The 57671-nt window shown below is 69.1% G+C and carries 34 protein-coding genes and 1 pseudogene (2 of these 35 cut by a window edge); 13 read left to right on the forward strand and 22 right to left on the reverse strand.

Going from position 1 to position 57671, the window contains the following annotated elements; genetic code table 11:
* The 4 genes from DKT69_RS11425 to araB (DKT69_RS11440) form a co-directional block, all read right to left on the reverse strand.
* A protein-coding gene (locus tag DKT69_RS11425) for an aldose epimerase family protein (protein WP_109801540.1) crosses the window boundary here: on the reverse strand, positions 1 to 257 show its beginning. It extends 775 nt beyond the left edge of the window; only the first 257 of its 1032 coding nucleotides appear in the window; the start codon lies at positions 255 to 257; the stop codon falls past the left edge of the window.
* 95 nt (positions 258 to 352) lie between these two features.
* Positions 353 to 1864 carry an L-arabinose isomerase gene (gene araA, locus DKT69_RS11430; RefSeq protein WP_109801541.1) on the reverse strand — a complete coding sequence of 504 codons (1512 nt, stop codon included), beginning with the start codon at positions 1862 to 1864 and terminating at the stop codon, positions 353 to 355.
* A gap of 30 nt (positions 1865 to 1894) precedes the next feature.
* A complete protein-coding gene (locus tag DKT69_RS11435; protein WP_109801542.1) occupies positions 1895 to 2572 on the reverse strand; it encodes an L-ribulose-5-phosphate 4-epimerase in 678 nt (225 codons plus the stop codon).
* A gap of 3 nt (positions 2573 to 2575) precedes the next feature.
* Entirely contained in the window at positions 2576 to 4015 is a 1440-nt protein-coding gene (gene araB / locus DKT69_RS11440) for a ribulokinase (protein ID WP_368666237.1), read from the reverse strand.
* Between araB (DKT69_RS11440) and DKT69_RS11445 the strand changes: the two genes are divergently transcribed.
* A complete protein-coding gene (locus DKT69_RS11445; RefSeq protein WP_236647699.1) occupies positions 3993 to 4355 on the forward strand; it encodes a hypothetical protein in 363 nt (120 codons plus the stop codon). The two genes, araB (DKT69_RS11440) and DKT69_RS11445, sit on opposite strands and share 23 nt — an antisense overlap.
* 66 nt (positions 4356 to 4421) lie before the next feature.
* Here DKT69_RS11445 and DKT69_RS11450 read toward each other — a convergent pair whose 3' ends face one another.
* Positions 4422 to 7238 (reverse strand): immunoglobulin-like domain-containing protein, encoded by a 2817-nt coding sequence (locus DKT69_RS11450; protein WP_109801545.1) that lies wholly within the window; start codon positions 7236 to 7238, stop codon positions 4422 to 4424.
* 470 nt (positions 7239 to 7708) lie between these two features.
* On the opposite strand from DKT69_RS11450, the gene DKT69_RS11455 reads away from it, so the two are divergent.
* From DKT69_RS11455 to DKT69_RS11465, 3 genes and pseudogenes are all read left to right on the forward strand, one after another.
* A complete protein-coding gene (locus tag DKT69_RS11455) occupies positions 7709 to 8041 on the forward strand; it encodes an ArsR/SmtB family transcription factor (RefSeq protein ID WP_109801546.1) in 333 nt (110 codons plus the stop codon).
* Positions 8038 to 8610 (forward strand): annotated as a pseudogene (locus DKT69_RS11460) (cation efflux transmembrane domain-containing protein); the annotation flags it as partial. The gene DKT69_RS11455 and the pseudogene DKT69_RS11460, both read left to right, overlap by 4 nt.
* Before the next feature lie 166 nt (positions 8611 to 8776).
* Positions 8777 to 10477: an IS1634 family transposase gene (locus DKT69_RS11465; RefSeq protein ID WP_109801548.1), complete on the forward strand. Its 1701-nt coding sequence runs from the start codon at positions 8777 to 8779 to the stop codon at positions 10475 to 10477.
* Between the two features lie 250 nt (positions 10478 to 10727).
* On the opposite strand, the gene DKT69_RS11470 is transcribed toward DKT69_RS11465, so the two are convergent.
* The 6 genes from DKT69_RS11470 to DKT69_RS11505 all read right to left on the reverse strand — a co-directional run bounded on the left by DKT69_RS11470 (position 10728) and on the right by DKT69_RS11505 (position 20377).
* Positions 10728 to 11363, reverse strand: coding sequence for a transposase (locus tag DKT69_RS11470; RefSeq protein WP_161557815.1), 636 nt, complete (start codon positions 11361 to 11363; stop codon positions 10728 to 10730).
* Positions 11321 to 12175: a transposase domain-containing protein gene (locus tag DKT69_RS11475; protein WP_161557816.1), complete on the reverse strand. Its 855-nt coding sequence runs from the start codon at positions 12173 to 12175 to the stop codon at positions 11321 to 11323. Before DKT69_RS11475 ends, DKT69_RS11470 begins: the two co-directional genes overlap by 43 nt.
* A 209-nt stretch (positions 12176 to 12384) precedes the next feature.
* The gene (locus DKT69_RS37715; protein ID WP_146231045.1) at positions 12385 to 13218 is read right to left on the reverse strand and encodes a hypothetical protein; all 834 of its coding nucleotides are present in this window, start codon (positions 13216 to 13218) and stop codon (positions 12385 to 12387) included.
* Between the two features lie 7 nt (positions 13219 to 13225).
* Positions 13226 to 13567, reverse strand: coding sequence for a transposase (locus tag DKT69_RS11490; protein WP_109801553.1), 342 nt, complete (start codon positions 13565 to 13567; stop codon positions 13226 to 13228).
* A gap of 10 nt (positions 13568 to 13577) precedes the next feature.
* Positions 13578 to 18851 (reverse strand): PxKF domain-containing protein, encoded by a 5274-nt coding sequence (locus DKT69_RS11495; RefSeq protein WP_201749588.1) that lies wholly within the window; start codon positions 18849 to 18851, stop codon positions 13578 to 13580.
* 494 nt (positions 18852 to 19345) lie between these two features.
* Positions 19346 to 20377 (reverse strand): LacI family DNA-binding transcriptional regulator, encoded by a 1032-nt coding sequence (locus DKT69_RS11505; protein WP_109801555.1) that lies wholly within the window; start codon positions 20375 to 20377, stop codon positions 19346 to 19348.
* Positions 20378 to 20700: 323 nt separating this feature from the next.
* On the opposite strand from DKT69_RS11505, the gene DKT69_RS11510 reads away from it, so the two are divergent.
* From DKT69_RS11510 to DKT69_RS11530, 5 genes are all read left to right on the forward strand, one after another.
* The gene (locus tag DKT69_RS11510; protein WP_109801556.1) at positions 20701 to 21999 is read left to right on the forward strand and encodes an ABC transporter substrate-binding protein; all 1299 of its coding nucleotides are present in this window, start codon (positions 20701 to 20703) and stop codon (positions 21997 to 21999) included.
* Positions 22000 to 22216: 217 nt separating this feature from the next.
* Positions 22217 to 23029 (forward strand): carbohydrate ABC transporter permease, encoded by an 813-nt coding sequence (locus DKT69_RS11515; protein ID WP_236647701.1) that lies wholly within the window; start codon positions 22217 to 22219, stop codon positions 23027 to 23029.
* Positions 23030 to 23165: 136 nt separating this feature from the next.
* Positions 23166 to 24008 (forward strand): carbohydrate ABC transporter permease, encoded by an 843-nt coding sequence (locus DKT69_RS11520; RefSeq protein ID WP_236647703.1) that lies wholly within the window; start codon positions 23166 to 23168, stop codon positions 24006 to 24008.
* Between the two features lie 8 nt (positions 24009 to 24016).
* Positions 24017 to 26002 carry a glycoside hydrolase family 127 protein gene (locus DKT69_RS11525; protein WP_109801559.1) on the forward strand — a complete coding sequence of 662 codons (1986 nt, stop codon included), beginning with the start codon at positions 24017 to 24019 and terminating at the stop codon, positions 26000 to 26002.
* Positions 26003 to 26058: 56 nt separating this feature from the next.
* The gene (locus DKT69_RS11530; protein WP_236647705.1) at positions 26059 to 29760 is read left to right on the forward strand and encodes an OmpL47-type beta-barrel domain-containing protein; all 3702 of its coding nucleotides are present in this window, start codon (positions 26059 to 26061) and stop codon (positions 29758 to 29760) included.
* Between the two features lie 299 nt (positions 29761 to 30059).
* Here DKT69_RS11530 and DKT69_RS11535 read toward each other — a convergent pair whose 3' ends face one another.
* On the reverse strand, positions 30060 to 32969 hold the full coding sequence (locus tag DKT69_RS11535; protein WP_146231046.1) for a beta-L-arabinofuranosidase domain-containing protein: 2910 nt from the start codon (positions 32967 to 32969) through the stop codon (positions 30060 to 30062).
* A gap of 399 nt (positions 32970 to 33368) precedes the next feature.
* Positions 33369 to 36467 (reverse strand): beta-L-arabinofuranosidase domain-containing protein, encoded by a 3099-nt coding sequence (locus DKT69_RS11540; protein WP_109801561.1) that lies wholly within the window; start codon positions 36465 to 36467, stop codon positions 33369 to 33371.
* Positions 36468 to 37056: 589 nt separating this feature from the next.
* Here DKT69_RS11540 and DKT69_RS11545 point away from each other — a divergent pair.
* A complete protein-coding gene (locus tag DKT69_RS11545; protein ID WP_109801562.1) occupies positions 37057 to 38247 on the forward strand; it encodes a cytochrome P450 family protein in 1191 nt (396 codons plus the stop codon).
* A 752-nt stretch (positions 38248 to 38999) separates the two neighbouring features.
* Positions 39000 to 42149 carry an arabinofuranosidase catalytic domain-containing protein gene (locus DKT69_RS11550; protein WP_109801563.1) on the forward strand — a complete coding sequence of 1050 codons (3150 nt, stop codon included), beginning with the start codon at positions 39000 to 39002 and terminating at the stop codon, positions 42147 to 42149.
* Between the two features lie 146 nt (positions 42150 to 42295).
* On the opposite strand, the gene DKT69_RS11555 is transcribed toward DKT69_RS11550, so the two are convergent.
* From DKT69_RS11555 to DKT69_RS11595, 9 genes are all read right to left on the reverse strand, one after another.
* The gene (locus DKT69_RS11555) at positions 42296 to 43309 is read right to left on the reverse strand and encodes an aldose epimerase family protein (RefSeq protein WP_201749590.1); all 1014 of its coding nucleotides are present in this window, start codon (positions 43307 to 43309) and stop codon (positions 42296 to 42298) included.
* A gap of 148 nt (positions 43310 to 43457) precedes the next feature.
* Positions 43458 to 44969: an L-arabinose isomerase gene (araA, locus tag DKT69_RS11560; protein ID WP_109801565.1), complete on the reverse strand. Its 1512-nt coding sequence runs from the start codon at positions 44967 to 44969 to the stop codon at positions 43458 to 43460.
* Between the two features lie 30 nt (positions 44970 to 44999).
* Positions 45000 to 45677 (reverse strand): L-ribulose-5-phosphate 4-epimerase, encoded by a 678-nt coding sequence (locus tag DKT69_RS11565; protein ID WP_109801566.1) that lies wholly within the window; start codon positions 45675 to 45677, stop codon positions 45000 to 45002.
* 2 nt (positions 45678 to 45679) lie between these two features.
* Complete coding sequence (gene araB, locus DKT69_RS11570) at positions 45680 to 47356, reverse strand: ribulokinase (protein ID WP_109801567.1); 1677 nt, start codon at positions 47354 to 47356, stop codon at positions 45680 to 45682.
* Entirely contained in the window at positions 47353 to 48345 is a 993-nt protein-coding gene (locus DKT69_RS11575) for a LacI family DNA-binding transcriptional regulator (RefSeq protein WP_109801568.1), read from the reverse strand. The genes araB (DKT69_RS11570) and DKT69_RS11575 overlap by 4 nt, the downstream gene beginning before the upstream one ends.
* 23 nt (positions 48346 to 48368) lie before the next feature.
* A complete protein-coding gene (yjfF, locus tag DKT69_RS11580) occupies positions 48369 to 49382 on the reverse strand; it encodes a galactofuranose ABC transporter, permease protein YjfF (protein ID WP_109801569.1) in 1014 nt (337 codons plus the stop codon).
* Positions 49379 to 50419 (reverse strand): ABC transporter permease, encoded by a 1041-nt coding sequence (locus tag DKT69_RS11585; RefSeq protein ID WP_309233938.1) that lies wholly within the window; start codon positions 50417 to 50419, stop codon positions 49379 to 49381. The genes yjfF and DKT69_RS11585 overlap by 4 nt, the downstream gene beginning before the upstream one ends.
* A 62-nt stretch (positions 50420 to 50481) precedes the next feature.
* Positions 50482 to 52047 carry a sugar ABC transporter ATP-binding protein gene (locus DKT69_RS11590; protein ID WP_201749591.1) on the reverse strand — a complete coding sequence of 522 codons (1566 nt, stop codon included), beginning with the start codon at positions 52045 to 52047 and terminating at the stop codon, positions 50482 to 50484.
* A 116-nt stretch (positions 52048 to 52163) separates the two neighbouring features.
* Entirely contained in the window at positions 52164 to 53144 is a 981-nt protein-coding gene (locus DKT69_RS11595) for an ABC transporter substrate-binding protein (protein WP_109801571.1), read from the reverse strand.
* A 346-nt stretch (positions 53145 to 53490) separates the two neighbouring features.
* Between DKT69_RS11595 and DKT69_RS11600 the strand changes: the two genes are divergently transcribed.
* Together DKT69_RS11600 and DKT69_RS11605 are read left to right on the forward strand one after the other, a co-directional pair.
* Positions 53491 to 57519 carry a family 43 glycosylhydrolase gene (locus tag DKT69_RS11600; RefSeq protein WP_109801572.1) on the forward strand — a complete coding sequence of 1343 codons (4029 nt, stop codon included), beginning with the start codon at positions 53491 to 53493 and terminating at the stop codon, positions 57517 to 57519.
* Between the two features lie 92 nt (positions 57520 to 57611).
* Positions 57612 to 57671: the start of an alpha-L-arabinofuranosidase family protein gene (locus DKT69_RS11605; protein ID WP_109801573.1), read on the forward strand. Its footprint extends 2484 nt past the window's final position; 60 of the gene's 2544 nt are visible here — the first part of the coding sequence; it begins with the start codon at positions 57612 to 57614; its stop codon lies beyond the right edge, outside the window.

Raw genomic sequence — 57671 nt, forward strand, 5'->3', positions numbered from 1 at the left:
AAGCGGCCGCCGGCGATGCGGTTGGCGTACCGGCCCACGGTCGCGCCCAGGTAAGGGTTGCGCGGGGACAGGTAGGACGCCACGTCGCAGTAGCCGAGCACCACGTCGACGCGCTGCCCGTCCCGAGATGGCATCCGCAGTCGCTGCACGGTGGCGCCGAGGTCGAGCACGGTGAGCTCCAGCCCGGACCCCCCACCCAGGGTGTACGCCGTGACGTCGCGTCCGTCGGGCATCGTCCCGAACCGTGCGGTGGGCATGGGGTCTCCTGGGGCTGGCCGGGGTGCGGGCTGGGTCCGGTGGCGCTGGCGGGGTTCCGGACACCAGCGCCACCGGAGTCGGTGCGGGCCGAGGGCTACAGCCGGGCCGCGAGGCGGTGGTAAGCGGCGCTCCACCGCAGCTCACGCCGGATGTTCTCGGGGGTGGCGCCGGCGTCGATGACGACCAGTTCGGTGCCCAGCATCTCGGCCAGGTCGCGGAACTCGGCGGTGCCCACCGCCGTGGACAGCACCGTGTGGTGCGGCCCACCGGCGAGCAGCCAGCACTCGGCCGAGGTCGACAGGGTGGGCTGGGGCTTCCAGACGGCGCACGCGACGGGCAGCTTGGGCAGCGCCGCGTCGGGCTCCACGACGTCGACCTCGTTGAGGGTCAGCCGGAACCGCTCGCCCAGGTCGCTGATGCCCACCACCACGGCCGGGCCGGGGGCGGCGGTGAAGCGCAGCCGGACCGGGTCCTCGCGGTTGCCGATGCCGAGCGGGTGGATCTCCAGGGTGGGCTTCTGCCCGGCGATGGTGGGGCAGACCTCGAGCATGTGCGCGCCGAGGATCTTCTCCTGCCCGGGCACCAGGTGGTAGGTGTAGTCCTCCATGAAGCTGGTGCCGCCGGCCCGGCCGGCCGCCATCGCCTTGGTGGTGCGGAGCAGCACCGAGGTCTTCCAGTCGCCCTCGCCGCCGAACCCGTAGCCGTCGGCCATCAGCCGCTGCACGGCCAGGCCGGGCAGTTGCCGCAGCCCGCCCAGGTCCTCGAAGTTGGTGGTGAAGGCCTTGAACCCGCCGTCGGTGAGGAAGGTCCGCAGGCCGGCCTCGATCCGGGCGCCGTAGCGGAGTGACTCGTGCCGGTCCCCGCCGGGGCGCAGCTCGGCCGCGACGTCGTAGGCGTCCAGGTATTCCCCCACCAGGTCGTCCACCGCCGCGTCGGGGGTCTGGTCGACGACGTCGACCAGCTCGTTGACCCCGTACGTGTTGACCGAGACCCCGAAGCGCAGCTGCGCCTCGACCTTGTCGCCCTCGGTGACGGCGACGTCGCGCATGTTGTCGCCGAACCGGGCCAGGCGCAGCGTCCGCAGCTCGTGCGCGCCCAGGGCGGCGCGGGCCCAGGCGGCGACCCGCTCGACGATGGCCGGGTTGCTGACGTGCCCCGCGACGATCTTGCGGGCGACGCCGAGCCGGGCGGTGATGAAGCCGAACTCCCGGTCGCCGTGGGCGGCCTGGTTCAGGTTCATGAAGTCCATGTCGATGGTGGACCACGGCAGTTCGGCGCCCGCCTGGGTGTGCAGGTGCAGCATCGGCTTGCGCAGCGCGTCCATGCCCGCGATCCACATCTTCGCCGGCGAGAAGGTGTGCATCCAGGTGATCACGCCGACGCAGCGGGCCGCGGCGTTGGCCTCCAGCACCCGGGCGTGGATGGCGGCCGCGTCGGTGAGGACCGGCTGCCAGACCACCCTGGCGGGCAGGGCGCCGCTGCCGTCGAGCTGCTTGGCGATGGCCTGCGACTGCTCGGCCACCTGGCGCAGCGTCTCCTCGCCGTAGAGGTGCTGGCTGCCGGTCAGGAACCACAGCTCGGGGGCGTGGTGGGGATCAGCGGACATGGGAGGTCTCCTCGGGGTGGCCGGCGCCGGTCAGCGCTGGCCGTAGACGTTCTGGTAGCGGTCGAACAGGGAGTCGACGTCCCGCTCGGCGATCGGCGGCGGCCGGCCGAGCTGACGCGCGATGTGGACGGTACGAGCGACGTCCTCGCACATCACGGCGGCCTTGACGGCGGCCTTGGCCGACTTGCCGATCGTGAACACGCCGTGGTTGCGCATGAGCACCGCCGGGGACCGGCTCCCGGCGAGGGTCTCGACGATCCCGTGCCCGATGGAGTCGTCGCCGATGAGCGCGAACGGGCCGACCGGGATGTCGCCGCCGAACTCGTCGGCCATCATGGTGAGCACGCACGGGATCGGCTCGCCGCGGGCCGCCCACGCGGTGGCGTAGGTGGAGTGGGTGTGCACCACCCCGCCGACGTGTGGCATGTGCCGGTAGACGTATGCCTGGGCGTCGGTGTCGGACGACGGCGCGTGGTCGCCCTCGACGACCCGGCCGTGCAGGTCGCAGACCACCATGTTCTCCGGGGTCAGCTCGTCGTAGGCCACCCCGCTGGGCTTGATGACCAGCAGGTCCCGGCCAGGTACCCGGGCCGACACGTTGCCCGCGGTCCACACCACCAGCTCGTAGCGGGTCAGCTGGGCGTGCAGCCGGCAGACCTCCTCGCGCAGGTTCCGGATGGTCACGTCGACGTCGGTCAGGACGGTCACGTCTCAGGCCTCCTCTCGACCGGCGGCGGTCAGGGCGGAGCGCCGCATCTCCTTGAGCCGCTTCATGACCGGGTTCGCGCCCCGGCCGAAGCAGTCGTGCAGCACCAGGTACTCGGCGAACAGCGCGTCGTAGGCCGCAGCCCGCTCCTCGTCGGGCACGAACGCGCCCCGGGTGACGCGCCCCATGGCCTTGGCCGCGCTGGTGATGCCGGAGTACGCGCCGGCGGCCACCGCGGCGTGGATCGCCGAGCCGAGTGCGGGCCCCTGCTCGGAGCCGAGGACCGACAGCGGCATCCGGGTCACGTCGGCGTAGATCTGCATGAGCAGCCGGTTCTTCGTCAGGCCACCGGCGATGACCAGCTCCTCGACAGGCACGCCGCTGGCCCGGAACGTCTCCAGGATGACCCGGGTGCCGAAGGCGGTCGCCTCGAGCAGCGCCCGGTAGACGTCCTCCGGGCGGGTGGCCAGGGTCTGCCCGACGACGACCCCGGACAGCTCGTGGTCGACGAGGACAGAGCGGTTGCCGCTGTGCCAGTCGAGCGCGAGCAGCCCGTGCTCACCGACCGCCTGGCGGGCCGCCTTCTCGGTGAGCAGCTCGTGCACGGAGATGCCCCGCTCCTGCGCCTCGGCGGCGTACACCGCCGGCACGCCGGTGCGAGTGAACCAGCCGAAGATGTCACCGACGCCGGACTGCCCGGCCTCGTAGCCCCACAGGCCGGGGATGATCCCGCCGTCCACGACGCCGCACATGCCGGGCACCTCGCGCAGCACGGTGCCCGACATGACGTGGCAGGTGGAGGTGCCCATGATCGCCACCATCCGACCGGCCTCGGTGGCCTGGGCGGCGGGCGCCGTGACGTGGGCGTCGACGTTGCCGACGGCCACCGCGATCCCCTCCGGCAGGCCGGTCCAGGCGGCCGCCTCGGCGGTGAGCCGGCCGGCCGCCTCGCCGAGCTGGCCGACGGGGTGCTCGAGCTTGTCGACCACGAACCGCTCGAAGCCGGGGTTGAGCGCGGCGAGGAAGTCCGGCGGCGGGTACGCCCCGTCCTGCAGGATGCCCTTGTAGCCGGCGGTGCAGGCGTTGCGGACGTAGCCGCCGCAGAGCTGCCAGACGATCCAGTCCGCGGCCTCCACCCAGCGCTCGGTGGCGGCGTACACCTCCGGGTCCTCCTCGAGGACCTGCAACGCCTTGGCGAACTCCCACTCGGAGGAGATCAGGCCGCCGTAGCGCGGCAGCCACGCCTCCCCGCGCCGGCGGGCCAGCTCGTTGATCCGGTCGGCCTGCCCCTGGGCGGCGTGGTGCCGCCACAGCTTGACGTACGCGTGCGGCCGGCGGGCGTACTGCGGCAGCTCGCACAGCGGGGTGCCGTCGGCGGTGGTCGGCAGCACGGTGCAGGCGGTGAAGTCGGTGGCGATGCCGATGACGTCGGCTGACGGCGACACCGCGCCCACGTACATCAGGGGCTTCGGGACCGTCTTCCACATCTCTGCCGCGCAGACCGAGTGGAAGGAACTCGGCCGCACCTTCACCAAGGACAACGCGGTGCAGTACACGCTGGAATACAAGGACATCGCCACGAACACGTGGCGGCCGCTGGTCGACAGGAGCACGAACACCACCGCCTACACGGCCGACTACGTCACCTTCGACCGGGTGCTGACGAACGCGGTCCGGCTGAAGATCCTGGGTACGACCGAGAACGTCAAGGTCGGCGTCCACGAGCTCAACGTGTTCGGCGAGAACTACAACCTGGCTGCCTCGAAGGGCATGATCACCCCTTAGCCAGAAGCAGTACGCAGGGAGCGGGCGAGATCAACCGATCTCGCCCGCTCCTTGTCTGTGCTCGCGTTACCGCACCGTCAGGTTCTGGTAGTTGGCGGCGTGGGGCTGGTAGGTCGGGTTGCCGGAGTAGGCGACGTGGACCTTGTAGTTCCCGGGCGCCAGATCGGCGGTCGGCAGGGTGACGATCGCCTCGCCGTCCGCCAGCGGCACGACCTTCTCAGCACCGCCGAAGGTGACGGTGACCTCGCCGGTCGGGACGGGAGCCTCCTGGTTCTGCGCGCCCGCCGGCCCGACGGTCACGTTCAGGCTGAACGTGTCCCCGCGGACGACCGACGCCGGCGCGGCATTCGCGTGGACCGTGACGGCGGCCGGCCCGGCGGGCACATTGACCGACGCCGCGCCTTCCGACGCCTTCAGGTAGTCGAAGCCGAGGTACTCGGCCTTGACCGTCCGGGCGCCCGCGGGCAGACCCGCCGGCAGCGTGACCGTGGCCGCGCCGTCGTCCAGGTAGGCGAGCTGCGACCACGAGCCGACGCTGAACCGCACCTGACCGCCGATCTCGAACCCGTCGGCGGCCTTGACCGTGGCGGTGGCCGTGGCCGTCTGGGCCCCGCTCGCGTACGGCTGGACAGCCACCTCGGTGGTGGTCGCGACGTCGCTGTTCGGGATCTTGCGGATGTCGTTCCACTCGCGGAGGGTGAGCGGGATGACGGTGCCGTGGCGCGGACGGACGACACCCGCGTTGATCATCGTGATCGACTTGGCGTTCCAGGTCGGGGCCTCGATGTTCTCGTGGCACGCGGCCTGGTATCCACCGCCGTTCGTGTAGCGGTCACCCCAGAGGTAGAACTGGTTGGGGCAGGAGGTGTCACCGGGGTTGGCCTTGAAGATGACAGGCCCCTCATAGCCCTGGTTGGCAACCCAGGTCGTGCGGCCCAGAGCCGGAGCGACCAGCTGCCAGTTGTCGATGTTGCTGTCCACGAAGTCGGTGTTCTTCTCCGAGAAGATGTCCGAGCCCTGGTTGCCGGCCTCGTTCTTGGTCACCCGGTAGTAGTAGTCACCGACCTTGATCGCGGTGGTGTCGATCCGCGACTTGGGAGCCGGGTTCTGCCAGACCTTGGGAGCGGAGAACGTCTTGAAGTCGCGCGTCGTGGCGTACCACATCTGCGCGTTCCCCTGACCGGTGCGGTTCACCGGGTCGTTCCACAGCGACTGCGCCCAGAAGACGACGTAGGCGCCGATCTCGTCGACCCACAGCGACTCGGGTGCGAAGGCGTTGCCCGCGTTGTCGGGCGCGACCTTCACGTGCCGCTGAGGAGTCCAGTGCACGAGGTCGTGCGACTCGAACACCTCGATGTACTGGGTGTCGTTGATGGCGTATCCGCCCTGGTCGTACCAGTTCAGGTCGGTGGCGATCATGTAGTACGTGTCGCCGTCGGGCGAGCGGACGATGTGCGGGTCGCGGAGGCCCTGGTCGCCCAGCTGAGAGATGAGCGACGGCTGGCCTCCGGTCAGACCGGTCCAGTCCAGAGCGGTGTTCCCGTTGGACGTGGCGAACATGATCTGCTCGCCGTCGGCGATTCCCTCACCCTTGAAGTAGCCCATGAAGTACCGCTCGTATCCCTCGGTGCGGGGCATGGCGGTGATGGTCACCGGAAACGACTTCGTCTGCGAGGTTGACCCCTTGGTGATGGTCGCCGTCAGGGTCGCGGCGACATCCGGACGGCCGAAGGCCGGGCGGGTCACCTTACCGGTCGGGGTGACGAGGTCGCTGGTCGACTTCCAGGTGATCGTGGAGCCGAACTCGCCCTTGGCCGGGAGGTTGATGTTTCCGCGTACGTCGTTGGTGCCGTACAGGGTGAGGTCGAGCTTGTCCCGGTCGACCGCCTGCGCGTCGTCGAACTCGGCCTTCACCACGACGGGGATCTCCCGGGTGATGACCTCGTTGGCGCCCTTTCGGACGGTCGCCGTGAGCGTGGCCCTCGCGTCCGGCTGCCCCTGCGCCGGGCGGGTGATCCGGCCGGTCACCGCGACCTTGCGGGCGCTGGCGACGGCCGGCGGGGTGTAGACCGCGACGACCGACGGGTCCGAACTCGTCCACGTGATGGTCGAGCCCGCCACGGAGCCCACCTTGGGCAGGGTGATGTCGCGTACGATCGCACTGGTCAGGCCGAGGTCGATGGCCTCGGCGTCGGCGCGGACGCCCGTGGAGACGGTCTTCTCCGCCAGGGCGAGGGTCTCGTCGACGCTCACCGCCCGGTCGTAGACCCGGAAGTCCCGCAGCGTCCCGCGGAACGAGTAGTGGCCCGACGTCTGCGAGCGAGCCAGGAAGTTGCAGTTGGTCCCCGCGGCGTTCACCGACGGCGGCGTGGTCAGGTTCGTCGACGTCGCGTGCAGCACGCCGTCGACGTAGAGCCTGCCGGTCCAGCTCGTGCCGTTCGCGTTCAGCGACTGGGTGTAGGTGACGTGCGTCCACGCCCCCTCGGGCATGCGGACGCGGTTCTGCTGGAGGTTCGCCGAACCCACCGCGACGCGGAACCGCTGGGTGTTCGACGCGAAGATGGAGCCCTGGGCGCCGGTGTCGGCGTCGCACGAGCCGGACTTCGCGCCGAAGCTCCACATCTGGTGCTCGCCGACGTTCGCCGGGTCGATCCACACGTCGTAGTCGACGGTGAGGTTCGACATGCCGGCGGTGATGTCCTTCGGCAGCGCCACGTACGCACCGTTGAGGGCGGTCTCGTAGGAGTCGGGGTTGAACCTGACTCCCTTCCCGGTCAAGGTCGCCTTCCCCGGATTCACCAGCGTGGCGTTCGCCGCCGAGCCCGCGCTGCCCGAGTTGACCAGCGTCGTCCCGCTGGTCTCGTCGAGGGCGAAGTGGTGCACCAGACCATCGTTGAGCGTGTCCCCGGCCGCGTGCGAGGGCGTCGGTGCGAACGAGACCGAGAGAAGCGCGCCCAGGGCCAGGCCCGCGACACCTCTACCCTTCCGACTCAGCCTGTGACCCGACCTTTGCTGTCGCAATCTCAATTGATACTCCTTGCAGGGGTGCCAGCCCGCTGGGGGGAAGAGGTTTGTTAACGCTAACAATGGCGGCGCTACAGGGTCAACGAGACGATGCGGTGCCACCAAGCGCCAACCGGGCTGGAGGTGATGGTCGTTTGGCGCGATCCGTGTGACCGACGTGTGCCCATCACCGCTCCCGCACGGCTCGACCAATCCAGGTCTACGCGGGCCATTCCCAACATCCCGGGTCAAAGCGCTGTCACTGGACGAACATCCCCGTAGCCCGCTCTCAGGTCACCGGCACATCCCGACGCCTCTCTCCGTACAGTGGACGATGTACTGTCCGTGGCGTGGAGACATCGCTGCACGGACAGGTGCTGGCCCGCTTCGGCCACGCTCTGTCCGACCCGACGCGAACCCGGCTGCTGCTGGCGCTCCGGAACGGGCCGGGCTATCCGGCGGAGCTGGCCGAGCTGCTGGGCACGACCCGGCAGAACCTGTCGAACCACCTGTCCTGCCTGCGCGGCTGTGGCCTGGTGGTCGCGGTGCCGCAGGGCCGCCGCACCCGCTACGAGTTGGCCGACGCCCGGCTGGCGCACGCCCTGACCGACCTGCTCGGCCTCGTCCTGGCGGTCGACCCGGCCGCGTGCCCGGACTCCGCCGAGAAGGGCTGCTGCCGATGAATCGCCCCCTGATCGACCTGGCTCCCGCGGGGCCGTCGCCGGCGCGCCGCCAGGTGCTCGCCCGCCGGGTACGGCTGCTGGTCGCCGCCACCATCACCTACAACGTCATCGAGGCCGTGGTGGCGATCACGGCCGGCACCATCGCCTCGTCGACCGCGCTGATCGGCTTCGGCCTCGACTCGATCATCGAGGTGTCGTCGGCGGCGGCGCTGGCGTGGCAGTTCGCCTCCCGGGATCCAGAGGCCCGGGAAAAGATCGCCCTGCGCATCATCGCGGTCTCGTTCTTCGCCCTCGCCGCCTACGTCACCGTAGAGTCGGTACGCGCGCTGGTCGGCGGCGCCGAGGCCGAACACTCCCGCGTCGGCCTGGTGCTCGCCGCGCTGTCGCTGGCGATCACGCCAGTGCTGTCGTACGCCCAGCGCCGCACCGGCCGGGAACTCGGCTCCCGCTCGGCCGTCGCCGACTCCAAGCAGACCCTGCTGTGTACGTACCTGTCCGGGGTCCTGCTCGTCGGTCTCGGGGTGAACAGCCTGTTCGGCTGGTCCTGGGCCGATCCGCTCGCCTGCGTTCCGCAGGTTCGCGTCGATATAGTCGGCTCTCGGGCCTGAAGGTGCAGGTCAGGGCGCTGCGGACTGGTGGGAACGGCGAAAACCCCTAGTGACACGCCTGGCCGAGGTTGGCCTTTGTCTAGCTGGGGATTTATCTGGGCGTCATAGTCGGCGTACGGTGTGGCGCGTGTACGTGAAGGCGTCGACCCGTAAGACCCGTGATGGGCAGACGATCCGCTACCTGCAGCTGGCCCACAATGAGTGGGATCCGGTGGCGAAGGCGTCCAAGACGCGGGTGCTGTACTCGTTCGGCCGCGAGGACCAGCTCGACGTCGCCGGGGTCCGCCGCCTGGTCGATGCGCTGTCACGGCTGCTGGACCCGGCCGACGCCCTGGCCGCGGCGGCGCCGGCGGGGTTGTCGTTCGTCGAGTCACGGCCGCTGGGCGGGGCGTGGCTGCTCGACGGCCTGTGGCGGTGGCTGCGCATCGACAAGATCCTGCAGCCGCTGGTGGGTTCCGCCCGCCGCGAGGTCGACGTGGAACGGGTGCTGTTCGCGCTGGTCGCGAACCGGGCCCTGGCGCCGTCGTCGAAGCTGGCCGCGTCCGAGTGGGTCTGCCGGGACGTGCACCTGCCCGGCCTGCCGCACGTCACCGACGATGCCTGCTACCGGGCGATGGACCAGCTCATCGAGGTGGAGCCCGCGCTGACCCGGGCCGTCTACGACCAGATCGCCGACCTGCTCAACCTGGAAGTCGACCTGCTGTTCTTCGACACGACCAGCACCTACTTCGAACTCGACGAGGCCGACGAGCCGCTGTGGCGCGACGACAAGGGCACGGTCGTGGCCGAAGGCGACCCGGTGGCGGTCAAGCAGGCCGGGTTCCGCACTCACGGCAAGAGCAAGGACTCCCGCGACGACCTGCCCCAAGTCGTGGTCGGCATGGCCGTCACCCGCACCGGCATCCCGGTGCGGGTGTGGTGCTGGCCGGGCAACACCAGCGACTCGGCGCTGATCCGCCAGGTCAAGACCGACATGCGCGAGTGGAGCCTCGCCCGCGTCGTCTGGGTCGCCGACCGCGGCTTCGCCTCCGCCGAGAACCGAAGGTTCCTGCAGCAGGGCGCGGGCGGCTACATCCTTGGTGAGAAGCTGCGCGCCGGCACCGCCGAGGCCGACGCCGCCCTGGCCCGGCAGGGCCGCTACGCCACCGTCGCCGACAACCTGCAGGTCAAGGAAGTCAACATCGGCGCCGACGACCGGTTCGTGATCTGCTTCAACCCCGACGCCGCGCAGCGTGACGCCGCCGTGCGTGAACGGCTGATCGCCCAGCTCACCGACAAGATCGACGGTTCGGACACGCTGAGCGCCACGAAACGCGCCGAGCTGCGCGGGGTGATCTCCACCAAGCCTGGCCTGAACCGCTACCTCCGTGTCACCCCCGGTGGGCTGCTGCGCATCGACGCCGCCGCAGTCAAGGCCGAGCAGCGCCTGGACGGCAAGTACCTGCTGCGCTGCTCCGACCCCAAGCTCTCCGCCGAGGACATCGCCCTGGGCTACAAGCAGCTCCTCGAGGTCGAACGCGGCTGGCGCGACATGAAGACCACCCTCGACCTGCGGCCGGTGTTCCACCGCCGCGAAGACCGCATCCGCGCCCACATCCTGCTCTGCTGGCTGGCGCTGCTGCTCATCCGCGTCGCCGAAACCGGCACCGGCCACACCTGGACCAAGATCCGCGCAGACGTCGAGCGGCTGCACGTCGGCGTGTTCACCGGCCCCGCCGGCACCTTCTGCCAGCGCACCGAGCTGTCCCAACCGCAGAAGGCCCTGTTCGCCAAGCTGAAGATCACCGAGCCGCCCCGCGTCATCAACGCGACACCCGCAACCGCCTGACCAGCACGAACACCACAGCCTAGTGACACGCCATGCCACCGGGCCTGCCGACGTTTGCCCAGCTCAAGCCCCATATTCGCGGACTATATCGAAGCGAAGCTGCGGAACGCAGGGAACACGATGATCAGGATTCAGGCGGCGTTTACACGACGAGCGTCGGGTCGGCGGCGGTGGCATGCCGTAGCAGGCCGTCCACCGGTACGCGGATTGCCTGATGGTCTGCGAGGCACTGACCTAAACTTTGGCCGTTTTAGTAGTTTTGGGTAATTCTGGCGGAGTGATAGTTATCCCGTACGTGACGTCGCGGGTACGTTCTGTTTCGCGTTGGGCGGGTGTGCGGGGGTCCGTTGCGTTGCCGGTCGTGGCGGTTGAGGGGTTGGCCGGCGATGGCGGTGATCAGTGCGGTGGTGGGGTCGGGGTCGAGGTGTCCACAGTTGACGCAGGGGCCGCGGTCGGCGGTGAGGAGGTTGCGGGTCAGGGCGAGCACGGTGGTGAAGCTGACCTGGTCGGGGTCGACGTTCAGGTCGATCGCGGTGGTCACGGTGAGGCGTACGAGGGCGTTGTAGACCGTGAGCAGGGCCCAAAGTTCCTGGTAGGCCAGTTCCGGGGTCTGCCCGCGCAGGCGGGTGCCGGGCTCACGGAGCGTGACCTTCAACCGCGCGTAGGTCAGTTCGATCTGCCAGCGTTCGGCGTAGAGCGCGGCGATCTGGTCGGCGGGGTAGCGGCGGTGGTCGAGCAGGGTGGTCAACACCCGGTACCGGCTGGTCTTGATCGGTCGGCCGCTGCGGTCTCGGCTGGTCACGGTGAACTCGACCAGCCGGGCGAGCACCGGTTGCAGCCGGGTCAGGCTCTTGTCGCCACCGGCTTTACGGCACCGAGCGAGCATCTGGTCGGACTCGTGCAGCATGACCCACGCGGAGGCGTCGGGCAGCGTCCGGTCCAGACGGGCGGGCAGGCTCTCCGGGCGCCGTTCTTGACCCGCCACACCAGGTGCGCCCCGGTCGCGGTGGCCCGGATCCAGCGGTCCATCGAGAAGAACCCGCGATCGGCGAGGTTGATCGTGTCCGGCCGCAGCTTGCTGATCAGAGAGTCGGCCAGGGCCTGTTCGCTGACACCGGACGAGGCGATCCGGGCCGCGAGTAGCCACCGGTTGCCACAGGCCACCAACGCGACCATCCGCGCCTGCGGGAACCGGCCCTTGGTCGGGGTGGTGAACCCGGCCCGCATCTCGGCCGTGTCGGCCAGGTCGAACACCGTGCCGTCGATCGCGGTCACCAGCAGGCCGAACGCGTACGACTCGGCCCCCACCGGCGGCGCGTCGGCTGCGGCGGCCAGGAACAGCTGTTCCCACACCGCGGCCGGCACCCGAGCCCGGGCCTTGGACACCGCCGACCCGCTCGGCACGCCCTCCACCCGGACCCGCGGGATCCGCTCGGTCACCCGAGCGGTCACCACACCGACGCTCTCCCGCCGGAACAGGCACAACCCGAGCACGATCATCGCGGTGACCGCGCCGGTCAGCACCCGCCGCCGACCATCGACATGCCCCACCTCGGCCTGCGCCCGCCCGATCAGCTCCGGACCGGCCAGCACCGGCCACAACCAGCCGGCCACCCGCTCATCCAGCACGCCGAACCCGGCCGGGCCGGCGAGCACCGCCGCCCGCAACGCCTCCCGCTGGTCAGCGGGCTGATGCACCAGGCCAGCAGACACCATGGCAGAATCCGCCACCGAAGCTCCTGATTGAACATGTTGATCTAGTCAATCCATGTCCTATCAGGAGCTTCTTTGCATCCCGCGCCCGACCCACACCCCAACCGAAAACGGGACTATTGATCACCAAACGGCCTTGAGTTTAGGTCAGTGGTCTGCGAGGTAGGCGGCAATAACGTCATTGAGCGCCGTTGTCATGTCGACGCCTCCGTCTGGGGACGGTTCCCCTCACCGCTGGACGATTCGTCATGTGCGACGCGGTCGCCGGTGATGAGTCGCTGGTCGGTGTCGGCGAGCGTGTCGTCCAGGGAGGATGTAGCGGTTCCGGGTGCGGCCCGGGCGGTTGTCCACCCGGATGACGTCGGGGAACCGGGACACGGCACCGGGGTCTTCACCTCGGTGGTGTACACGAGCTGGACCTTGTGTGCGGTGGCGACCGCTCGTTGGAGGCCGACGAGGCTGCCGTGTGAGGCACGGCCGATCGGGTTGTCGAGCAGCAGCACCCTCCCCGAGCGATCCCGGCGTCCGGCGTTGACGGCGCGCAGTGCCGCGATCGTGCAGTAGAGCGCGACGCAGACGGTCAGCTTCTCTCCGCCGGACCACTTGCCGACCGGGGTGATGTCCTCGGTGGTGGGCACGAGGTCCAGGGCGGGTTTAAGGACCTTGACGGTGAAACCGGGGTTCCGGCTGCCTCGTGGACGGCGTCCTTGAGCAGCGGCAGTCCTTCCGGTTTGACGCCATCGGCGATGCGCCGCTCCAATGCGGTTGACGTAGGTGCGGAGGTCCGCGTCGCTGGCAGGTGGCTCGAAGGAAACTCGGAGCATCTGCTTCCCGGCCCAGCCTCCGGTCTTCGTCGCCACTCGCGAGTACCGTTCGGCCTTGCGCAAGGTGTGGAGGGTGTTCGAGACGAGGCGGGCGAGGGAGTCGGCCACGATCGCCTGGTCCTTGGCGATGTCGGCGAGTTCCCCGTCGATCATGTCCGCGCGCAGCCTGAGCTGCTTGGCCAGCGTTCCCGCGTGCTGCGCCAAGCCTTAATCATGCTCGAGCTCGTCGATCCGCCACCACGCCAGGCGGGGCCCCTTGCCACCGGCGCCCCAGCTGCACCCCTCCCAGGCCGGGGCGGGGGCCGCCGCGGCCAGTTCGCCAGCGCGGGCGCTGGGTCGCTAACTGCACCTCCGCCGGTACAGCGGCTTCGGTCCACCGGGCATCATCGGCGCACCAGCCTTGCGGCAGATACAACTCCCGGTCGACCAAGGTGCGCCCCTGTCGGCCGGCGTAGGCCAGGAACACCCCGAGCTGGCAGTTCTCTGTGCGGCAGCTGGGGTAGCTGCGGGGACGGCAGCGGAGGGACTGCGCGTGCAGCCCCTCCGCGTGCAGTTGTCGACCGTTACTTTAGGTTGAACAGGGCGGTGAGGCTGGACCCGTCACGTGCCGTGGCGGTGACCGTGTAGCAGGCGCCGGGTGTGGCCGGCGTCTTCCAGTTGTAGACGAACTGGCCCGCGGTCGAGTCGTACCTCAGTGACGTAGCACCGCTGGTGACCGCCTCGATGTCGTTCGTCGCGGCACCGCTGCTGCAGGTGACCTGCTTGGTGCTGATCGTCACGAGCGAGGGGTCGGTCAGCTCGGTGGTGTTCGAGAAGATCTCGAACTTCAAGGGCACGGTGCTGCCACCCTTGACCGTGTTGACCACGCCGTCCATGTGGACCGGGTCGTCGAAGCCCTTCAGCGTCCACGGCAGCACCGTGTACGTCTGCGTGGCCGTGCCCACGTTGCCGGCGGCGTCGGTCGCCGTGGCGGTGAGGGTGTGCGTGCCGACGTCGGTGCGGTAGCCGCTGACCACGCAGCCCGCGCGCCCGGAGACCGCATCGCTCGCGGTGCACGTGGGGGCGGGCGGGACCGAGCCGAAGTAGACGATGCCGATTGTGGCGTCGATCTTCGCCGTCGGTGCCACCGTGTCGACCTTGACCGTGGCGGCCTTCGTCTCCTCGACATTGCCGCTGTCGTCGGTCGAGCGGAACTCCACCCGGTGGCTGCCCTGCTGGTCGACCGTGACCGGAGTGCCCGGGTAGGCCGTCCACTCACCGCCGTCCAGCCGGTACTCCGTCCTGGCCACGGCGAACGCATCCTTCGCGGACAGCGTGAAGGACGGGAGCGTCGTGTACCAGCCGTTGGTGCCGTTCGGCGCTGCCGGCGACCAGGCCAGGGTCGTCGCCGGAGCCTCCTTGTCGTCGCCGACGGTGAGGGTCAGCGTCGTCTTCGTCGTGCCGGCCTCGCTGACGTAGTCGGGCAGGTCCAGGTCGCCAACGATGGTGTAGCGGCCGGCCGTGTCGACCACGCTGCGGTCGAAGTGCCAGTCGACGCCGATGGCCTGGTTGTCACGGGAGCCGTCGTTGTAGGAGACCTCCACCTTGTCGGGCAGGTAGGGCAGCTCGCCCACCTTCACCTTCTGCGCGAACGTCTCGGCGCCCTGGATCGAGATGCCGTGCTCGGCGGTCTCCGGACGGACGTAGATCCGGGCCTCGGCGACCAGGCCGTAGACGTCGTTCGTCCCGTAGACCACGAACGGGTCGACGTTGGGCTCCGCCACCATGTCGGGCGTGATCTCCTGCCACCTGAACTCGACCTTGTCGCGGGCACCGCTCGCAAAGGTCGCGTCGAGCTTGCTGGGCAGGGTCGGCACCTGGCCCACGGTGGTCCGCATGAGCACCGGCGAGCGCACCGAGTCGACGGTCTCGCCGTTGGCGCGCCAGCGCAGCACGCCCGTGCCCGCGCCGCTGCCCTGGACACCCCAGATGCGGATGCGCAGTTGGCTGGTCTTGATGGGTTGGAAGTTGAAGTGGTTGTAGGCGTTGACGGCCAACCCGTCGGCGTACGTCGACCCGTTGGTGAGGGTGACCGGCGTCCAGGTGGTGCCGTCCTCGGAGGTCTCGATGGCGTACGTCGTGGCCGTCGGCCGGCGGGTGCCGCCGTTGTCGTCGTACCAGTAGATGTCGGTCGACGACAGCCGCACCGGCGAGTTCCAGGTGTACTGGATCCACGCCGCCCGGGCGAGGCTGGTGCCGTTCTGCTGCTGGCCCCAGTTGCCCCAACCGTTGCCGGTCCCCGGGTTCGAGCTGCTCGGTGTGCCGGGGTCGTTGACCCGGTTGTGGTTCTCCCACGACGCGGTGCCGCTCGTGGTGACCGTCGCCGACGCGCCGAACTCCGCCGTGACCTCGCGCTTGGTGAGGGTCACGGGCACCGTGACCTCGGAGCGCTTGTCGCCGTCGTTGGCGAAGAACCGGAACACGTAGTCACCGGGTACGGTGCCGGTCACCTTGGTGGCCTGGGCGTGCTGGTCGGAGTAGATGACGCTGGCGCCCGACGGCGCGGAGACGGTCTCCCAGCCGACGGTGAGCTCGCTGTCGTACGGGACACCGTCGTCGGTGGCCGTACCGACCAGACGGGTGGACACGTTGCCGTCCGCGGAGGTGTCGCGGCTGGCGGTGACCACGGGCGCCTGGTTGGCCACGGGCGGCACCTCGCGGCCGGAGTTGAACACCTGGATCTCGGAGATCGCGGTGTAGTAGGACGGGCTGTTCGTGAACGCGATCCGCAGCTTGTCCGACGTCACGGTCTTGAACAACGCCTCGTTGAACTTCGGCGCCGAGGCGGCCGGGTTCTTGAACTGGTCCGGCAACGCCTTCCAGCCGCCGTGGCCGTCGGGCACCTGGACCCACCAGCGCGCCGGCTCGTGGTAGCCGCCGGCCTGACGGTCGCTGACGAAGGTCGCCTTCACGTTGTCGAAGGACTTGGCCGACTGCAGGTCGAGTTCGATGTAGCCGTTCTTGTCGGTGGTGCCGTAGTTGCCCCAGTACGGCTCGTTGGCGGTCACGCCGTCGGTCACCGCGGACAGTGACACCGGCCGCTCGGTCTCGGCGATCGCGCCCGGCGTGTAGTTCATCGAGGTGGTGCTCCAGCCGGGCGTGTGGAGCTGCCGCCACGGCGTGGGCCGCGCGCCCTGCTGGGTGTACGAGGAGCTGAGCTTGGCGCCGGTCGCCAGGTTGGGCGCGTCCTCGGTGAGGTCGATGCCGGCCGTCTTGAGGTAGGAGACGACCCGGGCGTCCTTGATCGGGGTGTCCACCGCGCTCGGGAACGTGGTCTTGCTCGTCGCGGTGAAGGTGACGGCCACGCCGTCCTCAGCCTGGACCTCGTTGGTGTTCGGGTCGTAGGTGAGCTTGCCGAGCGCGTTGGTGCTGACCTTCTTCTCGCCGTCCAGGAACAGGCTGTACCCGGCGCCGAGCCCGTACTTGCTGCCGTCCGGGTCCCAGACGATCGTGACGTCGTGCCCGTGGTAGCGCAGGTTGTTGGCCATGAAGTGGTCGTAGCCGAACTTGATCGGCCACAGCTCGATCTTGTCGTCGGAGCGCGGCTGGAGGCCCGCCATGTCCTCGACGAAGATGTAGTTCATGTTCCCGAGCATCACGTGGTTCGGGTTGTTGCGGTTGTAGGTCTTCGTGGTCGGGTTCCAGTTGGAGTAGTACTCCGCCTGGTTCGGCACGCGAAGGTCCGCGCCCGGGTAGACGCTCCAGGCCATCCAGTCCAGCAGCCGCTTGGCGTACGCCGGAGTGATGTACTTCTGCTGCGGGTCGTAGTGGCGCAGGGCGGAACGAACGCCGCGGTACTGCACGGCGAAGTTGATGTTGGAGAAGTTGTTGGAGCCGCCGATCCCATAGGCCGCGCGGTCGTACTGGTTGGCGGTGTAGAACGGGAAGATCGGGAAGTTGTCGCCGTAGGTGAGGAAGCGGAACCCGTCGACGTAGTTCTGCCACTGGTCGAACGGGATGAGATCCTCGGCGTAGACGTCGTAGAGGTTCGACTCCTTGGCCGGGATCAGGGCACGGGCCGACGCGGGCAACGGGTTGGCCTTGCCGTTGGAGCTGGCCGCACTGGTGGCTCCGTAGGATGTGCGAGCCAGGAACATCCGCATGTCGGAGCTCCACAGCTGGCTGAGGATCGCGTCGCGGGTGCCGTTGGCGGCGGTGGCCATCTCGTCGACCTTGGCCTGGTCAGCGCCCGAGATCTGGTAAAGCTGCCGGGCGGCGTCGAGGGCGCCCCACACGTACGCCGACTCGGGGCGTTCGATCGTGCGCGCGCCGGGGGCGCCGGCATTGGCCTTCGGGAAGCCGAACGAGATGGCATCGGCGTCGTTGCCCGGCATGTAGTTGGTGTCGTAGGCGATGAGCTTGTTCTTGTTGCCGTCGTAGTGCTCGAGCTGACCGACGCCGTCGCCCTCGAAGTAGTGCGCGAACCTGCCGGCGATCTCCTTGCCCCCGCCATGCACGTTGTAGGCCTCGAGCCCGGCGGTGCCGATGTACTGCGAGTAGTGGTTGTTCCAGCTGGTGTGACCGGGGCTGTCGAGGAACGCCGAAGAACCGGACAGCTCGCCGATGTTGAGGACCTGGCCGTACGGCAGGTAGGGCGTACGCAGCCACTTGGTGTCCTGCAGGTGCATCGGCTGGGTCAGCGCGATAGCGTTCTGGTAGAGGTTCGCCCCCTCGACGGTCGTGGGGTACTGGTAGGCGTAGCCGGGTGCGTTGGCGTCGAGGCTGTTGTAGCGCTCGCCCCACCAGCGGTAGACGATGGCCTTCTCGATGGCGGGATCGGGGACGTCGATGTAGGGGATGTCCTGGGCCCATTGGCGGTTGAACTCGGTGATGCCGGTGCGCACGGCCTGGGCCGGCGGCATCGCGGCGTACTCCTGATAGCTCTCGACCGTCTTGCGCAGCGTGGCCGACGAGACGGCGCCGACGACCGACAGCGACACCGAGCCGCCGGCGGGCACGGTGATCTGGCGGTCGAGGTTGGCACCGCTACGGGTGAAGCCGGCGCCGGTGAGGTCGATCGTGACGGTGTTCCACGGGGTGTCGACGAGGCCGTTGTTGGCGCCACTGGTGATGGTGCGGGTGCCGGTGAGCTCGGCCCCGCCGTCGCCGGCCTGGGTCGCCAGTGGTGAGTCGGCGCGGACGGTGAACGTCGCCGCCGAGCCGCCGGGGTTGGTGAAGTCGATGGCGGTGACTGCGACGTTGTCGTAGGTGATGAACTTCGTCAGATCGGCGGTGACTCCGGTAGCGCCGATCGTGTAGCGGCCTTTGGCGTGGCTCGGCGCGTTGAACCGGTTCGCGTTGACCTCGGTGACCGTCTGCCCGGGCACGGTGACCGTGTACAGGTTGCCGAGGTTGTTGGGGCCGCCGACGTAGGTGCTGCCGGCGAAGCCCATGGTGGTGAAGTTGTTGTTGCTCGCGCCGCGCATGTACAGGGAGCGGCCCCTGGTCATCAGCACCGCCGACCCGAGGGTCCCCCGCACACCCAGCACGCGGTCGAGGTAGTAGTCGGTGCCGCCGGCCGCGAGATCCTTGTCGAAGATCGACTGGTGCATGCTCGTCGCGGTGAACGGCACACCGGGCGCGAGCTGCGCAGCAACCTCGCCGACGTTGGTGTAGACCGGGTCCCCGATCTCCATGACGTGGCTCTGCCCGTTGGTGTAGAGCCCGACGTCGCCTTCGTTGCCCGGCAGGATCGGAGTGTCGGCGTGCGCCGCGGACGGCAGGCCGACCACTCCTCCCACCACCAGCGCGGCCACGGTCGACCAGACGGGCACTCTCCTCACGCATCTACTGATCATGCTCTATCTCCTTGGTGGCGGTGCGGATGGACGGTGGCCGGCAGGTGTCCTGGTAGCCGTCTGGCCCGGATGTCGAGCAACGGCGACCGGCACGCGATCCGCGATCCGCGGCGACCGGTCTCCGACGACATCAACTCGATCAGCCTGTGGACCTCGCCGTGTGCGCGCCGCCGGTCGGCCCGGAAGCCGCCCGGTGACGCGCACCTCGGCCAGGCCGAGCGGCCGCAGGGCGCCGCGGGACAGGTGGCCGGCCAGTCGCCGGTGGGGTCGGAAGCTGACATGCGTCACCTCCTGCTGGGTTCGCGTGACCCCGGTCACTAGCGCCCACCTTGGCTTACGAAAACCTTTTCGGCAAGATGTCAGCCGAGGTCAATTCGAGCGCGACGACCGGACGGCCGACGAATGACACCGAAAGGGTTTCGGACGGGCCGGTGGGGACAGCAAGGGCACCCGGGCCGGTCGAGGGATACCGGCCGACGAGGGGAAGCCTCAGCTCACCGGCGGGCCACCGTAGAGCCACGGATGACCAGACGAGGCGCTTGGGTGTGCACGCCCTTGCCCATCTCCTCACCGTCAAGGGCGGCGAACACCCGCTGGGCCGCGGACCGGCCAAGCAGCTGCAGGTTCGGGTCGATGCTGGTCAGCTCCGGCCGGGAGTTGGTAACCATCTCGTCCCAGTTGTCGAACCCTATGACGGCGATGTCGCCCGGCACCTTTCGCCCCTGGTCACGCGCAGTGTCCAACGCTCCCCTGGCGATCTGGTCCGAGCCGCACAGGACTGCGTCGATGTCCGGGTACCGCTCGAGCAGCACCGCAGTTGCGTCACGACCCCAGCGCTCCGACCACTCCGAGTACATCACCTCGCCGACCAGTTCCAGCCCGGCGGCGTCGAGCGCCGCCAGTGCGCCGGTGACCCGGTCCTGCGCGGCCGCGTAAGAGGGGTCACCGGTCACGTGCGCGATGCGGCTCCGCCCGCAGCTGATCAGGTGCTCGACGGCGAGTCTCCCCGCCGCCACGTTGTCGGGGACGAGCGACAGGTCCTCCGGGTCGTCGGACGGAGCGTAGACGTACACGACCGGGACCGGGAGGTCGTGGCCGACGGAGGGACGCGAGTCGGTCCGACTCCCCACCACGATCAGACCGTCGACCCGCCGACTCAACAGCGCCTTGAGCTGGTGCTGCTCGCGGATCGTGTCTCCGCGCGCGTCACACAGGAAGACGTTCACGCGGCCCGCACCGAAGGCGTCCTCGGCGCCCATGAGGATGGGGATGACGAACCGGCCCTGGAGGTCGCTGGTGAGCAGACCGACGGTTCCGGTGCGCCCCACCAGCAAGCCCTGCGCAAGCGTGTTGGGGACGAAGGACAGCTGCTCGGCCGCCTGGAGCACGCGCGCCCGAGTGCGCGCGGCAACCTGACTGCGTCCGTTGAGGGCCTTCGACGCCGTGGCCACCGAGACGCCGGCCAGCCGTGCCACCTCCGTCAGGGTCACCGCCTTCCTGCCGCCGACATGGTCCTTGCCAGCCATGCGCTCTCCTCCATCGTTCCGGCCCCATGGTTCGCCGTAGGGCCGATCCCTGCGTCAAGACGCCGCACCAAGTGCTTGACGAGGGTGACGTCGGCCACTATTTTACACGAAACAGAAAAGGGTTTCGGTCTTTTCACAAAGCAAGCGTCAGTCACCCCCTGTCACGCGATCCTCCGACCACGACGGAGACCCGGACGCATTCCTGGGCCGCGACCCGTACCGGCGTCGACCTATCACCGAAAAAGCACCACGGCAAGGCTCTCACCACACCACCACCGGGGCCGTGCAGCGGCTCCCGCTCAACGATGGGCAGAGGAGTAGCGATGAAAACATTCCACCGGCGAGGCGGTCTGCGTACCGTCATGGCAGTCGGCCTCAGTGCGGCGGTCCTCGCGCTGGCCGCGTGTGGCGGCGGGAGCGACGCGGCGCCGGGAGCAGCGGTCAGCGTCGGCCCGGACGGAACCGACGACGGCAGCCAGCTGACGCTGTGGACGCGAGCCCCCGTGGAAAAGCAGGCCAAGCTTCTGGTCGAGGCCTACAACAAGAGCCACAAGAACCAGGTCACCCTCACCGTCGTCCCCAACGACGACTACGTCGCCAAGGTGGGGGCCGCAGCAGGGTCGAAGGGCCTGCCGGACCTGTTCGCCGCCGACATCGTCTATGTGCCGAACTGGGTGAAGCAGGGCCTGTTCCGGGACATCAGCGCCAACGTCGACGGGCTGAGCTTCAAGGACTCGATCAACAAGGGTCACCTCGGCGCTGGCACCGTCGACGGCAAGGAGCACGTCCTGCCGTTCGTGCTGGACCTGTCGATGCTCTTCTGGAACAAGGCGCTGTTCAAGGAAGCAGGGCTCGACCCGGACAAGGCGCCCGCCACCCTCGAGGAGTACGCCGCCGACGCCAAGAAGATCCAGGCCCTGGGCAAGAAGGACGTGTACGGCACCGCGACCGGGCTCAACTGCGGGGGATGCCTCGTCTTCACCTGGTTCCCCACCGTCTGGGCCGCGGGCGGCCAGGTGATGAACGGCGACGGTACGCAGGCCAACTTCACCAGCGACCAGAGCAAGAAGGTCTTCGACACCTGGCGCGACCTCTGGAAGTCCGGGGCCGTTCTGCCGTCGTCGAAGGACGAAACCGGCGCCACCTGGACCGCGGGGTTCACCGAGGGCAAGGTGGGCCTGATGTTCTACCCGGCCACGCTGCTGTCGTCGACCAAGTTCGACGTTGGCGTGGCGGGTATCCCGGGACCCGGCGGCGGGGCGTCCACCTTCGTCGGCGGCGACGGCCTCGGCATCTCCAAGGACTCCAAGAAGGCCGCACAGGCCTGGAACTTCCTCAACTGGATGATGTCGGAGGAGGCTCAGGTCGAGGTCTTGGCCAAGGACAACGACGTGGTCTCCCGCGGGGACCTGGCCAGCAACAAGTACGCCGTCAAGGACCCACGGCTGGTGACCATCAACGAGGTGGCCGGCAAGGGTCAGACGCCCGTCGCGATGAACTTCCAACAGGCGTACAACGCCACGAACAGCCCGTGGCTCAGCCTGGTCCGCGACTCCGTCCTCGGCGAGGGCACCAAGCTGCAGTCGAGCAACGAGCAGGTCACGTCGGTGCTGTCCCAGTAGTCCACCCGCCCTGGTGCCGGACTCGGTCGTCGAGCGGCCGGGTCCGGCAGCGGGCTGATCCACTCCCCCGCGCCGTGCACGTCTCTTGGAGGGCCGCGCCGTGAGTATGTCCTTGATGTCCGGCCGAGCCAGACGCTTTCGCCGACGCTCGAGCGCGGCATCACCCGCACGACGCGGTGAGGCCGTCAAGGGATGGCTCTACGTCTCGCCGACCGCGGTGTTCGTAGCGGTCTTGTTCATCCTGCCGCTGCTGCTGGTGGTCCGGATGTCGCTCTCGCGCTGGCCGCTGCTCACCGGCGACCAGGGCGTCAACGCCCCGGACAACTACACCAAGGTTCTCGACAACCGCTTCTTTGCCGACTCGGTCGTCTTCACACTCAAGTACACTGTCCTGGCCACCGCCCTGCTCATCGCGCTCGGCCTGGGCCTGGCCCTGCTGGTGCAGGAGTCCAGCCGTTGGAAGGGCCTGCTGCGGGCGTCGTTCCTCATCCCCAGCGCCCTTGGGCTCGCCTCCGCGTCCCTGCTGTTCTACGTGCTCTACTCGCCGATCGCCGGGCCGGCCGCGGACCTCATGGAGAAGCTCGGCTGGACGTTTCTCGGCAGCCCCAACGCCGCCCTGTTCTCCACGGTGTTCCTCATCGTCTGGCGTTTCGCCGGCTTCTACATGCTCCTGATGCTGGTAGGCCTACAAGGCATCCCCGCTGAGCTCTACGAGGCGGCGCGGATCGACGGCGCGTCCCGGTGGCAGATCTTTCGTCGGATCACCCTTCCGCTGCTGAGGCCGACGCTGGCGCTGACCACCATCATGTGCGTCACCGGCTCCCTGCTGGCCTTCGAGCAGTTCTACATCCTCACCAAGGGCGGCCCGGACAACAGCACCATCACCGTCGTCCAGCTCATCTACACGATGGCCTTCCAGGGACAGAACGACCTGGGAGTGGCCGCCGCGCTGTCGGTCATCGCCCTCATCGCCCTGGTCGTCATCAATGCGGTGCAGCTACGGGCCTTCCACAACCCGGACGAGAAGTGAGAGCGACATGAGCACCCACGCATCAACGCCCGCCAGCGCTCACGCCGCGAAGAACCCGGGCACCGGCTTGTCCGACCGTTCCTCGGCGAGCGACGGCGCCGCCATCGGGAAGGCGACACCGGCACGTCCTGGTCCGGTGCGCCGTCCCCCCACGACAACCATCGGTGGCCTGGTCCTACGTACGCCGTACTGGATCTTCACCGGGGGTCTGGCCATCATCTTCCTGTTTCCGCTGGCCTGGACGGCGGTCGCGTCCGTCTCGCCGCACGCGGGCACCAACCAGACCGACGGGTGGGGCTTCGGCAACTACCGCACGCTGGCCGACTATCAGGCCGGCATCTGGCAGTACCTCGCCAACTCGGCGTTCGTCTCCCTGACCACGGTCGTCCTCACGCTGGCGATCTCCCTGCTGGGCGGGTACGCGTTCGCACGGTTCAACTTCCCCGGCAAGAACGTCCTGTTCCTGACCACTCTGGCGATCCTCATGGTCCCCTACGCGACGATGCTGATCCCGCTCTACGTCCTTCTGAACCAGCTGAGTCTGCAGGATTCGCTCATCGGCGTGGCCCTGGTCCTGACGATGTTCCAGCTGCCGTTCTCCACCTTCATGATGCGGATCTCTTTCGAGGCCATCCCTCGCGAGCTGGACGAGGCGGCCCTCGTCGACGGCTGCTCCTCCTGGACGGCGCTGTGGCGGGTGCTACTGCCGGCGGTCAAGCCCGGTCTGATCACCGTCGGTCTCTTCGCCTTCCTGACGGCCTGGAACGATTTCATGGCACCCCTGATCCTGATCAATGACTCGAACAGGTTCACCCTCCCGCTGGCCGTCTCCAACCTGCGCGTCCAGGTGCAGGGAGTCATCGACTATGGGGCCACGGAAGCCGGAGTCGTGGTGCTGGCCATGCCCTGCATCGTCCTGTTCCTGCTTCTGCAACGTCACTACGTCCGCGGCTTCATGTCCGGCGCCTTCAAAGGATGAACCCCACGATGACGATCACAGACCCAAGGACTACCCAGCGTCGGGCCAGGCTCGTCCCCGCCGCCCCCACGACCGGGCGACTGCGTCCGCTCGGCTTGGACGAGGTCCGCATCACCGGGGGTTTCTGGGCCCAGCGCCAGTCGGTGAACAGCGAGCGCACTCTGGCGCACATCGGTCACTGGCTCGAACGTGAAGGCTGGATCGGGAACTTCGAGCTCGCTGCCACCGGCCCCCTGCCCGAGGGCCGGCGCGGGCGCGAGTTCTCCGACTCGGAGATCTACAAGTACCTTGAGGCGCTGGCCTGGGAGATCGGCCGCACCGGTGACAACGACCTGGAAGCCGCCTTCCGGGACCTGGTCGGCCGGGTCGCCCGGGCCCAGGAACCCGACGGGTACCTCAACACCAACTTCGGACGGCCCGGGCAGGCACCGCGGTGGTCCGACCTGGAGTGGGGCCACGAGCTGTACTGCCTCGGCCACCTGTTCCAGGCCGCAGTGGCGCGAGCCCGCACGCGGCCGGACGCCGTCGACGGCCTGCTGGCCATCGCATGCCGCGCCGCCGACCTGCTCTGTGAGGTCTTCGGCGCCGAGGGCATCCAGAGCGTGTGCGGGCACGCCGAGATCGAAGCCGGTCTTGCGGAGCTGGCGCGCGTCACCGGCGAGCAGCGGTACCTGCGCCAGGCCGAGCTGTTCGTCGCCCGCCGCGGCACCGGCACGCTGCCCCCCATCGAGTGGGGCCAGCAGTACTTTCAGGACGACATCCCGGTGCGCCAGGCCGCAGTGCTGCGCGGCCACGCCGTCCGGGCCAACTACCTGGCGGCCGGCGCGGTCGACGTCGCGGTCGACACCGGCGACGACGAGCTTCTCTCTGCCCTGGTCACCCAGTGGGACAACACGGTGGCCCGGCGCACGTACATCACCGGCGGCCAGGGCTCCCACCACCAGGACGAAGCCTTCGGCGAGGACTGGGTGCTCCCACCGGACCGGGCCTACTCCGAGACCTGCGCCGGCATCGCCTCGATCATGTTCAGCTGGCGGCTGCTGTTGGCCCGCGGCGACACCCGCTACGGCGACCTCATCGAGCGAACGCTTTACAACGTGGTCGCCACGTCCCCCTCGGCGTCCGGGACCGCGTTCTACTACGCCAACACCCTGCACCAGCGCAGCCCTGGGGCCGTCCCCGACCCGAACTCCGCATCACTGCGCGCCGAGTCCTCCCTCCGGGCCCCCTGGTTCGAGGTTTCCTGCTGCCCCCCGAACGTCGCACGCACCTTCGCCAGCCTCGACGCGCTGGTCGCCACCGCGGATGCGCACGGCGTCCAGATCCACCAGTTCGCCAGCTGCGGCATCCAGACCCGGCTGGACAACGGGGAGCTCATCACCCTCGACGTGCAGACCGACTACCCCCGCTCCGGCTCCGTCCGCGTCACCGCGGAACGGGACGCCGCCGACCCGTGGACGCTCTCGATTCGCGTGCCACGGTGGGCCGACGGGGCCCGGCTGGTGGTGACCGGGGCGAGCGGCGACGTGAGCACCGCGTCCGTCGAGCCCGGGTGGGTCACCGTACGCCGCGTCTTCCAGGCCGGAGACGTGGTCGAGCTGGTCCTGCCGATGCGACCGCGTCTGACCCACCCCGATCCCCGCATCGACGCGGTACGCGGCAGTGTCGCCGTCGAACGGGGGCCCGAGGTCTACTGCCTCGAGTCGATCGACCTGGGCGTCGCCAGCCACGGAACCGTCACTGACGTCGCGGACGTCCGGGTCGACGCCACGGCTCCCGTCGAGGACCACGACGGCCGGCCACGGGTTCGCCTCGTCGCCCCGGTGGCGGAACCCGGGCGGGAGCTCGCCTGGCCCTACGCCGAGCGCCCCCTGGAGCCGGTGCCCTCGGCGTCGTTCGACGTCCCGCTCATCCCGTACCACGACTGGGCGGAACGGGGCCCGTCCACCATGCGCGTGTGGTTGCCACTGGCCGCACCACCTCTCGACCGGTAGTACGCCCGTGTCCAGCACCACCAATCCCCCACCGCAACAGTGAGGAGATCGGCACCGTGAACACCACCACCAGGCGCGGCGCCGCGCCACCAACCCGTGGGCCGCTGCGCCGGCTCCGCAGGGCGATCGCCGCGACGGCGGTGGCCGGACTCGTCGCCGGCGGCATGGTCGGGGTCGCCACCCCGGCCTACGCCGCCGACTCGTACACCTTCACCAACACCAGCAATCCCATCCTCGGCGACGGCAGCTACTACTCCGCCGACCCGGCACCCGTCGTCGTGCCGGCCGGCTCCCCCGGCAACGACAGCGGCAAGGACCAGCTCTACATATACACGGGCCACGACCAGGCCGGGCCGTCCACCAACGACTTCATCATGAACGAGTGGGGCGCGTTCCGGACCACCGATGTCGCGTCCGGGCAGTGGACGCACTTTCCGTCGCTGGCGCGCCCGGAAACGGTCTTCAGCTGGGCCACCCCGGGACGCGCGTACGCGGGCCAGGTGGTCCAGGGAGTGGACGGGCGCTACTACTGGTACGCCCCCGTCTATGAGCGGAACAGCCCGGCGGCCGACAAGTTCGCCATCGGCCTGGCCGTCTCCGACAGTCCGACCGGACCGTGGAGCGACTATGTGGGCTCGCCGCTGATCTCCCAGCGGGTGCCCACGACCAACAACATCCAGAACATCGACCCGACGATCCTCATCGACGGTGCGGCCCCCAACCAGCGGGTGTACGTCTACTGGGGCACGTTCGGCCAGCTGCGGATGCTCGAGCTCGGGCAGGACATGAAGACGCCGGTCGGCACCCAGCGCTCCATCACCGGCCTGAGCGGCTACTTCGAGGCCCCCTGGATCTTCAAGCGGAACGGCACCTACTACCTGGCGTACGCCGGGAACAACGCCGGCCCGACCTCGCCATGCACCCCGGCGAACTACCACGCCTGCATCGCCTATGCGACGGCGTCGTCGCCCACGGGGCCGTGGACCTACCGAGGGACCATCCTTCGGCCGGTCTCCTCGACGACGAGCCACCCGGGCATCCTGGAGTTCAACGGCCAGTGGTACCTGACGTACCACACCGCCGACGCCGTGGGCGGCGGGCACTTCCGCCGGTCGGTTGCCATCGACCGGGTCGAGTGGGACGACACGCTGACCCCGCCGCGGATGAAGCTCGTCACGCCGACGCCGGTCAAGGGACGGGACCTCTCGCCCCGGCCGAACATCGCCCAGGAGGCGAAGGTCACCGTCTCCAACGAGCCGGTGCCCACCCAGTACTGGGTGAAGGCGCTCAACGACGAGATCGTCCGGTCGAACCCGCTGCCGCCGGACATGTGGGGGACCTGGACCGGCAACAACCCACCGCAGCAGTGGGTGCAGTACACCTGGGACCAGCCGATGCGGATCTCCGGCTCGCAGATCGACTTTTGGAACGACCAGGCCCAGGGCACTGGCGTCGGGGTCGCGGCACCCGCCCGCTGGCGCATCCAGTACTGGAACCTCGCCACCGGCCAGTGGGCCGACGTGCCGAACCCGAGCGGCTACCCGACCAGCACGCAGGGCTTCCAGAACACCACGTTCGACCCGGTGACCACCACGCAGGTCCGGGCGATCTTCGACGCGTCGACCAACGGCAGCACCTACTCGGCCGTCGCGGTCGAGGAGTGGAAGATCCTCGCCACCCAGCCGCAGTCCGTCACGCCACCACCGATGACGGTCGAGGTGGGCGAGACGGAGCTACCCGGCACTGTGCCGGTGTCGTTCGGCAGCGAAACGTTGCAGGTGCCGGTCTTCTGGGACCCGGTGACGACGGAGCAGTTTGCCAGCCCCGGTACGTTCACCATCCACGGCACGGTGCTCGGCTATGCCGCCGAACGCGTCTCCGCGCAGGTCACCGTCATCTCACCCGGTGACACCGAGGGCGACGCGACGGCGCCGACCCTGACACTCACGCCCACGGGCAGCGCCGGCGCCGCCGGCTGGTTCCGCTCCGCCGTGCGGGTGCGCGTCGCCGGTGTCGACGACCGTGGCGGCCGGGTGACCATCGAGTCGCGGGTGGACGCCGGCGAGCCGGCCGTCGCCACCGGCGTGCGGTACGCCGACGTCACCGTCTCCGGAGACGGACAGCACACGGTCACGGCAACGGCGACCGACCGCGCGGGCAACGTCTCGGCGGCCAAGAGCCTCGCCGTACGGATCGACGCCACCGCGCCGGTCAGCACGGCCACCCTGGACAGCGCCACCCGCAAGGTGACGGTGACCGCGGCCGACGCGACCTCCGGGGTCGCCCGCATCGAGTACTCCATCGACACCGGGGAGTGGACGAGCTACACCGACCCGATCGCGGCACCGGACGCTAACAAGCACACCGTGTCGTTCCGCGCGATCGACGCGGCGGGGAACCTGGAGACCGCCAGGACGGTCACCATTCCCGCAGACCTGTCCGGGCCGCTCAGCGGCAACATCGCGCCGGTGGCGACCCCGTCCGCCTCCTACACCGCCGGTTGGAACAGCCTTACCGCGCTCAACGACGGGGCCGACCCGACGAACCCGAGCCAGGCGCAGATCTGGGGTACCTGGTCGGGCGACCGTCCGGCCACTCAGTGGGTCCAGTACGACTGGTCGCGCCCCGTGCGGATCACCGGGACGGAGCTGAAGTTCTGGCGGGACTCCAACCGCGGCAGCGGCGACGGCGTCGCCGAGCCCGACGGGTGGGTGCTGCAGTACTGGGACGAGGCCACCTCCGGCTGGCGCGACGTGACCGGCGCATCCAGCTATGGCACGAGCACCACCGCGTTCAACACCGTCACCTTCAACCCGGTGACCACGCCCCGTGTGCGGGCCACCATCAGGGCCAACGGCAACGGCACCACCTACTCCGCGGTCGCGATCACGGACTGGCGGGTCTTCGCCGACGATCCGGGCGACACGGTGCCCCCGACGACGACGGTGGCCTGGTCGCCGGCGCAGCCCGAGGGCAACCAGGGGTGGTACACGACGGTTCCGTCCTTCACGCTCACCGCGAAGGACACGTTCGGCGTGGCCGGCACCCAGTACCGGCTCGACGGCGGTGAGTGGACGACCTACGCCGGAACGCCGGTCCCGGTCGACCAGCAGGGCACCCACCAGGTGGAGTTCCGCTCGACCGACCGGCGCGGCAACGTCGAGGAGCCGAAGTCGGCGACGGTCAAGGTCGACACCGTCGCCCCGACGGCGACGTTCGATTCCACCATCGGTGTCGTGTACTTCGGCGCGGTACCGCCCGCTCCCACCTGCAGCGCGAGCGACGCCACCTCCGGTGCGGCGGGCTGCGTGGTCAGCGGTTACAGCACCGCGGTCGGGACGCACACCGTCACGGCGACGGCGACCGACGCGGCAGGCAACACGAGCACGGCCACCCAGACGTACACGGTGATGCCGTGGACCGCGAAGGGCTTCTACCAGCCGGTGCACATGGACGGTGTGCTCAACACGGTCAAGGCCGGCAGCACCGTGCCCCTGAAGTTCGAGCTGTTCGCGGCCAACGAGATCAGCGAGACCAGCGCCGTGACCATGACCGCGAAGGAGGTCACCTGCTCCACGTCGGCCGGCACGGCGGACATCGAGATCACCGGCTCCGGCGCCACCGCCCTGCGCTACGACACCGCCGCCGGGCAGTTCGTCTACAACTGGAAGGCACCCACCACGCCCGGCACCTGCTACGCGGTCACCGCCACCGCAGATGACGGAACCGGCCTCACCGCCCTGTTCGAACTCCGATGACGGCGAGCTGACACGCGCGGAGGCGCTGCTCCTGGCAGCCCCTCCGCCGCTGTTACGCCGAGGCAACCTACGGAACGATCACCAAGAACGGCCCCAGGCGTTCTCCTGACAGCATGCGCCGCCGGCCGCCCGGGTGGGCGGCCGGCGGCGTTGTCGTTCTGCGCCTGGGGGAACGGCGCCATCGTCGGCGGCGCGTCGGCTCCGGCCCGGCCGGGGGCGGCAACGGGATCTGCCATGTCACACGGTGGTCCCGCGCCGCTCCCAGGTCCTGAGCCGTTTCCGGAAACTCAGGTAGCCGGTCAGCCTGCCAGTTCTTGCTGCGCCCGCGCGGCACCGACAAGGATCGCCTGCCGTTGCTGCCGGGTGTGGCGGCCGGCCGCGAGCCACTCGCTCGAGACCTCCTCCACCCGGCTGACGAACCGGCCGTGGTTGGCGAAGGGCGCCGCCTCCCAGACCCGATCCAGGAAGGTCTCGCCGTCTTCGTCGCGAATGCTGTCGTTCGGCACGCCCGTGTTGATCGCCCCGAACACCACCTCCGGTTCCACTCGCTTCACGTAGGGGTGGTAGGAGTTGAACTCACCGGGGACGGGGTCGGAGATGTAGTACGGGGCCAGGGTGTAACCGTGCGTCGTGAAATGCATCGGCACGTCGGTCGGCTGTATGGCGGGGGCGAGGTCCCCATCCAGCTTGAGGTCCCGGTAGAAGGTGAACTGTCGGTAGCTCGGTGTGCCGTCACGAACGACCATGAGGGTCGGCCCGTAGAGGATGGACTGGACGCTCTTGTCGTCGAGCGCCTTCTCAACCCGGAAACTCAAGGGCATCGAGATGTCGATGGTGTCCCCTTCGGTCCATTGCCGGTCCAGCGTGACGTACGTGCCGGGAGCAGCGTCCAGGGCCTGCCGGGCCCCGTTGACCGTCACCGCGTAGCCCTGCCGGGCCCAGGACGGCACCCGGAGCTTGATCTTCAGCCGGCCTCCGCCCTGGTCGAACCGCAGCCTGGTGGCTCCCTGTGTCGGATAGGCGGTGTCCTGGGTGATGACGAGTCCCCGGCTCGGCCAGGTGAGCGTGGAGGCGATGAAGAGGTTGACGTAGAGCGTGGATTCGTCGGCGGAGTGGAAGTAGATCGACTCCTGGTACTTTGTGTGGCTTTCCAGGCCGGTCCCGTTGCAGCAACTGCCGTTCCCGCCGTACCTGCTGTATTCGATGACGCTGCCGATCTTCCGCGACCTGCCCGGCCACATGTTCTGGTGATAGGTCACCTCGGTGCTGGTGACGCTGTCGATGTCCCGCCGCGAGCTCAGGATCTGGTTGTGGAGCGCCTTCTCGTAGTAGTCCATGTACGCCGGGTCCTGGTCGTGGAAGAACAGGTTCCTGGTCAGGCGGAGCATGTTGTACGCGCAGCACGTCTCGGCGTGCCGCGGATCGGACGAGGAGGTGAAGCCGGAGGTGATCGAACCGCGCTGGCGGAAGTGCTCGCTTCGGCCCGCGCCGCCGTTGCTGAAGATGCGGTGCGGAACGACCATGGACCAGAAGTTCTTGGCCGCGGTGTGGAAATCCGCGTCGTCGGTCTGCTCGAAGATCCGCAGGTACCCGATGTTGGGAGCCATGTACTGGTTGGCGTGGCGTCCGTTCAGTTCGTCGCGTTCCGCGAGCGAGGCGTCGAACAGCGTGGTGAACGTGACCGCCTTCGCCGTCGCGAGGTAGCGAGCCTTCTGATCCTGGTCGGGGGCGAGCGCCGCGAGCTCCGCCATCACCTCGTTCATGGACCCGGCCTCGCCCGCACTGTAGGTGTCCCACATGTGGTTCAGGTCGTCCCGGCTGATGCGACTCAGTCGCTCGTGGGCCCAGTCGCCCATCCGGAACGCGATGTCGAGCGCCTCCTCGTTGCCGGTCAGGTCGTAGGCGTTCAGGAGGCCTCGCATGATCTTGTGGCAGGTGTACCACGGGGCCCATACCGCGTTCGGGCCGCTGTTTGGCTGGAAGGTGGGCGGTTCGAGCCTGACGAACTGGCCCTCCGGGAACGCAGCCAGGAAGCCGGGGTAGCCCGTGCCGATGATGCGCGCGTCGCGATGGTTGGCCGAGTGGTCGGCGGCCGTTTCGCCCTCGTCCTCGAACCGGTACCACGCCACCAGGTCGGACGGGACCGGCGACGGTGTGCCGTCCGACTGGAGTGCCCGGACCTCTGCCGGGTCGAGCGCGCGGCGGTAGATCCGGAAGTCGTCCACGGTCGCGTTGAGGAAGGGATCGTTGCTGTTCTGGGATCGTCCGATCCAGTTGTCGACCGTCGCTCCCAGCGCGGCGGCGGTCAGGGCGAGAACCTTGCCGGCAGCCTCGACCCCGTTGACGTAGAGCCGGCCCACGCCCGTTGCGGAAAGCGTCACCGCGAGATGCGTCCACTCGCCGACGGGCACTTCGGTGCTGCCGGTGATCCGCTGCTCGTTGGCGCTGCCGGCGTTGGTGATGGCGAACCGCGGGCCTCCGCCGTCGCTCGCGGTCAGGGACAGGTAGGAGCTGGAACTGGCGCCGAAGTGGCAGATCCTGGCCCCGGCCTGTGCCGTCGCCAGATTCACCCAGACGGCGATGGTCAGCTCGGTGACGCCGTCGAGAGTCCTCGGGGGCAGCAGAACGTACTGGTTCGGGTGCGGGTCACCGAGCCGGGCCGCCTTGCCGGATCTGCCCGGCACCCGGCCGAGTTCCCGCTTGTCCAGTTCCCGCTGGCACTTGCCGAGTTCCTCGACGAGGTAGTCGAGCTTGTCGAGGAAGACTTCCTCGCCGGTGGCGGCGTAGGCCTGGGAGAGCAGCGTCAGGTAGTGACCGCTGAAGTGGCCGCGCAGCAGATGCCGCGGGGTGTCCCAACCACCTGGGTAGGTGCCGGGAGCGGGGAGACCGGCGTTGGCGCGGAACAGGTTCAACATCCGGTCGGGCCCGTCGAAGACGCCTCCCGTGCCGGGGTAGTTTCGGGCGTAGTTGAGCATCCGGTCGCGCTTCTGCTGGAAGATGCCGTCATGCAGCGCCACCTGGTTGAGGGCGAACGGCTTGACCGACCAGTTCGGGCCGACCCAGCCGGGCCGGGCGGCGGCCCCGCCCGGGCTTGCGGTGGATCCTGCCCCTTGAGCGGCCGTGGCCGGAAGCACCGACGCTACCGCTGGGACGGAGGCGGCCAAGGCACCGAGGCGCAGGGCCGCCCGGCGGGAGTACTGCTTGCTCATCTCACACTCCTGTGGGGTGCAGATTGACAGGGGTTCCCACCAGTCCCGGAGGCCGCGCAGACGCTGGTCGTGCTGACGGCCCTGCGGGCCGGGGCTCAGCGTGCGTGCATCGGCGGTCCACTCGGCGACCAGGCTGGCGTCATCGTTCACATGCGCGAGCCCTCGACCCCATTTCCTGCCGGAGGCCGCGTGAAGAGAGGGGCGTGGGCTGCCCAGCTCGCCGCCGGGCAGGAGGTCGGGGGCGGAGTGGCAGTCCGACACGCTCGAGCGGTGCAGGAGATCCCGCGGCGACTGCCACGTCAAACAGCCTGCCCGGCGGCCTGACCGACTCGAGTCGGTCAGGCCGCCGTCAGGCTCAGGTACATCGGCCGTCAATGGTTCCTGGCGGCCGCGGTACTACTACGGGGCGAGTTCCTTGCTGGCGCGGGCGGCGTTCGAGACCACGACGTCCTTCTCCGCGTCGGTGAAGACCCCCGCCGCGACGAACGCCTCGGCGGTGCGGGCGACGGCCGAGACGAACTGGCCGTGGCTGGCGAAGGGCGCCTGGTCCCACACCAGATCGAGGAAGGTCGGGCCGTCGTTACCGGGCGACGTGATGCCCGTCACGGGGACGTCGTAGTTCGGCAGCCCGTCGTTCCGCTTGCGGTTCGGCACGCCCGTGTCGATGGACCCGAACACGATCGTCGGCTCGACTCGGCGGAAGTACGACGAGACGGCCTGCGAATCGCTGATGTAGTACGGCCGCAGCGTGAAACCGTGCGTGGTGAAGAGCGGATCACCAGCGGCGGTCGTGCCCGCCTGCGTGATCGCCGCGCGGGCGTAGTTGCCGTCCCGCTTCAGGTACCGGTAGAGGGACAGCTCGCGGTAGCTGCCGCCCCCCGGATTGCCCAGGATCTGCAGGACGACGGGACCCCAGAAGATCGCCTGGGTGTCGGGACGGTCCAGCGCCCGCTCGATCCGGATGCTGAACGGCATCCGGATGTCGACGGTGTCGCCGGGCGCCCAGGTCCGGCTCAACGTCAGGTAGCTGCCCGGCTTGGCGTCGACCTGGACGGGAGCGCCGTTGACCGAGACGGAGAAGCCCTTCTCCACCCAGCCCGGTACGCGCACCTTGAGGTCGAGCGGGCCGCTGCCGTTCACGACCAGCTTGGTGCGGTCGCTGCGGGGGAAGCTCGTCTCCTGGGTGACGGTGAAGCCCTTCTCGGCCCAGGTCAGCGTCGACGGCACGAACAGGTTGACCCACAGGGCGCTGCCGTCGGCGGACTTGAAGTAGGTCGTGTCCTGGTACTTCGTGTGGTTTTCCAGGCCGGTCCCGCCGCAGCAGGTACCGGTGTTGCCGTAGCTGCGGCTGGCGCCCGGGGTCAACGGCTGGAAGTAGGTGACCTGCGGGTTGCTGACGCTGGAGGAGTCGACCCGCGAGCCGGCGATCTGGTTGAGCAGGCCCCGCTCGTAGTAGTCCATGTACGCCGGGTCGTGCTCGTGCAGGAAGAGGTTGCGCGCCAGCTTGCCCAAGTTGTACGCGCTACAGGTTTCCGCACCGCCCTGGGCGATCGCGTTCGCGATGTTGTCCCGGTTCTGGAACATCTCAATGTTGTTGTTGGAGCCGGGGAAGTTGCCGCCCGTACCGCCGTTCACGAACGAGCGGTGCGGGACGACCATCTTGAAGAAGTTCTTGGCGGCCTGGAAGTACTCGGAGTCCCCGCTGCGCTCGTAGACGCGCATGTATCCGACGAACTGCGGTACGTGCTGGTTGACGTGCAGCCGATCCGGGCGGCGTCGGCCAGGACGCGTCTGCGGCGTCGTTACCAGGATGTCGCGGTTTTCCACGCAGGCCTGGAACAGCGACTCCCGGTTGTCGAAGCACTTGGCGGTCTCCAGGTGCTTCGCGTCGCCGGTGAGCGCGTAGATCTCCGGGAACACCTCGTTCGCGCCCCCGGACTCGCCGCCGATGTAGAGATCCCACATGTAGTTCAGGTTGTCCCGGGTGATCGGACCGGTGTACTTGGGGTGGTTCTTGTCCCCGACGGTCAGCGCGAGGTGCGCCCAGTTGGCCATCTTGACGACCACATCGAGCGCCTGCTGGTTGCCGGTGTGGTAGTAGGCGTCGAGCAGGCCGCGCATGATCTTGTGCTGGGTGTACCACGGGGCCCACGTGTTGGTGTCCTTGTTGCCGCCGTAGACCGCCCACCTCGGCGGGCCGAGGCGGAGCACCACGTCCTCCGGAAGGGCGCCCACGTAACCGGGGTGGGTGGGCACCCAGAGCTTCCCGGTGTCCTGCTTGACCACCACTCCGGCGTCGCGGCCGTTGGGCGAGGCGTCCTTGAGGACGGTGCCACCGTCCTCGTCGAACCGGTACCACGCGATCGTGCCGCCGCCGGTGCTACCGGCCGGCGAGTCGAGCAGCGACCGGACGTCCTGCTGGCTCAGCGCCCGGTCGAAGACGTGGAACTCGTCGATGGTCGCGTCCAGGAGCGGGTCGCCGTACTGCGACCGCCCGATCCACCGGTTGCCCGGGTTGCCCAGGTTGGCCGGGCCGAGGGTCATGTTGGAGTTCTTGCCGGCCTCCTCGCCGTTCACGTACAGCGTGCCGGTGTTCCGCGACAGCGTGACGGCCAGGTGCACCCACTGATTCGTCGGCAGCGCCGCGTTGCCGTTGATCTGCTGCTCCGCGCCGGAGCCGCCGACCGTGATGGCGAACCGCGGCACGTTGCCGGTGACGCCGGCGCGCGGGGTCAGGAACATGTTGACCGTGGTGTTCTGGCCGAAGTCGAACAGCCGGCTCCAGCTCTGGGCGGAGGCGAGGTTCACCCAGGTGGCGATGGTGAAGTCGCTGAGCTGGCTGATCGCTTCCTGCGGCAGGGTCACGTACTGCGCGGCGGTGGTGCCGTTCAGCCGGAGCCCGTTGCCGAACTTGCCCGGCACCCGGCCGATCTGCGGCTGCGGCGGCTGCTGCGGATCCCCGCCCGACCCGTCGTCCATCCGGGCGGTGATCGCGTCCTGGCACGCGGCGATCTCGCCGACCATCCAGTCGAGCTTGCCCTTGAAGATCGGCTCGCTCTGGTCGGCGTAGGCCTGTGCCAGAGCCGTCATGAAGTGGCCGGCCCAGTGGCCGCTGAGCAGCCCGCCGTCCTCCCAGCCGCCGGGGACAGCGACACCGGGCGGGTTCGGCCGACCCGCCTGATTGTTGAACAGCACGAGGAAGCGGCGCTCGTCGTACTGCCGGAGGAAGTTCTTCATCCGGTCGCGCTTCTCCTGGAGCAGGCCGTCGCCCAGCCGCACGTCGTGCAGCTGGAACGGCCGGACCGGGGCGGTACCGCCGGGCCCGGGCTCGGCCGGAATCGAGCTGAGCGCCGCCGGTGCGGCTGCTGTTTCGGCTTCCGGTGCTGCCTGGGCGGCCGTTGCCGGGAGCGCGGTGGTGGAGGCGACGGCAACCACACCGGCCGCCGACGCTTGAAGCAGTTGGCGCCGATTGACGGCGAGCTTCTCGGATTGGGCCACTTTGGATTAGTCCTTTCACGTGGATATCTGCGCCAGGTGCCTGGCCAGACGGCTGATCGACGTATCCGGATCGGGGGATGAGCGAGCCGCGCTCGCCGCGTCGGACGGCCGCATCGTGCTCATGCGGGTCCGGTAAGGAGGGCCGGCTCATGGGACCGCTGCCGGCACCTCGCTGCACCTGCCGCCCGTCGGCGCCTCTGCCGTTCCTGCTTGTCGACCGGCACGGCGCTCGTCGCCCGGGACGTCAGACACCACATCGACAACCCTCCATATACTGTCGGGCTTGCGCATGCAGACCGGCCTTGGCGGGGGTGCCGGAGCGCCCCGTACGCCGCAGGTAACCGGCTGAGCTGATGCGAGGAGTGTGAGCGTTAACAGAGCCGTCGTCAATGCCTACGTACAAGTAGGTCCGGGGTTTGACACTTCTCGGAAACGTAAATATGTTAGCGCTCACCTGTGCGCCGAGCCCCGCTTCGCGGGCTGCCCTTGCCGCGCCTACTCGGCGGCGGCTCGGCCGGGTCGGCATGCCCGACGGGGCGGCCAGGCCAGCGCCCGTGACAGGGGCCAACGTCCTGATGGAGGAGTCGGAGTGACGGCCACATTCGACTTGTCCGAGTTGTGGGACCCGGCGGTCCGCCGAAATCCACACGAGTTCTACGACCGGGTACGAGACACCGGGCGGCCCGTCCTCCAGATCGATCCCGCGGGTAACCGGTTCTGGGTGGTGGCCGGATACGCCGACGTCCTGACCGGACTGCGCCACCCGGCGATCGGGCACGAGGTCCACCGCCACTGCCCGGATATGCAGCAGCAGGCTCAGCATCACCTGCCAGAGGTGGCGAGAATCGAGGCCCGCCAGCTCATCAGCCTCGATCCGCCGGACCACACCCGGCTGCGGGGGCTGGTCAGCGGCGGCTTCACGGCCCGCGCAGTGGCCCGGTTGGAACCGTGGATCGGCGACCTCGCGGACCGCTTGGTCGCGGAGGCGCGCCGGTGGGGACGCATCGACGGGGTGACGCACCTTGCCGACCCCGTGCCGGTCAACGTCATCGCGGAGCTGGTCGGCATTCCGGAGCCCGACCGGCCGCGCTTCCGCGCCTGGTCGGCCGCGATCGTGTCGGCCGGCCCGGACGGCCCGGAGGCCACCCTCGAATTCGCGGCGTACCTCGATGAGCTGGCGGCCCGGCGCCGAGCGGTCCCGGAAGACGACCTGATCTCCGAACTGGTGGCCCGGGCGGACCAGGATGAGCAGCTCGACCGCGACGAGCTGGTGGCCCTGGTGCAACTGCTGCTCATCGCGGGCCAGGAGACCACCGTCGACCTGATCGTCAACGGCATCCGCCTCCTGCTCACCCACCCCGAGCAGTGGCAGGCGGTACGGGAGGATCCGTCGCTGTCGGCTGCGGTGGTCGAGGAGACCCTCCGGTTCCGGGGACCGGTCGAGATCGTGCCGCCACGGTTCGCCTTCCAGGACATCGAGCTCGGCGGTGGACGTATCCCGGCGTTCGATCGGGTCGGATTGTCGTTGTGGGGAGCCAACCGCGATCCCGCGGTGTTCGACCGGCCGCACGCATTCGACATCCACCGCTCCGACGTTCGCCGGCACATCGCCTTCGGCTACGGGATCCACTTCTGCCTGGGCGCCCATCTGGCCCGGCTGGAGAGCCGGATCATGTTCGAACGGATCGCCCGGCAGCTCCCCGGTCCTCGGCTCGCGGCCGACCCCGACGAGCTCGACTCCTTCCGGCTGCACCAGAACGGGTTACCGCTTCAGGTCTGACGTCGCCCGAAGTCGGCGAGCGATCGCCGGCAGCGATGGCCGGTGGACTCCGGCGCCGCTGACGTCGTTACGTCCCACTCGGTCGGTCGGGTTGATTGACATTGATGTGTCATCGATGTTTCAATGGATTGGCCCGAGATGTTAACGCTAACATGGCCGTCGATGACGAGCCTGCCTTGTCAATCACCCTTGAACTATCGGGGCTTCCACCTTATGCGCGGATTTTCGGCCGGGGGCGGCGTCGATGAATCTTGTTAGCGCTAACACGATTCTGAACGGCTAGCTGCACAAGGGAGAGTGGTCCCGGTGATCGGACTGAGGCGCGCTCGAAGTCGCCGAGCCAGCCCGGGGGCAATCGGGAAGTGGCGCGCCCCGCAGGCACCATCACCAACGCCGGGCGGTATGGGGCGGACACGAGGGCCTCCGCCGGCGCAGACGCGCAACTGCACGGCGTCGGCAGATTGTCCCCTCCCGACGCCGCCAGCTCACGGTCCTCCAGCGAGCGATCCGCGGTTTCAGCCCGATTGACCACACCTCTCGTGGTCAGAACTGCCAGGCCCGGTCACGGCGCTCGGCGCTCGCCGGATCAGCGACACCCGTGTCGCGCAGAGTTCCCCCTATTCGTCACGGCAAACCTAACCAATTCGGCTCGGTCAGCAGACGAACGATCGGAGCACATGCACATGTTCAGATCCCCCACTCGCCGCGTACGCGGCCGGACCCTCGCCTCTCGCGCGGCGATTGCGCTGACCATGATTGGCGCCACGTTCGCGGTGGCACCGTCAGCGCAGGCGGCACAACCGGAGCCCCCGGCCAGACCGCAGGGGCCATGTGACATCTACGCCGCGGGCGGCACCCCCTGCGTAGCCGCCCACAGCACCACACGGGCCATGTACGCCTCCTACGACGGCCCGCTTTACCAGGTCCGGCGCCTGTCGGACGACGCGGTCAAGGACATTGGCATCGTCCAACCCGTTGCTCGGCCGTTCCCGGATGCGGGCGGATACGCCGACGCCGCCGCGCAGGACCAGTTCTGTGCCGACACGACATGCTTCATCACGAAGCTCTACGACCAGTCGCCCATGCACAACGACCTCACCCAGGCGCCCCGCGGCGGATTCAGCGGCCCGGCCATGGGTGGCTTCAACAACCTGCCGATCGCGGACATGGCGCCGATCACTATCGGTGGGCACAAGGCATACGGCATCTTCATCGAGCCCGGCATGGGCCTCCGCAACAACGACACCAAGGGCGTCGCGGTCGACGACCAGCCCGAGGGACAGTACTGGGTCATCAACGGCCACCACTACAACAACGGCTGCTGTTACGACTACGGCAACGCCGAGATCGACAGCCGTGACGACGGCAACGGCACGATGGAAACCACGTACTACGGCAACGCCACCGCCTGGTACCGCGGGAGCGGGCCCGGTCCGTGGATCATGACCGACCAGGAGAACAACCTGGTTGGTTGTGTCAACCCCGGTAGTACGTCCAAGCTCTGCTCGGACCTGCCGAGCATCAACTGGCGGTTCGTGACCGCGATGGCCAAGGGCGAGCCGCACCACTGGGCCTCCCTGGGCGGCGACGCGCAGCAGGGTTCCCTGTCGACCATGTTCGACGGGCCACGCATCGACTCCAGCTACGACCCGATGCGCAAGCAGGGGGCCATCCTCCTGGGCAACGGTGGCGACAACAGCGTGGGTTCGCAGGGCACCTTCTACGAGGGCGCCATGACGACCGGGTACCCGTCGGACGCCGTTGACCAGCAGATTCAGGCCAACGTCGTGGCGACCAAGTACGACGTGCAGCGGCTGAGCATCGCGCCGGCGTCGGCAGTTGCGACTCCGCCCGGTCTCCAGACGTTCGTCCCGGGGTCCTCGCAGGACACCACCGTGACGTTCACCAACACCACGGGGTCCCCCGCGGTGGGCGTGAAGCTGAGCATTTCCCTGCCCAACAAGCAGTGGACGTCCGTCGTCCCGGGCACCACCGACACGTCGGTGACGTTCGAGGATCCGGTTGCCCCGGGCGCGACCGTGAGCGCGACCTTCAAGGTCACCTCGGGACCGGCGCCCTTCAACGGCGACCTGATCGGCAAGGCTTGGTGGACGAACCCGACGAAGGGTGGGAGGCAGTTCGAGACGACGGCCGAGAAGGTGCGGAACGTCAGCCCGATCAAGATCAATGAATTCCGTACGGGCAGCAATGGCAACTCGACCAACGCCTTCATCGAGCTCTACAACGCCGGCGCCACCGACGTCGACATCTCCAACTGGACCCTGACCGAGCACCCGACCCAGCAGGCCACCTTCTCCACGGTGACCGTGCCGGCCGGAACGACGCTCGCGAGCCACAGCTTCTACGTGCTCGGCCTGGCCAACTCCGGACTGGCGGCCCCCGCCGCCGCCGGCGACGCCACCATCAATGTCAGAAGCACGACCGGGCTGGCGGCAGGCCGTCAGATCGCCATCGACACCGGCTCCAGCGTGGAAAATCGGACGATCGTCAGCGTCGGAACGGCGGCCACCGCCAGTACGACCCTGTGGCAGCCCGTCCCCGACGGGCCGGTCATCACGGTCCCCGCGGGCTCGACCAACGTGCCTGTCACGAGCACGACCGGCTTCACGGTCGGCCAGAAGATCGGCCTCGGCTACGGCGCTGACCACGAGGTGGCCACGGTCACCGCGGTCGGCAGGCCGGGCACGCAAGGGCGCCTGTCGGCGGCCGCGCGCGCGGGTGCCACCAACATCAAGATGTCGTCCACCGCCAACATCTCGGTGGGTGACAAGATCAGGTTGGACATCGACAGCCCCGGCCACGGGATCGACAACGTCACGGTCACCGCGGTCGGCACCTCCGGCGCGAACGGCACGGGCATCACCATCGCCGCCCCGCTGCAGTTCGACCACGCGTCCAACCTCCCCTACAGCGTGTGGGGGACCGGGGTCAGCTTCACGCCGGCGACCCGCTTCCCGCACTCGAGCAACGAGCCGGTGCAGGCACTGGGCAGCGGGGTCACCCTCGACAAGCCCCTCGACAACGGCCACGCCGTCAACACGCCAGTGCGTGACACCGCAGTCACGAACGCCGGCTACCAGGGCACGACGGCACCGAACCAATGGTTCGGGGGCCCCGCCCTCGCCACCGCCGGCAACATGGTCCTGCGTGACGCCCAGGACCTGGTAGTTGACAGCCTCAACTACGGAACCATGGTCGACCCGTGGACCGCCGAAGGCTACCAAGCGACCTCTGGGGCGGGGCAGAGCGGCTGCCGAGTGACCAACCCGGGCACTACGGGTGCTAACGGGCGAAGCGCTGCCCGCTTCCCTGACGGCAACGACACCGACAGCAACTGCGGAGACTTCCAGACCGCGAGCGGGCCCACGCCCGGGGCGTCCAACGACGTCAGCTTCACCCTCTCCCCGGGTCCCCGCGTCTCGCTGCAGACGACGACGCCCAGTGGCTCATCAAACTACATGCAGCACAGCTCCACTACCACCAGCGTGGTCACCGCCGCGGTGACGGCGGCCAGTTCGACCGCCGACAAGCAGAACGCGACCTTCGTGAAGGCGGCCGGCCTGGCCAACCCGAACTGCTTCTCGTTCGAGGCGGTCAACCGGCCCGGAAACTACCTGCGGCACCAGGGTTTCGTGGTCTCCCTTCAGCCCGACGACGGCAGCACGCTGTTCTCCCAGGACGCCACCTTCTGCCAGGTGGCCGGTAACAGCGGTCAGGGCGTGTCGTTCCAATCGGTGAACTACTCGACGCGGTACCTCCGCGCCTACAACGGCGGCGTGTACCTCGCCGGCCCGCCCGGCACCAACGAGTGGGACACCAGCGTGTCGTATGCCGACGACACGAGCTGGCTGGCCGCCTCGCCGTGGGCCCCGGCACCGTGACGCACCGACGGCGCAACTGAACCCAGTCAACACCGACCACTTCCGGTGCCCACCCTCGACGGTGGGCACCGGAAGTGTTCGCTGCGTCCCGATCCAGGTCCTGGTCCTTGTGGGGACGGCCGTGCGGCGAGTCGGGGCCGCCGCCCTCAGGAACTACCCAGCCGCCACGTGGTGATCGAGCGGTACGTCTCGCCTGGATTGAGCACCGGCGAGGGGAACGCGGGCTGGTTCGGGGCGTCCGGGTGCCGTTGCGTCTCCAGGGCTATTCCGTCGCTCTGCCGGAGCAGCCTGCCGTCGCGCCCATTCAGCGTGCCGTCGAGGCGGTTACCGGTGTAGACCTGCAGCGACGGCTGGTCGGTGCTGATCTCCAGGAAGCGTCCACTGTCCGGATGTTCCAGCCGCGCCGCTCGGCGCAGGCCCTCGCCGCGCAGGTGGTAGGCGTGGTCGATACCGGCCACCCGCAGTACCTGTGGATGGTGGTGACGAGCCCGGTGGCCGATCGCGGCCGGCGTCGTGAAGTCGAAGGGCGTTCCGGCGACCGGATCCAGCCGCCCCAGGGGAATGGCGCGAGGATCGACCGGCAGGTAGGTGTCGGCGTCGACGGCCAGCAGGTGGTCCTCGGCGCTTCCGGACTCGGGCCCTCCGAGATTGAAGTAGGCGTGGTTGGTCAGGCTGACGACGGTCGGTGCGTCGCAGGCGGCGGACAACTCGATGGTGACCGTGTCCCCCGCCACCCGGTACGCGGCGCGGGCCGTCAGTTCGCCGGGGAACCCTTGGTCCCCGTCGGGGCTGACGAGTTCCAGCGTGAGTGAATCGGCGGCCTGGTCGACGACGGTCCAGAGGCGGAGGTGGAAGCCCTCCGTGCCGCCGTGCAGGCAGGTGTCCGCCTCGTTCGTCGTCAGCGGGTACGTCTTCCCATCGAGGGTGAAGCGACCGCCGGCGATGCGGTTGGCGTAGCGGCCCACGGTCGCGCCGACATACGGGTTGGTCGGGGAGAGGTACGAGGCCACGTCGGAGTAGCCGAGGACGACGTCCAGAGGGTGCCCGTCTCGCGTCGGCACCCGTAGCCGCTGCACGGTGGCGCCAAGGTCGAGCACCGTCAGCTCCACCCCGGGCTCCGCTCGGAGGGTGTGGGCCATGACGTCGCGCCCGTCCGGCATTGTCCCGAATCGTACGGGGGCCATGAGGTCTCCTGAGGCTGGAAGGCGCAACCCGGTCGTGCCGCACGTGGTCCCCCCGTGGGCAGGTGGAACCGGTGGCGCTGGTGGGGTTCCGGACACCAGCGCCACCGGAGCGGGGCGCGGAGTACTACAGCTGGGCGGCGAGGCGGTGGTATGCGGCGTTCCACCGCAGTTCCCGCCGCATTGCCTCCGGAGTTGTGGCCGAGTCGATGACCACGAGCTCGGTACGCAGCATCTCGGCCAGGTCGCGGAACTCTGGGGTGCGCACCGCCTTGGAGAGCACGGTGTGGTGCGGACCGCCGGCGAGCAGCCAGCACTCCGCCGAGGTGGACAGGCTGGGGCGCGGCTCCCAGACCGCGCAGGCCACCGGGAGCTTCGGCAGCGCCTCGTCGGGCTCGACGACGTCGACCTCGTTGAGCGTCAGGCGGAAGCGGTCGCCCAGGTCGCTGATGCCCACGACCACGGCGGGGCCGGGCGCGGCGGTGAAGCGCAGCCGCACCGGGTCCTCCCGGTTGCCGATGCCGAGCGGGTGGATCTCGAGGGTCGGCTTACCCCCGGCGATGCTGGGGCAGACCTCGAGCATGTGGGCGCCGAGGATCTTCTCCTGCCCGGGCACCAGGTGGTAGGTGTAGTCCTCCATGAAGCTGGTGCCGCCCGGCTGGCCGGCCGCCATGGCCTTGGTGGTACGCACCATGACCGAGGTCTTCCAGTCGCCCTCGCCGCCGAAGCCGTAGCCGTCGGCCATGAGCCGCTGCACGGCGAGGCCGGGCAGCTGGCGCAGGCCGCCGAGGTCCTCGAAGTTGGTGGTGAAGGCCTTGAAGTCACCGTCGCTGAGGAACCTCCGCAGGCCGGCCTCGATCCGGGCGCCGTAGCGCAGGGACTCGTGGCGGTCCCCGCCCGGGCGCAGCTCGGCCGCGACGTCGAAGCTGTCGAGGTACTCGGTCACCAGGTCGTCGACCGCCGCATCCGAGATCTCGTCGACGACCTTCACCAGGTCGTTCACGCCGTACGTGTTGACCGACACCCCGAAGCGCAGCTGCGCCTCCACCTTGTCCCCCTCGGTGACGGCGACGTCGCGCATGTTGTCGCCGAACCGGGCCAGGCGCAGCGTCCGAAGCTCATGCGCACCGAGGGCGGCCCGAGCCCAGACGGCGACCCGCTCCACGACCACCGGGTTGCTCACATGGCCGGCGACGATCTTGCGGGCCACGCCGAGGCGGGCGGTGAGATACCCGAACTCGCGGTCACCGTGGGCGGCCTGGTTGAGGTTCATGAAGTCCATGTCGATGGTGGACCAGGGCAGTTCCGCGCCGGCCTGGGTGTGCAGGTGCAGCATCGGCTTGCGCAGGGCGTCCATGCCCGCGATCCACATCTTGGCCGGGGAGAAGGTGTGCATCCACGTGATCACACCGATGCACCCCGGCGCGGCGTTGGCCGCGAGCACCTGGGCGTGGATGGCGGCGGCGTCGATGAGGACGGGCTTCCAGACCACCTTGGCGGGCAGGACCCCGCTGGCGTCGAGCTGCTTGGCGATGGCCTGCGACTGGTCGGCCACCTGGCGCAGGGTCTCCTCGCCGTACAGGTGCTGGCTGCCGGTCAGGAACCACAGCTCAGGGGCATTCTGGGGGTCAGCAGGCATGGTGGATCTCCTCGAGTAGCGGGAGCGGGGTCAGCGCTGCCCGTAAACGTTCTGGTAGCGGTCGTAGAGGGCGTCGATGTCGCCCTCCCCGATCGGTATCGGTCGACCGAGCTGACGGGCGACGTGCACGGTGCGGGCGACGTCCTCGCACATCACGGCGGCCTTGACGGCGGCCCTTGCCGTCCGCCCGATGCTGAAGACGCCGTGGTTGCGCATGAGCACCGCCGCGGACCGGCTCTGCGAGAGGGTCTCGACGATCCCCCGCCCGATCGAGTCGTCGCCGATGAGGGCGAACGGGCCGACGGGGATGTCTCCCCCGAACTCGTCAGCCATCATGGTCAGCACGCACGGGATCGGCTCACCGCGCGCGGCCCACGCCGTGGCGTACGTCGAGTGGGTGTGCACGACGCCGCCGACGTGCGGCATGTGGCGGTAGACGTACGCCTGGGCGTCGGTGTCGGACGACGGCGCGTAATCGCCGTCCACAACCCTGCCGTACAGGTCGCAGACCACCATGTTGTCCGGAGTGAGCTCGTCGTACGCGACCCCGCTGGGCTTGATGACCATGAGGTCGCGCCCAGGCACCCGCGAGGACACGTTGCCCGCCGTCCACACCACCAGCTCGTAGCGGGTCAGCTCGGCGTGCAGCCGGCACACCTCCTCGCGCAGGCTGCGGATCGTCGCGTTCACGTCGGCCAGGACGGTCACGGTCAGGCCTCCTCTCGGCCGGCGGCGGCAGTGGCGGAACGGCGGATCTCCTTGAGCCGCTTCATCACCGGGTTCGCGCCTCGGCCGAAGTAGTCGTGCAGCACCAGGTACTCGGCGAACAACGCGTCGTAGGCGTTCGCCCGCTCCTCGTCGGGCACGTAGGCGCCCCGGGTGACCCGGCCCATCGCCTTGGCCGCGGTCGTGATGCCGGGGTACGCGCCCGCGGCCACCGCGGCGTGGATCGCCGAGCCGAGCGCGGGGCCCTGCTCGGACCCGAGGACCGACAGCGGCATCCGGGTCACGTCGGCGTAGATCTGCATGAGGAGGCGATTCTTGGTCAGGCCGCCGGCGATGATGAGTTCCTCGACCGGCACCCCGCTGTCGCGGAACGTCTCGAGGATCACCCTGGTGCCGTACGCGGTGGCCTCGAGCAGCGCGCGGTAGGTGTCCTCCGGGCGCGTCGCCAGTGTCTGCCCGACGACGACCCCGGAGAGCTCGTGGTCGACCAGGACCGACCGGTTGCCGCTGTGCCAGTCGAGCGCGAGGAGCCCGTGCGCCCCCACCGCCTGGCCGGCGGCCCGCTCGGTGAGCAGCTCGTGCACCGAGATGCCGCGCTCCTTCGCCTCGGCGGCGTACGCCGCCGGCACGCCCGTCCGGGTGAACCAGCCGAAGATGTCACCCACCCCGGACTGGCCGGCCTCGTAACCCCAGAGCCCCGGGATGATCCCGCCGTCCACGACGCCGCACATTCCCGGCACCTCCCGCAGGACGGTGCCGGACATGACGTGGCAGGTGGAGGTGCCCATGATCGCCACCATCTGGCCGGGTGCGGTCGCCTGGGCGGCGGGCGCGGTGACGTGGGCGTCGACGTTGCCGACGGCCACCGCGATGCCCTCGGGCAGGCCCGTCCAGGCTGCCGCCTGTGCGGTCAGCCGGCCGGCGGCCTCGCCGAGCTGGCCGATGGGGTGCTCGAGCTTGTCGACCACGAAGCGTGCGAAGCCGGGGTTGAGCTCGGCGAGGAACTCCGGTGACGGGTACTTCCCGTCCTGGAGGATGCCCTTGTATCCGGCGGTGCAGGCGTTGCGGACGTACCGGCCGCAGAGCTGCCACACGATCCAGTCCGCGGCCTCCACCCAGCGCTCGGTCGCGGCGTACACCTCCGGGTCCTCCTCGAGGACCTGGAGCGCCTTGGCGAACTCCCACTCGGAGGAGATCAGCCCGCCGTAGCGGGGCAACCAGGTCTCGCCGCGTCTGCGGGCCAGCTCGTTGACGCGGTCGGCCTGGCCCTGCGCGGCGTGGTGGCGCCACAGCTTGATGTAGGCGTGCGGCCGGTCGGCGTACTGCGGCAGCTCGGAGAGCGGCGTGCCGTCGGCAGTGGTGGGCAGCACGGTGCAGGCCGTGAAGTCGGTGGCGATGCCGATGACGTCGGCGGCGTCGATCCCGGCCTCCTGCACGGCCTGCGGCACCGCGACCTGGAGGACCTCGCGGTAGTCCTGGGGGACCTGCAGCGCCCACTCGGGCGGCAGCGCCCGACCGGAGGGCAGCGCGTCGGTCACCACGGCGTGCGGGTACTCGTGCATGGCCGACCCCAACTCGGCCCCGTCTGCCACTCGGACCACCAGGGCCCGTCCCGACAGGGTCCCGAAATCGACGCCCACCACGTACTTGTCGTTGCTCATGTGCTGGTCCTTGTCGGCGGGGCGGTGCTCTTGCGCACCACAAGCTTGGGAATGACCAACGGCGAGGGCTGGAGTTCGGTGCCCTTGATCGCCTGCGTGACGACCTCGATCGCCCGGCGACCGACGGCGTCGAAGTCCTGCTGGATCGTGGTCAGCGGCGGGATGAGGTAGGCCGCCTCGGGGACGTCGTCGAATCCGACGACGGAGATGTCGTCCGGCACCCGGCGGCCACACTCATGCAGCGCGCGGAGCACTCCGATCGCCATCTGATCGTTGGCGGCGAACACCGCGGTGGCGCCGGGCATCTCGCAGATCCGCTCGCCGGCGGTGTACCCGCTTTCCGAGCTCCAGTCGCCCCGCACCGGCTCCGCCGGCCGCAGTCCCGACTCGCTCATCGCCAGGCGCCAGCCCTCGACCCGGGCCCGGGCCTCCGCCCAGTTGAGCGGGCCGCTGACGTGCACGATCTCGCGGTGCCCGAGGCTCAGCAGGTGCTCCGTCGCCATCCGCGCGCCGCGCACCTGGTCCACCCCGACGGTCAGGGATGCCTTCGACAGGTCCCCCTCCACCACGACGAAGGGGACCCGAGCGGGTTGCATGCGAACCACCTCGAGCGCCTCGTCGTGGCCGGCGATCATCACGATGCCCTCCACGCCCACCCGCATGAGGTGCTCGGTGGCATCGCTGAGGGCCCGGCGCGTCACGTCCGACAGGCTCACCGAGGTCGCGAAGTAGCCCGCCTCGCGGGCGGCGTCCTCGACACTGCGGTGGATGCTCGTCGGACCGAAGAACGTCCTGGCGGTGCCGATGATGCCGATCATCCCGGAGCGTCCGCGCACCAGCGCGCGGGCGGCGATGTTGGGGCGGTAGCCCAGCCGCTCGATCGCCTGGAGCACCCGCTCCCTGGTCTCCGGCTTGATGCTGGGCGAACCGTTGATCACCCGGGACACGGTCTGGTGCGACACGCCCGCGAGTCGAGCGACATCCGCCATCACCGGCGCCCTGGAGGCAGCCGTCACGGCTGCCTCCGCATGAAGACCCTCTGCATCACGATGAAGAGGAGCAGCAGGGTTCCGATCGCTATCTTCGTCCACCACGAGCTCAGCGTGCCTTGAAACGAGATCAATGTCTGGATGACACCCAGGACCAGTACGCCGAGCAGTGAACCGAGGACGTAGCCGACGCCGCCGGAGAGCAGCGTGCCGCCGATGACGACGGAGGCGATGGCGTCCAGCTCCATGCCGACGGCGTGCAGCCCGTATCCGGAGAGCATGTAGAGGGAGAAGAGCAGACCGGCGATGGCGGAGCAGAGCCCGCTGATGACGTAGACGCCGATCTTGACCTTGGCGACGGGCAGGCCCATGAGCGTGGCCGAGCTCTCGCTGCCGCCGACCGCGTACGCCGTCCGCCCGAAGCGGGTCCGGTGCAGGACCCAGACCGCCACCGCCACGAGGGCCAGGGCGATCACCACACTCCACGTGATCGACACGTTCTGCGACAGCGGGATGGCGGCGGTGGCGAAGCTGCGGAAGGTCGGGTCCTTGATCGAGATCGACTCGACGCCGACGACGAAGCACAGCCCCCGGGCGAGGAACATGCCGGCGAGCGTGACGATGAACGGCTGGATCTCGAAGTAGTGGATGACCAGGCCCATGAGCAGGCCGAGCGTCGACCCCATGAGCAGCACCAGCAGCACCACGAGCGGCGCCGGGAGTCCGGCCCGCAGGCTGGCCGCCGCCACCATCGTGGACAGCGCGACCACCGCGCCCACCGACAGGTCGATGCCGCCGGTGACGATGACGAAGGTCATGCCGACCGCGATGACGATGAGGAACGCGTTGTCGATGAACAGGTTCGCCACGACCTGCCCGGAGGTGAACCCCTCGTAGCGGGCGGCACCGACCCCGAAGAGGAGGACGAAGAGCACGAAGGTGGCGATCACGGGCACGACCCGACCGGGAACGGACCGGCCGCGCAGAATCGCCCCGAGCGGGGCCTTGCCCTTGACCGGCGTTGCTGACGTCGTCATGACTGGGCCACCTTCTCCACCATGGATGCGGTCGGGGTCTGGGCGTGCTGCGCGGCCGCCGGCTCAGCGTCGGAAACGGGCCGGGCGGGACGCCGCGGGGTGCGCCGTAGCAGGACGGCCCGCACCTTGGGCGCCTGCAGGAGGCACACGGCGATGACGACGACGGCCTTGAAGACGAGGGTGATCTCCGGCGCGATGCCCATGCTGTACACCGTCGTGGTGAGCGTCTGGATGATGAGCGCGCCGAGCAGGGTCCCGGCCAGGCTGTAGCGGCCGCCGGCCAGGGAGGTGCCGCCGATAACGACCGCCAGGATGGCGTCCATCTCGATCCAGAGGCCGGCGTTGTTCGCGTCGGCAGCGCTGACGTTCGAGCTGATCATGAGGCCGGCGATGCCCGCGCAGATCGCCGCGAACACGTAGACGGTCCACCGGATCGTGCGCGAGCGCAGGCCGGCGAGCCGGCTGGCCTCCGGGTTGATGCCGACCGACTCGATCAGCAGGCCCAGGGCCGTCTTCCTCGTGACGATGGCGACGAGCACGAACACGGCCACCGCGATGAGGATCGAGACGGGCAGCAACAGGAAGCCTGCGCCGACGGTGCGGAACGTGGGGTTGCGGACCGTGATGATCTGGCCGTCGGTGATCAGCATGGCGATGCCCCGGCCGGCCGTCATGAGGACGAGCGTCGCGATGATCGGCTGAATGCGGAGGGCGGCGACGAGGAAGCCGTTCCACAGGCCGAGGACGGCGCACAGGGCGAGCGCCAGTCCCATGCCGACAAAGGCGGCCTTGGCGCTGGTGGGATCGCCCGCGCCCACGATCGAAGAGCAGGCGACGGCACCGGCGATGGCGACGACCGCGCCCACGGACAGGTCGATCCCCCGGGTGGCGATCACCAGGCACATGCCCAGGGCGATGAGCAGGGTCGGCGCGCCGTTCTTGAGGATGTCGACGAGGCTCCCGTACAGGTGGCCATCCTGGAAACGCAGGGCCAGGAAGGACGGGCGGACGACCGCGTTGGCCGCCAGCAGCACCACGAGGGCCACCAGGGGCCAGAGCAGAGGGCTGCTGCGGAAGCGGTCCAGGGGGCGCGTCGACGTCATGCCGCCACCGCCTCGGAGCGCTCGTCCACGTGGGCGATGAGCCGCATGATGTCGTCCACGGTCGCATGCTGGTCGAGCTCGGCGATCTTGCTGCGGTCCTTCATCACCACGACGCGGTGGCTCAGGCGCGCGACCTCCTCGAGTTCGGCGGAGATGTAGACCACGGCCATGCCTTCCTGGGCGAGCTCGGCGACGAGCTTCTGGATCTGGGTCTTGGCCCCGATGTCGATGCCGCGGGTGGGCTCGTCGAGGATGAGCACCTTCGGTTTGGTGATCAGCCAGCGGGCGAGCAGCACCTTCTGCTGGTTGCCCCCGGACAGCTTGCCCACGAGCGCGTCGGGGTCCGCCGGCCTGATGTCCAGCGCCTTGATCCACTTCTCGACCAGCTGGTCCTTGGTCTTACGCGGAATGGGCCGGGCCCAGCCGTTGGCCGCCTGCATCGCCAGGATGAGGTTGTCGCGGATGCTGAGGTCGGCCACCACCCCCTCGCCCTTTCGGTCCTCTGAACAGTAGGCGATCCCGGCCGCGATGGCCGCGCGCGGGCTGCGCAGGTGCAGGGCCTTGCCGTCGATGCGCACCTGGCCGCTGTCCGGGCGGTCCGCCCCGAAGAGCAGCCGCGCCAGCTCGGTACGACCGGAACCGAGGAGTCCGGCCAGGCCGACCACCTCACCGCGGTTGATCTGGAGGTCGAACGGCGCGACCGAGCCCTTGCGGCCGACTCCGGTGGCCTGCAGCACGGGGACGGTGGAGGCCTCCTCGCCGGCCTGTCCGGCGAGCCGCTCCACCTCCGCCAACGCGCCGAGTTCGCGACCGATCATGAGGGAGACCAGGTCGAGTCGGCTGAGGTCGGCGGTGAGGTGCTCCCCCACCAGCCGCCCGTTGCGCAGCACCGTCATGCGGTCGGAGATCTCGTAGACCTGCTCGAGAAAGTGCGACACGAAGAGGATGGCGACTCCCCGGTCCCGCAGGACGCGCATGATCCGGAAGAGCTCGGCGACCTCGTCCTGATCCAGACTGGAGGTCGGTTCGTCGAGGATGAGGACCTTGGCGTCCACGGCCACCGCGCGGGCGATCGCCACGAGCTGCTGGATGGCGATGGGATGCTCGGCGAGGACGGAGCCGGGGTCGATGTGCAGCCCCATGTCGGCGAGCAGCTCCGCCGCCCGGGCTCGGCAGGCCCGCCCGTCGACGGCGCCGAACCGCCGCGGCTCACGACCGAGCAGGATGTTCTCGGCGACGGTGAGGTTCGGGCAGAGGTTCACCTCCTGGTAAACCGTGCTGATCCCCGAGTCCTGAGCGTCGGCGGGGCCGGAGAACGAGACCTCACGACCGTCCAGCAGGGTGACTCCGGCGGTCGGGGTGTACACGCCCGTCAACGCCTTGATGAGGGTCGACTTGCCGGCGCCGTTCTCTCCCATGAGGGCGTGCACCTCGCCGGGGAGAAGTCGGAAGTCCACCTCCTGCAGGGCTTTCACGCCTGGGAACTCCACCGAGATCCCACGCATCTGCACCACCGCGGCCCGTCCGGCCTCACGCGGTGCCTGCTTCGCGTCCACCGACATGGTGGTCCTCCATCACTTGCTACGAGCCGTCGCCGACGGGGCGGCCGGATGCTGGGGCTGGACACCCCGCCACCCGTTAGGACGGCGGGGTGTGCCAATCAGGATATCGACCGGTCTCAGTACTTGCGGTTGGGCAGCTCGGTCTTCGCCTGCTCCTGGGTGAACGTCGTCTCCTCCGTCACCACGCGCTGCGGCACCTGCTCGCCCTTGACGACCTTCTTGGCGAGGTCCATCAGCTGGGGGCCGAGGAGCGGGTTGCACTCGACGATGTAGTTGATCTTGCCGTCGGCGAGCGCCTGCATCCCGTCGTGCACCGCATCGACGGTGATGATCTTGATGTCGACACCGGGCTTCTTGCCGGCCGCCTCGATGGCCTCGATGGCGCCCAGGCCCATGTCGTCGTTGTGGGCGTAGACCACGTCGATCTTCGGGTTGGACTTGAGGAAGGCCTCCATGACCTGCTTGCCACCGGATCGGGTGAAGTCACCGGTCTGCGAGGCGATCACCTTGATCTGCGGGGCCGACTTGATGACGTCGGCGAAGCCCTTCTGGCGGTCGATGGCGGGGGCGGCGCCGGTCGTGCCCTGCAGCTCGACGACGTTGACCTGACTCTTGCCCTCCGAGTCCTTGACCAGCCACTCGCCGGCCTTCTTGCCCTCCTCGATGAAGTCGGACCCGAGGAAGGTCTTGTAGAGCGAGGTGTCCTGGGAGTCGACCGCGCGGTCGGTGAGGATCACCGGGATGTTGGCCCGCTTGGCCTCGAGCAGCACCGCGTCCCAACCGGTCTCGACCACGGGGCTGAAGGCGATGACGTCGACCTTCTGCTGGATGTAGCTGCGGATCGCCTTGATCTGGTTCTCCTGCTTCTGCTGCGCGTCGGAGAACTTGAGGTCGATGCCGGCCTCCTTGGCCGACTCCTGAACCGACTTGGTGTTGGCGGTACGCCAACCGGACTCGGCACCGACCTGGGCGAAGCCCACGGTGATCTTGTCGCTGCCGCTGTTGCCTCCGCCGGACGCGGACGAATTTCCGCCGCATGCCGTGAGGCCTACGGCCAGCACCATGCCGGCGACGGCCGTGAGGAACTTCTTCGACATTGGACTTTCCTCCAACTTTCTGACGCCTTGCTGGGCCCGTGCGGCGGCCGGCTCCTGGCTCATCGCCTTGGCAGCCACTGCCCATCTGGCCGGAAGTGTGAGCGCTAACATACAGTGGTGTCAACCCCCCATGTCGTTCTTGTCAACGCCAGATGTCATTGCAGGTAGAGGGGATTGACAGGGCCTGATGAGGCCGCTTATGTTAGCGCTAACTTCTCGGCTTGTTAACGCTCACATGCGTTGCCGAGCGCCCGGGCGGGGGCACCAACTGCCCCCGAGAACGCCCCGGCCACGCCAACCAACCGCCCTGCCCGACCTCGGCAGAATCCCTGGAGGAAGCCCGGCAATGTCCCTGTCCTTCTCCCGCCCGGCGCACCGCGCCCGGCCTCTGCTCGCCGGCCTGGCCGCGCTGGTCACCGGACTGGCCGGCGTCGTCAGCCTGGCTACGCCCGCGGCGGCCACTGTCGACGACGGGCTGGTCCTGCACTACGACCTCACTCAGGCCAGCGGCACGACCGTGACCGACAGCTCGGGCCACGGGCGCAACGGCACGCTCAGCGGCGACGCGAGCTGGCAGGGCGCGGACGGCCTGCGCCTCGGCGGCACGAACGGCCACGTCCGACTGCCCAACGACGTCCTGCGGGGCCTCACCGACGTCACCGTCTCGGTGCAGGTCAACATGGCGTCGGACCAGGCGACGCCGTACGTCATCTGGGGCCTGGGGAACACCGGCTCCGACGGCGTCGGTAACGGCTACCTGTTCACCACCGGCAACGCCTTCCGCGCCTCCATCGCCAGTGGCAACTGGTCCACCGAGCAGACCGTGACCACGGGCCGCAACCTCAGCCGCGGCAGTTGGCGCACCCTCACCTACGCCCTCGGCGGCGGCACCGCCGTGCTCTACGAGGACGGGGTCGAGGTCGCCCGCAAGACCGGCATCACGCTGACCCCCGGCTCGATCGGCGGCGGCACCACCAGGGCCAACTACCTCGGCCGCTCGGTCTACACCTCGGACAAGTACCTCAAGGGACAGGTCCGCGACTTCCGCATCTACGACCGGGCGGTGAGCGCCGAGGAAGCGCACGCCCTCGGGGAACAGACCGCTTCCGGACGGGCTGCGGCGGATGCGGCGGCCTTGGACCTCGGCGACACCACCGCGGTGACGGAGAACCTCACCCTGCCCACCCAGGCCGCCGGGGGCTCCACGGTGACCTGGTCCTCCAGCAACCCGGCCGTCGTGTCGGACGCCGGTGTGGTCACCCGGCCCGCCCCCGGCACCGGCAACGCGACCGTCACGCTGACCGCCGCCGTGTCCTACGCCGGCTTCACGGTCAGCCGAGCCTTCGCGGTCACGGTGGTCGAGGACATCACCGATCAGGAAAAGGTCGACAACGCCCTCGCGGCCATCGTCATCCACGACCAGAACGCCGTCCGCGGCAACCTCACGCTGCCCACCAAGGGCGCCCGCGACGTCGCGCTGACCTGGACCGCCAAGGACCCCGACGCCATGACCAGCACGGGCGAGGTGACCCGCCCGCCGTACGGGTCGAGCCCGGTCAGGGCCCGGCTCGGCGTGCGAGCGACCAAGGGCGCGGCGAGCGCGGTCCGCAACGTCAGCCTGACCGTTTTGCCGCTGCCGAAGAAGGAGCCGCTCGAGGGGTACGCCTTCGCGTACTTCACCGGCGAGGGCACCGCCGACGGCGAGCAGATCTACTTCGCGGCGAGCCGCGGCAACGACCCGCTCAAGTACGACGAGCTCAACGGCGGCCGCCCCGTCCTCACCTCCACGGAGGGCGACAAGGGGGTGCGGGACCCGTTCATCATCCGCAGCCCGGAGGGCGACAAGTTCTACCTCATCGCCACCGACCTCAAGATCAACGGCAACGGCGACTGGGACGCGAGCCAGCGCACCGGCAGCAAGTACATCGAGGTCTGGGAGTCGACCGACCTGGTGAACTGGTCGCAGCAGCGGCACGTGCGGGTCGCCCCCGACACGGCCGGCAACACCTGGGCCCCGGAGGCCTACTACGACGACAGCATCGGCGCCTACGTGGTGTTCTGGGCCTCCAAGCTCTACACCCCGGAGGACACCGCCCACACCGGCAACACGTACAACCGCATGCTGTACGTGACCACGCGCGACTTCCGGACCTTCAGCGAGCCCAAGGTATGGGTCGACCCCGGCTACTCCGTGATCGACCCGACCGTCATCAAGCACAACGGCAGCTACTACCGCTTCACCAAGGACGAGCGGAACAACACCTCCAGCACCCCGTGCAGCAAGTTCATCCTGGAGCAGAAGTCCACCGACCTGCGCAGCACCAACTGGGACTTCGTCCGGGACTGCATCGGCAAGGCGACGGCCACCTCCCCGGGCATCTCGCAAGGTGAGGGCCCGACGGTGTTCAAGAGCAACACCGAGGACAAGTGGTACGTGTTCATCGACGAGTTCGGCGGGCGCGGCTACGTACCGTTCGAAACCACCGACCTCGACAGCGGAACGTTCACCATGTCGACCGGCTACGACCTGCCGGCGCACCCGCGACACGGCACCGTCCTGCCGGTCACCAAGGCCGAGCTCGACCGGCTCCACCAGGGCCCGACGCCCGCACCGACGACCAAGAAGGGCGTCATCGCGGACTACCGCCTCGGCGGCGGGACCGGCACGACCGTGGCCGACAGCGCCGGCAACGCCCAGGATGCGGTCCTGCACGGCGGCGTCACCCGCTCGGACGACGGTATGGTCTTCAACGGGACCGACGGCTACCTGAAGCTGCCGAACAACCTGCTGACCGGCCTGGCGGACGCCAGCGTCTCCGCCCAGGTCTGGGTCGACCCGGCGCAGGCCACCCCGTACTTCATCTGGGGCATGGGAAACAGCACGAACGGGTCCGGCAACGGTTACCTGTTCACCACCGGCAACTCCTACCGCACCGCCATCGCCAGCGGAAACTGGACCACCGAGCAGAACACCGACGCCGCGCGCGACCTCAGCCGGGGCGGCTGGCACACCCTCACCTACACGCTCTCCGGTGGGGTGGCCCGGCTCTATGACAACGGCGTCGAGGTGGCGAAGAACAGCGCGGTCACCACCAAGCCGGGGGACCTCGGCGGCGGCATCACGACCGCCAACTACCTGGGCCGCTCGCTCTACTCCGGCGACCGCTACTTCAACGGCGCGATGCGCAGCTTCACGCTGTGGAACCGCGGCCTGTCGGCCAAGGAGGTGCTCTCCCTCCCCGGCAACGAGACCGCCATCGGCTCGGTGAAGCTGGACTCCCTCAAGGTCCCGGCCATCATCAACAGCGACACGAACACCGTCACCCTGCCCGTCAAGCCGGGTACCGACGTGCGAGCGCTGGCGCCCGTCCTCGGGGTCGGCGGCGAGGCTCGCGTCACGCCGGGCAACGGCTCGACGCAGGACTTCACGAATCCGGTGACCTACCGGGTCACCGGCGAGGACGGCAGCAGCCGGGCCTGGACCGTGAAGGCCGCCGTCATGAACAGCCCGGTCCTGCCCGGCTACAACGCGGACCCGAACATCGTGCGCTTCGGCGACACGTACTACGTCTACGCGACGACCGACGGCTACCCGGGCTGGTCCAGCACCACGTTCAAGACCTGGTCGAGCAAGGACCTGGTGCACTGGACCGAGCACCCGACCATCCTCGACCTCGGACCGGACGTGTCGTGGGCCGATGGGCGGGCCTGGGCGCCGGCCGCGATGGAGAAGAACGGGAAGTACTACCTGTACTTCTGCGCCGACGCCAAGATCGGCGTGGCGGTGTCCGACTCGCCCACCGGCCCGTTCGTCGACGCTCTCGGCAAGCCACTCGTCGCGTCGAACCCGAACGGCGGCCAGGCGATCGACCCCGCCGTCTTCACCGATGACGACGGCCAGAGCTACCTGTACTGGGGCAATGGCAACGCGTACGTGGTGCCGCTCAACGCGGACATGACTTCGTTCGATCCGGCGAGGGTCAAGCGCATCACCGGCCTGACCAACTTCCGCGAGGGCCTCTTCATGGCCAAGCGGGGCAGCACCTACTACCTCAGCTGGTCGATCGACGACACCCGGAGCGAGAACTACCGCGTCGGCTATGCCACCGCGACGAGCCCGATGGCCGACGGCCTGGTCAACCGAGGCGAGATCCTCATCAAGGACGTCAGCCTCGGCATCCTCGGCACCGGGCACCACAGCATGATCCAGGTGCCGGGCACCGACGACTGGTACATCGCGTACCACCGCTTCGCCATCCCTGGCGGAGACGGCACGCACCGCGAGGTCACCATCGACCGTCTCCGCTTCAACCCCGACGGCACCATCGCCAAGGTCGTCCCCACGCTGGAGAGCGTCCCGCCGCTGGCGCCCTGACTCTCCTGGAGGCGGACGCCACGGCGCCTCGCGGCGTCCGCCTCGCCCGCACCGATCACCACATCCACCCGTCACAGGGAGGCTTATCCCCCATGCGCACCCACCGCCTCGCCGCGGGCCTGGTCGCCGGACTCGTCGGGACCGCGCTGTAC

It is taken from the genome of Micromonospora sicca (genome assembly GCF_003172935.1).
GTDB lineage: Bacteria > Actinomycetota > Actinomycetes > Mycobacteriales > Micromonosporaceae > Micromonospora > Micromonospora sicca.

Coding starts and splice junctions, on each gene's coding strand:
- araA (WP_109801541.1), bottom strand. CDS start 1,864: ATGTCCGCTGATCCCCACCACGCCCCCGAGCTGTGGTTCCTGACCGGC.
- DKT69_RS11445 (WP_236647699.1), top strand. CDS start 3,993: ATGACGTCGGCTGACGGCGACACCGCGCCCACGTACATCAGGGGCTTC.
- DKT69_RS11470 (WP_161557815.1), bottom strand. CDS start 11,363: ATGCTCGCTCGGTGCCGTAAAGCCGGTGGCGACAAGAGCCTGACCCGG.
- DKT69_RS11495 (WP_201749588.1), bottom strand. CDS start 18,851: ATGATCAGTAGATGCGTGAGGAGAGTGCCCGTCTGGTCGACCGTGGCC.
- DKT69_RS11505 (WP_109801555.1), bottom strand. CDS start 20,377: ATGGCTGGCAAGGACCATGTCGGCGGCAGGAAGGCGGTGACCCTGACG.
- DKT69_RS11510 (WP_109801556.1), top strand. CDS start 20,701: ATGAAAACATTCCACCGGCGAGGCGGTCTGCGTACCGTCATGGCAGTC.
- DKT69_RS11525 (WP_109801559.1), top strand. CDS start 24,017: ATGACGATCACAGACCCAAGGACTACCCAGCGTCGGGCCAGGCTCGTC.
- DKT69_RS11535 (WP_146231046.1), bottom strand. CDS start 32,969: ATGAGCAAGCAGTACTCCCGCCGGGCGGCCCTGCGCCTCGGTGCCTTG.
- DKT69_RS11550 (WP_109801563.1), top strand. CDS start 39,000: ATGATTGGCGCCACGTTCGCGGTGGCACCGTCAGCGCAGGCGGCACAA.
- DKT69_RS11555 (WP_201749590.1), bottom strand. CDS start 43,309: ATGCCGGACGGGCGCGACGTCATGGCCCACACCCTCCGAGCGGAGCCC.
- araA (WP_109801565.1), bottom strand. CDS start 44,969: ATGCCTGCTGACCCCCAGAATGCCCCTGAGCTGTGGTTCCTGACCGGC.
- araB (WP_109801567.1), bottom strand. CDS start 47,356: ATGAGCAACGACAAGTACGTGGTGGGCGTCGATTTCGGGACCCTGTCG.
- DKT69_RS11575 (WP_109801568.1), bottom strand. CDS start 48,345: ATGGCGGATGTCGCTCGACTCGCGGGCGTGTCGCACCAGACCGTGTCC.
- yjfF (WP_109801569.1), bottom strand. CDS start 49,382: ATGACGACGTCAGCAACGCCGGTCAAGGGCAAGGCCCCGCTCGGGGCG.
- DKT69_RS11590 (WP_201749591.1), bottom strand. CDS start 52,047: ATGTCGGTGGACGCGAAGCAGGCACCGCGTGAGGCCGGACGGGCCGCG.
- DKT69_RS11595 (WP_109801571.1), bottom strand. CDS start 53,144: ATGTCGAAGAAGTTCCTCACGGCCGTCGCCGGCATGGTGCTGGCCGTA.
- DKT69_RS11600 (WP_109801572.1), top strand. CDS start 53,491: ATGTCCCTGTCCTTCTCCCGCCCGGCGCACCGCGCCCGGCCTCTGCTC.